54 protein-coding genes, 1 tRNA gene and 2 pseudogenes (2 of these 57 running past the window's edge) are annotated in these 57,167 nt (G+C 59.6%); 32 read left to right on the top strand and 25 right to left on the bottom strand.

Annotation, left to right across the window (positions count from 1 at the left end; genetic code table 11):
• On the bottom strand, positions 1–43 hold the 5' portion of the coding sequence (locus tag BM131_RS02585; RefSeq protein ID WP_090185183.1) for a M20 aminoacylase family protein. 1,109 nt of this gene lie to the left of the window's left edge; the window shows 43 of its 1,152 coding nt (coding positions 1–43); the start codon lies at positions 41–43; its stop codon lies beyond the left edge, outside the window.
• 60 nt (positions 44–103) lie between these two features.
• On the opposite strand from BM131_RS02585, the gene mazG reads away from it, so the two are divergent.
• Both mazG and BM131_RS02575 read left to right on the top strand, forming a co-directional pair.
• Complete coding sequence (gene mazG / locus BM131_RS02580) at positions 104–925, top strand: nucleoside triphosphate pyrophosphohydrolase (RefSeq protein WP_090185180.1); 822 nt, start codon at positions 104–106, stop codon at positions 923–925.
• Between the two features lie 78 nt (positions 926–1,003).
• Positions 1,004–2,008: a Fe(3+) ABC transporter substrate-binding protein gene (locus BM131_RS02575; RefSeq protein ID WP_090185367.1), complete on the top strand. Its 1,005-nt coding sequence runs from the start codon at positions 1,004–1,006 to the stop codon at positions 2,006–2,008.
• 102 nt (positions 2,009–2,110) lie between these two features.
• Here BM131_RS02575 and BM131_RS02570 read toward each other — a convergent pair whose 3' ends face one another.
• The 3 genes from BM131_RS02570 to BM131_RS02560 all read right to left on the bottom strand — a co-directional run bounded on the left by BM131_RS02570 (position 2,111) and on the right by BM131_RS02560 (position 5,619).
• Complete coding sequence (locus tag BM131_RS02570; RefSeq protein ID WP_090185177.1) at positions 2,111–2,809, bottom strand: haloacid dehalogenase type II; 699 nt, start codon at positions 2,807–2,809, stop codon at positions 2,111–2,113.
• A 112-nt stretch (positions 2,810–2,921) separates the two neighbouring features.
• Positions 2,922–4,733 carry an ABC-F family ATP-binding cassette domain-containing protein gene (locus BM131_RS02565; protein ID WP_090185175.1) on the bottom strand — a complete coding sequence of 604 codons (1,812 nt, stop codon included), beginning with the start codon at positions 4,731–4,733 and terminating at the stop codon, positions 2,922–2,924.
• Positions 4,734–4,881: 148 nt separating this feature from the next.
• Entirely contained in the window at positions 4,882–5,619 is a 738-nt protein-coding gene (locus BM131_RS02560) for an RNA methyltransferase (protein ID WP_090185364.1), read from the bottom strand.
• 156 nt (positions 5,620–5,775) lie between these two features.
• On the opposite strand from BM131_RS02560, the gene BM131_RS02555 reads away from it, so the two are divergent.
• Positions 5,776–6,399, top strand: coding sequence for a thiamine phosphate synthase (locus tag BM131_RS02555; protein WP_090185362.1), 624 nt, complete (start codon positions 5,776–5,778; stop codon positions 6,397–6,399).
• 6 nt (positions 6,400–6,405) lie between these two features.
• On the opposite strand, the gene olsA is transcribed toward BM131_RS02555, so the two are convergent.
• The 3 genes from olsA to BM131_RS02540 form a co-directional block, all read right to left on the bottom strand.
• On the bottom strand, positions 6,406–7,200 hold the full coding sequence (olsA, locus tag BM131_RS02550) for a lyso-ornithine lipid O-acyltransferase (RefSeq protein WP_090185172.1): 795 nt from the start codon (positions 7,198–7,200) through the stop codon (positions 6,406–6,408).
• Entirely contained in the window at positions 7,197–7,961 is a 765-nt protein-coding gene (locus BM131_RS02545; protein ID WP_090185171.1) for a GNAT family N-acetyltransferase, read from the bottom strand. Before BM131_RS02545 ends, olsA begins: the two co-directional genes overlap by 4 nt.
• Before the next feature lie 141 nt (positions 7,962–8,102).
• Complete coding sequence (locus tag BM131_RS02540) at positions 8,103–8,288, bottom strand: DUF3553 domain-containing protein (protein ID WP_090185168.1); 186 nt, start codon at positions 8,286–8,288, stop codon at positions 8,103–8,105.
• A 33-nt stretch (positions 8,289–8,321) separates the two neighbouring features.
• Between BM131_RS02540 and BM131_RS02535 the strand changes: the two genes are divergently transcribed.
• Complete coding sequence (locus BM131_RS02535; RefSeq protein ID WP_090185166.1) at positions 8,322–8,921, top strand: histidine phosphotransferase family protein; 600 nt, start codon at positions 8,322–8,324, stop codon at positions 8,919–8,921.
• Here the strand turns inward: BM131_RS02535 and BM131_RS02530 are convergent.
• The 7 genes from BM131_RS02530 to BM131_RS02500 all read right to left on the bottom strand — a co-directional run bounded on the left by BM131_RS02530 (position 8,918) and on the right by BM131_RS02500 (position 14,488).
• A complete protein-coding gene (locus tag BM131_RS02530; RefSeq protein ID WP_090185163.1) occupies positions 8,918–10,162 on the bottom strand; it encodes a glutamate-5-semialdehyde dehydrogenase in 1,245 nt (414 codons plus the stop codon). The two genes, BM131_RS02535 and BM131_RS02530, sit on opposite strands and share 4 nt — an antisense overlap.
• Positions 10,162–11,283, bottom strand: coding sequence for a glutamate 5-kinase (gene proB, locus BM131_RS02525; RefSeq protein ID WP_090185160.1), 1,122 nt, complete (start codon positions 11,281–11,283; stop codon positions 10,162–10,164). Before proB ends, BM131_RS02530 begins: the two co-directional genes overlap by 1 nt.
• Entirely contained in the window at positions 11,271–12,317 is a 1,047-nt protein-coding gene (obgE, locus tag BM131_RS02520; RefSeq protein ID WP_090185157.1) for a GTPase ObgE, read from the bottom strand. The genes proB and obgE overlap by 13 nt, the downstream gene beginning before the upstream one ends.
• Before the next feature lie 20 nt (positions 12,318–12,337).
• Positions 12,338–12,901, bottom strand: coding sequence for a GNAT family N-acetyltransferase (locus tag BM131_RS02515; protein ID WP_090185154.1), 564 nt, complete (start codon positions 12,899–12,901; stop codon positions 12,338–12,340).
• Positions 12,871–13,413, bottom strand: coding sequence for a GNAT family N-acetyltransferase (locus BM131_RS02510; RefSeq protein ID WP_090185150.1), 543 nt, complete (start codon positions 13,411–13,413; stop codon positions 12,871–12,873). Before BM131_RS02510 ends, BM131_RS02515 begins: the two co-directional genes overlap by 31 nt.
• A 112-nt stretch (positions 13,414–13,525) precedes the next feature.
• Positions 13,526–13,795 (bottom strand): 50S ribosomal protein L27, encoded by a 270-nt coding sequence (gene rpmA / locus BM131_RS02505; protein WP_090185148.1) that lies wholly within the window; start codon positions 13,793–13,795, stop codon positions 13,526–13,528.
• A 12-nt stretch (positions 13,796–13,807) separates the two neighbouring features.
• Entirely contained in the window at positions 13,808–14,488 is a 681-nt protein-coding gene (locus BM131_RS02500) for a 50S ribosomal protein L21 (RefSeq protein WP_090185145.1), read from the bottom strand.
• A 184-nt stretch (positions 14,489–14,672) separates the two neighbouring features.
• On the opposite strand from BM131_RS02500, the gene BM131_RS02495 reads away from it, so the two are divergent.
• Positions 14,673–15,044 carry a hypothetical protein gene (locus tag BM131_RS02495; protein ID WP_090185144.1) on the top strand — a complete coding sequence of 124 codons (372 nt, stop codon included), beginning with the start codon at positions 14,673–14,675 and terminating at the stop codon, positions 15,042–15,044.
• Here the strand turns inward: BM131_RS02495 and BM131_RS02490 are convergent.
• Entirely contained in the window at positions 15,041–15,883 is an 843-nt protein-coding gene (locus BM131_RS02490) for a DUF2059 domain-containing protein (protein ID WP_090185141.1), read from the bottom strand. The two genes, BM131_RS02495 and BM131_RS02490, sit on opposite strands and share 4 nt — an antisense overlap.
• 190 nt (positions 15,884–16,073) lie before the next feature.
• Between BM131_RS02490 and BM131_RS02485 the strand changes: the two genes are divergently transcribed.
• The 11 genes and pseudogenes from BM131_RS02485 (at position 16,074) to BM131_RS02435 (ending at position 24,758) form a co-directional block, all read left to right on the top strand.
• Positions 16,074–16,163, top strand: a tRNA-Ser gene (locus BM131_RS02485).
• A gap of 255 nt (positions 16,164–16,418) precedes the next feature.
• The gene (locus BM131_RS02480) at positions 16,419–16,811 is read left to right on the top strand and encodes a thiol-disulfide oxidoreductase DCC family protein (RefSeq protein WP_090185138.1); all 393 of its coding nucleotides are present in this window, start codon (positions 16,419–16,421) and stop codon (positions 16,809–16,811) included.
• Between the two features lie 14 nt (positions 16,812–16,825).
• The gene (locus tag BM131_RS02475; protein WP_090185135.1) at positions 16,826–18,157 is read left to right on the top strand and encodes an ABC1 kinase family protein; all 1,332 of its coding nucleotides are present in this window, start codon (positions 16,826–16,828) and stop codon (positions 18,155–18,157) included.
• A 57-nt stretch (positions 18,158–18,214) separates the two neighbouring features.
• The gene (locus tag BM131_RS02470) at positions 18,215–19,432 is read left to right on the top strand and encodes an FAD-binding domain-containing protein (protein ID WP_090185132.1); all 1,218 of its coding nucleotides are present in this window, start codon (positions 18,215–18,217) and stop codon (positions 19,430–19,432) included.
• Positions 19,429–20,361, top strand: coding sequence for an NAD(P)/FAD-dependent oxidoreductase (locus tag BM131_RS02465; RefSeq protein ID WP_090185129.1), 933 nt, complete (start codon positions 19,429–19,431; stop codon positions 20,359–20,361). The genes BM131_RS02470 and BM131_RS02465 overlap by 4 nt, the downstream gene beginning before the upstream one ends.
• A gap of 2 nt (positions 20,362–20,363) precedes the next feature.
• Entirely contained in the window at positions 20,364–21,185 is an 822-nt protein-coding gene (locus BM131_RS02460; protein WP_090185126.1) for a methyltransferase family protein, read from the top strand.
• Positions 21,175–21,888 (top strand): bifunctional 2-polyprenyl-6-hydroxyphenol methylase/3-demethylubiquinol 3-O-methyltransferase UbiG, encoded by a 714-nt coding sequence (gene ubiG / locus BM131_RS02455; protein ID WP_090185124.1) that lies wholly within the window; start codon positions 21,175–21,177, stop codon positions 21,886–21,888. The genes BM131_RS02460 and ubiG overlap by 11 nt, the downstream gene beginning before the upstream one ends.
• Positions 21,885–22,358 carry a DUF427 domain-containing protein gene (locus BM131_RS02450; protein ID WP_090185121.1) on the top strand — a complete coding sequence of 158 codons (474 nt, stop codon included), beginning with the start codon at positions 21,885–21,887 and terminating at the stop codon, positions 22,356–22,358. The genes ubiG and BM131_RS02450 overlap by 4 nt, the downstream gene beginning before the upstream one ends.
• A gap of 65 nt (positions 22,359–22,423) precedes the next feature.
• Positions 22,424–22,996 (top strand): CIA30 family protein, encoded by a 573-nt coding sequence (locus BM131_RS02445; protein ID WP_090185118.1) that lies wholly within the window; start codon positions 22,424–22,426, stop codon positions 22,994–22,996.
• Between the two features lie 97 nt (positions 22,997–23,093).
• Positions 23,094–23,677, top strand: a pseudogene (locus BM131_RS02440) (IS5 family transposase); the annotation flags it as partial.
• 94 nt (positions 23,678–23,771) lie between these two features.
• The gene (locus BM131_RS02435) at positions 23,772–24,758 is read left to right on the top strand and encodes an IS5 family transposase (RefSeq protein ID WP_425434299.1); all 987 of its coding nucleotides are present in this window, start codon (positions 23,772–23,774) and stop codon (positions 24,756–24,758) included.
• Between the two features lie 170 nt (positions 24,759–24,928).
• On the opposite strand, the gene BM131_RS19905 is transcribed toward BM131_RS02435, so the two are convergent.
• Positions 24,929–25,594, bottom strand: coding sequence for a hypothetical protein (locus tag BM131_RS19905; protein ID WP_139222575.1), 666 nt, complete (start codon positions 25,592–25,594; stop codon positions 24,929–24,931).
• A 926-nt stretch (positions 25,595–26,520) separates the two neighbouring features.
• On the opposite strand from BM131_RS19905, the gene BM131_RS20190 reads away from it, so the two are divergent.
• From BM131_RS20190 to BM131_RS02390, 9 genes are all read left to right on the top strand, one after another.
• Positions 26,521–26,709, top strand: a complete 189-nt coding sequence (locus BM131_RS20190; protein ID WP_175499132.1) for a Flp family type IVb pilin — start codon at positions 26,521–26,523, stop codon at positions 26,707–26,709.
• Between the two features lie 103 nt (positions 26,710–26,812).
• Complete coding sequence (gene cpaB, locus BM131_RS02425; RefSeq protein ID WP_175499131.1) at positions 26,813–27,646, top strand: Flp pilus assembly protein CpaB; 834 nt, start codon at positions 26,813–26,815, stop codon at positions 27,644–27,646.
• Positions 27,643–29,160: a pilus assembly protein TadG-related protein gene (locus BM131_RS02420; protein WP_090185110.1), complete on the top strand. Its 1,518-nt coding sequence runs from the start codon at positions 27,643–27,645 to the stop codon at positions 29,158–29,160. The genes cpaB and BM131_RS02420 overlap by 4 nt, the downstream gene beginning before the upstream one ends.
• A 5-nt stretch (positions 29,161–29,165) precedes the next feature.
• The gene (locus BM131_RS02415) at positions 29,166–29,663 is read left to right on the top strand and encodes a TadE/TadG family type IV pilus assembly protein (RefSeq protein ID WP_090185108.1); all 498 of its coding nucleotides are present in this window, start codon (positions 29,166–29,168) and stop codon (positions 29,661–29,663) included.
• Positions 29,660–30,292, top strand: a complete 633-nt coding sequence (locus tag BM131_RS02410; protein ID WP_090185105.1) for a TadE/TadG family type IV pilus assembly protein — start codon at positions 29,660–29,662, stop codon at positions 30,290–30,292. The genes BM131_RS02415 and BM131_RS02410 overlap by 4 nt, the downstream gene beginning before the upstream one ends.
• A 10-nt stretch (positions 30,293–30,302) precedes the next feature.
• Positions 30,303–31,499, top strand: coding sequence for a CpaE/TadZ family protein (locus tag BM131_RS02405; RefSeq protein WP_090185103.1), 1,197 nt, complete (start codon positions 30,303–30,305; stop codon positions 31,497–31,499).
• Positions 31,500–31,510: 11 nt separating this feature from the next.
• The gene (locus tag BM131_RS02400) at positions 31,511–32,896 is read left to right on the top strand and encodes a TadA family conjugal transfer-associated ATPase (protein ID WP_090185100.1); all 1,386 of its coding nucleotides are present in this window, start codon (positions 31,511–31,513) and stop codon (positions 32,894–32,896) included.
• Complete coding sequence (locus BM131_RS02395) at positions 32,893–33,870, top strand: type II secretion system F family protein (protein WP_090185097.1); 978 nt, start codon at positions 32,893–32,895, stop codon at positions 33,868–33,870. Before BM131_RS02400 ends, BM131_RS02395 begins: the two co-directional genes overlap by 4 nt.
• A gap of 12 nt (positions 33,871–33,882) precedes the next feature.
• Positions 33,883–34,878, top strand: coding sequence for a type II secretion system F family protein (locus BM131_RS02390; RefSeq protein WP_090185095.1), 996 nt, complete (start codon positions 33,883–33,885; stop codon positions 34,876–34,878).
• Positions 34,879–35,464: 586 nt separating this feature from the next.
• On the opposite strand, the gene BM131_RS02385 is transcribed toward BM131_RS02390, so the two are convergent.
• From BM131_RS02385 to BM131_RS02360, 6 genes and pseudogenes are all read right to left on the bottom strand, one after another.
• Complete coding sequence (locus tag BM131_RS02385) at positions 35,465–36,409, bottom strand: glycosyltransferase family 2 protein (protein ID WP_090185092.1); 945 nt, start codon at positions 36,407–36,409, stop codon at positions 35,465–35,467.
• A gap of 103 nt (positions 36,410–36,512) precedes the next feature.
• Positions 36,513–37,052 (bottom strand): annotated as a pseudogene (locus tag BM131_RS02380) (integrase core domain-containing protein); the annotation flags it as partial.
• 12 nt (positions 37,053–37,064) lie between these two features.
• Positions 37,065–39,938: a UvrD-helicase domain-containing protein gene (locus BM131_RS02375; RefSeq protein WP_425434298.1), complete on the bottom strand. Its 2,874-nt coding sequence runs from the start codon at positions 39,936–39,938 to the stop codon at positions 37,065–37,067.
• A gap of 342 nt (positions 39,939–40,280) precedes the next feature.
• Positions 40,281–41,057: an ATP-binding cassette domain-containing protein gene (locus BM131_RS02370; RefSeq protein ID WP_090185090.1), complete on the bottom strand. Its 777-nt coding sequence runs from the start codon at positions 41,055–41,057 to the stop codon at positions 40,281–40,283.
• The gene (locus tag BM131_RS02365) at positions 41,057–42,169 is read right to left on the bottom strand and encodes an ABC transporter permease (RefSeq protein WP_090185087.1); all 1,113 of its coding nucleotides are present in this window, start codon (positions 42,167–42,169) and stop codon (positions 41,057–41,059) included. Before BM131_RS02365 ends, BM131_RS02370 begins: the two co-directional genes overlap by 1 nt.
• 84 nt (positions 42,170–42,253) lie before the next feature.
• The gene (locus BM131_RS02360) at positions 42,254–43,204 is read right to left on the bottom strand and encodes a sugar ABC transporter substrate-binding protein (protein WP_090185085.1); all 951 of its coding nucleotides are present in this window, start codon (positions 43,202–43,204) and stop codon (positions 42,254–42,256) included.
• Positions 43,205–43,392: 188 nt separating this feature from the next.
• Here BM131_RS02360 and BM131_RS02355 point away from each other — a divergent pair, with 188 nt between their 5' ends.
• Positions 43,393–44,400: a LacI family DNA-binding transcriptional regulator gene (locus BM131_RS02355; protein ID WP_090185082.1), complete on the top strand. Its 1,008-nt coding sequence runs from the start codon at positions 43,393–43,395 to the stop codon at positions 44,398–44,400.
• Here BM131_RS02355 and BM131_RS02350 read toward each other — a convergent pair.
• The 3 genes from BM131_RS02350 to BM131_RS02340 are packed head-to-tail and all read right to left on the bottom strand — an operon-like array spanning position 44,397 to position 47,555.
• Positions 44,397–45,539 carry a Gfo/Idh/MocA family protein gene (locus BM131_RS02350; RefSeq protein WP_090185078.1) on the bottom strand — a complete coding sequence of 381 codons (1,143 nt, stop codon included), beginning with the start codon at positions 45,537–45,539 and terminating at the stop codon, positions 44,397–44,399. The two genes, BM131_RS02355 and BM131_RS02350, sit on opposite strands and share 4 nt — an antisense overlap.
• 9 nt (positions 45,540–45,548) lie before the next feature.
• Positions 45,549–46,439, bottom strand: coding sequence for a TIM barrel protein (locus BM131_RS02345; protein WP_090185074.1), 891 nt, complete (start codon positions 46,437–46,439; stop codon positions 45,549–45,551).
• Between the two features lie 18 nt (positions 46,440–46,457).
• The gene (locus BM131_RS02340) at positions 46,458–47,555 is read right to left on the bottom strand and encodes a Gfo/Idh/MocA family protein (protein WP_090185071.1); all 1,098 of its coding nucleotides are present in this window, start codon (positions 47,553–47,555) and stop codon (positions 46,458–46,460) included.
• A 119-nt stretch (positions 47,556–47,674) separates the two neighbouring features.
• Here BM131_RS02340 and iolD point away from each other — a divergent pair, with 119 nt between their 5' ends.
• From iolD to BM131_RS02310, 6 genes are all read left to right on the top strand, one after another.
• Entirely contained in the window at positions 47,675–49,537 is a 1,863-nt protein-coding gene (gene iolD / locus BM131_RS02335; protein WP_090185068.1) for a 3D-(3,5/4)-trihydroxycyclohexane-1,2-dione acylhydrolase (decyclizing), read from the top strand.
• The gene (gene iolC, locus BM131_RS02330; protein ID WP_090185065.1) at positions 49,537–50,523 is read left to right on the top strand and encodes a 5-dehydro-2-deoxygluconokinase; all 987 of its coding nucleotides are present in this window, start codon (positions 49,537–49,539) and stop codon (positions 50,521–50,523) included. Before iolD ends, iolC begins: the two co-directional genes overlap by 1 nt.
• A gap of 3 nt (positions 50,524–50,526) precedes the next feature.
• Entirely contained in the window at positions 50,527–51,366 is an 840-nt protein-coding gene (locus BM131_RS02325; RefSeq protein WP_090185063.1) for a 5-deoxy-glucuronate isomerase, read from the top strand.
• Positions 51,363–52,205, top strand: coding sequence for a class II fructose-bisphosphate aldolase (locus BM131_RS02320; RefSeq protein WP_090185060.1), 843 nt, complete (start codon positions 51,363–51,365; stop codon positions 52,203–52,205). Before BM131_RS02325 ends, BM131_RS02320 begins: the two co-directional genes overlap by 4 nt.
• Entirely contained in the window at positions 52,205–53,191 is a 987-nt protein-coding gene (gene iolG, locus BM131_RS02315; RefSeq protein ID WP_090185059.1) for an inositol 2-dehydrogenase, read from the top strand. The genes BM131_RS02320 and iolG overlap by 1 nt, the downstream gene beginning before the upstream one ends.
• An 863-nt stretch (positions 53,192–54,054) precedes the next feature.
• Positions 54,055–57,167 carry the 5' portion of a DUF11 domain-containing protein gene (locus BM131_RS02310; protein WP_175499130.1) on the top strand. It continues 706 nt past the right edge of the window, so only the first 3,113 of its 3,819 coding nucleotides appear in the window; it begins with the start codon at positions 54,055–54,057; its stop codon lies off the right edge, out of view.

Here is a 57,167-nt window from a genome sequence, read left to right as displayed (position 1 = left end):
CCAGCATGGCTTGGCTGTCGGCGATGGAATTCAGGACGGGCATGACTGGCACTCTGGCTTCAGGGGAATTAGCATGTTGTTACCTAGAACAAAGGCCCCTGCAATGCGTGATAATGCCCTGATCCATGACTCGAATGGCGGAATGCCGCGCCTGCTGGCGATCATGCGTGCGCTACGCGACCCTATCGCGGGGTGCCCGTGGGATATCGAACAGGATTTCAGCACGATTGCCCCCTACACGATTGAAGAGGCTTACGAGGTCGCGGACGCGATTGAGCGCAAGGCCTGGGGTGAATTGCGCGGAGAGTTGGGCGATCTGCTGCTGCAGTCGGTCTATCACACCCAGATGGCGACAGAGGCCGCGCTGTTCACTTTTGACGACGTTGTGCGCGATATCAGCGACAAGATGGTCGCGCGGCATCCGCATGTCTTTGGGGACGAATCGCGTGATAAATCTGCCGATCAGCAAACGGCCGATTGGGAAAAGATCAAAGCGGCAGAGCGCGCGGCCAAGGCCGAGGGGCGCACGCTGGACGGCGTCGCGCTTGGCCTGCCAGCCTTGATGCGGGCGGTGAAACTGCAAAAGCGGGCCGCGCGGGTGGGCTTTGATTGGCCTGACGTCGGCCTTGTCGTGGACAAGATCGCCGAAGAAGCCGCAGAGCTGATCGAGGCCCGCGACGAATTGACACCAGACAAGGTGGCCGAGGAATACGGCGATCTGCTGTTCGTCATGGCCAACCTTGGACGGCACCTTGGCGTGGACCCAGAGGAAGCCCTGCGCGCGGCAAATGCCAAGTTCACAAGGCGCTTTGGCGCGGTCGAGGATGCGCTGGCGGCCATCGGGCGCACACCGGCGCAGTCCGATCTGGCAGAGATGGACGCGCTGTGGGATGCGGCGAAAGTCGCTGAACGGACGGCTGAATAATGCCTGACTAATTCAGACAGGTATTGACCAAAGCAAAAGAGTCGGGTTTACGGTGCTTAACTGAAATTGGAGAGCACGATGACCCTTCGCACCATCCTTCTGGCCACTGCTGCCAGCGCCTGCGCCCTGCCCGCCTTGGCTGACGTCAACATCTATACCACGCGCCAGCCAGAGCTGATCCAGCCGGTGATGGACGCCTTCACCGCTGACACCGGCATTGCGGTGAACCTAGCGTTTGTGAACGATGCGCTGATCGAACGGCTGAAGGCCGAAGGCGCGCGCAGCCCTGCCGATCTGGTGATGACTGTCGATATCGCCAACATGCAGCGCGTTGTGGACTCTGGCACCGTGCAACCGGTCGAAAGCGAGATTCTGAACGCCGCCATCCCCGCCAACCTGCGCGCCGCCGACAACTCGTGGTTCGCCCTGACCACCCGCGCCCGCATCGTTTATGCCAGCAAGGACCGCGTCGCGGAAGGCGAAATCACGACCTACGAAGACCTTGCCGACCCCAAGTGGAAGGGCCGTCTGTGCACCCGCTCTGGCCTGCACGACTATAACCTTGCGCTGCTGTCCGCCTATATCGCCCACCACGGCGAGGCTGAAGCCAAGGTCTGGGCGCAGGGTCTGAAGGACAATCTGGCGAAAAAGCCCGAAGGCAATGATCGCTCTCAGGTGAAATCGATCTGGGCTGGTGAATGCGACATCTCGCTCGGTAATACCTATTACATGGGGCAAATGCTGGCCGATCCAGAGCAGATCCCTTGGGCGGAAAGCGTCAGCATTCGCTTTCCGACGTTTGCGGACGGCGGCACGCATGTGAACATCTCTGGCATCGCGATGACGAAAAGCGCGCCGAACAAAGCCGAAGCGCAGCAGTTGATGGAGTTTCTGGTGTCCGCCGAGGCGCAGGAAATCTATGCCGACGTGAACAACGAATACCCCGTGCTGGACGGCGCGCCGCTGTCCGACCTCGTGGCCAGCTGGGGCACCTACGACGTCGATGACATCGACCTGACCGAAGTGGCTGGCCACCGTGCCGCCGCACTGCGGATCATGGAAGAAGTGAACTTCGACGGGTAATGGGTCCAGGCCTTGGGGGATCGGCCGGCTACGCCAGCCGATCCGTGGGGGCGCTGCCCCCACACCCCCGAGGTATTTTTGACCAGAAGAAAGCGGACCCGGTTAAGTCGCTTGGTGCGCTGCGATGATTTGATCGGCGAGCTCGCCGAGACTTTGCGCGATGCAATCGGGTTGCGGCATGTCTGGCACATCAAGCGTGCTGTTGTGCGGGCGCGCGATAAAGGCACCGCTGCAGCCAAACGCTTGCGCGCCGATAATATCCCACAGATGGCAGGCCACCATGCACATGTGTTGCGGCTCCACCCCGTAGGCCTGCGCGACCATGTCATAGGTCTTGGGGTGCGGCTTGTAGACGTTGAGGTCGGCAATGCTGAAATTGCGGTCAAAGAAGTGGTTGATCCCCGCTTTTTCCAGCGGTGTTGGCGACGGCGATGGCGCAGAGTTCGTCAGCGTCACCAGCGTAAACCCGGCGCTTTGCAGTTTTGTCAGCGCGGGGGCCACATCGGGATAGGCGGGCATCGCAGTGATCAGCGACTTAAGCTCTGCGATATCGTCGTCCGTGATGGCCACGTCATGGTTCGCGCCGACCATCCGTAGCGTGCTGCCAGCAAGCGCGCCAAAGGGCGCGTAGCGGCCAGACAGGGTCAGGGCCTGCGAATATAGGATCAGTTCGGGAAACCATTCGCGCAGCACCCCTGTCCGACCAAACAGCCGCGCGAAAAGCGGCGCGAGCGTGGTGATGTCCAGCAGCGTTTCATTGACGTCAAAGACGATCAACTTGGTGGCAGTGGGATCAGACATCTTGGCGCTCCATGCTTTTGGCCTGCGGTTTCGCTTGGATTTCAAGCGGGTGCCGGGCTTTTGCAACATCTAGGCCAAGGCCGCGCGCAGGCAAACCCTGCGCGCGCGCCATTTAGCTTGCGGCTTTTTCTTCTAGCGCCAGCCATTCGGCCTCGACCTCTTCCAGCTTGGAATGGCGGTCGGTCAGCGCGTCGGTCGCTTTTTCGAACTTGACCGGGTTCTGTGTGAACAGATCAGGATCGGACATTAGCGTTTCCAGCTTGGCAATCTCGGCCTCGAGCCGGGCAATCACGCCGGGCAGCTCTTCCAGACGGTGCTTTTCGGTGAAGGACAGGCCAGTCTTGCGCGCGACAGCCTGCGGCTGCTTGCCCGACTTCGACAACTGCTTGCCGACAGAAGACGCCGCCTTGATCCGGTCGCCGCGCTGGTTCTGATAGTCGGTCCAGCCGCCGGCATAGACTGTCGCCTGCCCGTCGCCTTCCATCGCCACAGTCGTGGTCGCGGTGCGGTCAAGGAAGTCGCGGTCGTGGCTGACCAGCAGCACGGTGCCGTCGTATTCGCCCAGCAGGTCCTGCAACAGGTCCAGCGTTTCGATGTCCAAATCGTTGGTCGGCTCGTCAAGGATCAGCAGGTTGCTGGGCTTCGCCATCAACCGCGCCAGCAGCAGACGCGCCTTTTCGCCGCCCGACAGGGCACGCACCGGGGCGCGGGCCTGCGCTTCGTCAAACAGGAATTCCTTGAGGTAGCCAACGACATGCTTGGGAATGCCGCGCACCATGATCTGGTCGGCCTTGCCGCTGACGCCCATCTCTGGATCGTTCACAAGGTTGTCCCAAAGCGTCATATCGGGATCAAGCTGCGCACGCGTCTGATCGAACAGCGCGATTTCCAGATTGGTGCCCAGTTTGACTGTGCCCTCGTCCGGCTCAACCTGGCCCAGCAACATCTTGATCAGCGTGGTTTTTCCAACGCCGTTCGGGCCGACAAAGGCAATCCGGTCGCCGCGCTGGACGGTCAGATCAAGCCCCTGCACAATCGGCTTTTCGCCGAAAGATTTGAACAGACCAAACGCCTCGACCACCTTCTTGCCAGACGTCGATCCACCCTCGAACGCCATCGCAGCCGCGCCTTGGCGCTGGATCTGGCCCGCACGTTCGGCGCGCAGGTCCTGCAGTGCCCGCACGCGGCCTTGGTTACGCTTGCGCCGGGCAGAGATGCCCTCGACCGCCCAACGCGCCTCGGCTTTGATCTTGCGGTTCAGCTTATGGCGCTGCTGGTCTTCTTCTTCCCAGATCCGGTCGCGCCACGCCTCAAAGCCGTCGAAACCTTCCTCGGCGCGGCGGACCTCGCCCCGGTCGACCCACAGCGTCGCGCGCGTCAGATTGCGCAGAAACGCCCGGTCGTGGGAAATCAGAACATAACCGGCCTTGGTGGACTTCAGCTCGGCCTCTAGCCAGGCAATTGCTTCGATATCAAGGTGGTTCGTCGGCTCGTCCAGCAGCATCAGCTCTGGCGCTTCAGCCATCAGTTTCGCCAGCGCTGCGCGGCGCTTTTCGCCCCCCGATGCGGTCGCAACCAGACCTTGAGGGTTAAACTTCAGCCCCTCGGCCACCATCTCAACACGGTAGGCCTCGTCGATATCAAGGCCAGACGCGGCGTAGTCGCCAAGCGTCTCGAACCCTTCCATCGTGGGGTCCTGTTCCATGTAACCGACGCTGACCCCAGGGGCCGCGGTGCGCGCCCCCGAATCCGCCTCGATCAGGCCGGCCATGATCTTCATCAAGGTCGATTTGCCAGAGCCGTTGCGACCCACAAGGGCCACCCGGTCACCTGGCTGAACCACCATGGACAGGTTTTCAAAAATAGGATCGCCGCCAAACGTAAGCGAGATCTCGGAGAGCTGTAAAAGGGGTGCGCGTGCCATGCAGGCCTGCTACGCAAGGCCCGCGCAAAGCGCAAGCCCCTGCATCATCGTACCTTGCTTACAACGCACCCGGAAGCGGACCGCCGGCATTCATCTTGCCAAAAATACTCCCGCCGGAGGCACCTGCCCCGGCCCCAAGCTGTTCCGCTCAATCCTTATCCCGCCAGCGCACCATCTGCCGCATCATCCCGTGCATCATGCGCACGTCGTGGCTGGTCATTGGCATCCGGCTCCACAGATTACGCAGGTTCAGCTTCATGCTGTCTGCCTTGTGCTCTGGGTAAAAGAACCCCGCCTTTTCCAGCGTGTCTTCATAATGCTCGGCAAGTTTTTGCACTTCAATCGTCTCGGCCAATTCGGGCTGGCCAAAGGCTTCGCGCAATCCTGATCCTTGGCAACGCTGCCATTCATAGGCCGTCAACAACACGCATTGGCCAAGGTTCAGGGACGCAAACTGCGGGTTCACCGGGACCGAGATAATGGCATTTGCCTGCGCGACGTCGTCGTTTTCGAGCCCGGCCCGCTCTGGCCCGAACATCACCGCGACCTTTTCGCCGCGGGCGATGCGGGCGGCGGCGTCAGCCATCGCCTCTTCTGGCGTCAAAACAGGCTTGGTCAACTCACGCGGGCGCGCAGTGGTGGCATAGGTATAGTGGCAATCGGCCAGCGCATCCGCCGTGGTATCGAACAATTGCGCCTCGTCCAGCAGACGGCCCGCGCCGGACGCCATGGCGACGGCGCGTTGGTTTGGCCAGCCATCGCGCGGCGCGGTGATACGCATCCGGTCCAGCCCGAAATTCCACATCGCGCGGGCGGCGGCGCCGATATTCTCGCCCATTTGCGGGCGGATCAGGACAAAGGCGGGTTGGGGCGTGGTGCTGGGCATGAAGCGCTCCGGAAAAGTGATCCGGGTCTGATAAGCCGCTCGCGCGGCCAAGACAAGCAAGCCGCCCCCGTGATTTCACCGCGCAGGCAACCGCGACGTAGCCAAGCCGCGCAAAGAGCGTTAGAACGCGGCAACCTTCATACCCGGATGCCTGCTATGACCGACGCTGACGACCTGCCACAACTCTACCTGATCACCCCGACAGAGCTTGATCTGGATACCTACCCTGCCCGCCTTGCCGCCTGCCTTGATGCGCAGCAGATCGCCTGTGTGCGTCTGTCGCTGGCAACCCGGGACGAGGATAAGATCGGCCGCGCCGCCGATGCGATCCGGGCCGTCACATCAGAGCGTGATGTCGCCTTGGTGATCGAGCGCCACGTGCAGATGGTCGCCCGCCACGGTCTTGACGGTGTGCACTTGCTGGACGGCGCGCGGTCGCTGCGCGCAGTGCGCAAGGAACTGGGCGAAGACGCCATCGTCGGCACCTTCTGCGGCCAATCGCGCCACGACGGCATGACCGCGGGTGAATTGAACGCCGATTACGTCAGCTTTGGCCCCGTTGGGGAAACCGCCCTTGATGACGGCAGCCGCGCCACACTAGAGCTGTTCGACTGGTGGTCCAAGATGATCGAAGTCCCCGTCGTTGCAGAAGGCGCGCTGGATATCGAGCTGATCCGTGCCGTTAGCCCGCATGTCGATTTCTTCGGCATCGGGGACGAGATTTGGGGCACCGACGATCCCGCCCTGACTCTGCGCCAGATGATCGGCGCGATGTCCTGAACGGGCCTAAAGCGCGGATCTGACCTGATCGGTCAGATCCTGCGCCAGCGCCTTGCGATCCATCCCAGCCGCCAAATCACGCGGCGGATGATAGGTCACACGGACCTGCCCTTGGCTAGGCAGCGCCAGCGTCGCCAACAGATGCGGTGCGAAATCCATATCACCCCACCAGCCATAGGCGCGGCGGTCAGCGCCGTCCGGCGCCTTATAAGACAGCGTCACAGGCTGGACATGCATCCCCTTCGCAATCAGCGGCGCAAACAGGACTGGCTTGAACGGCAGCACCTGCGCGCCGTCACTGGACGTGCCCTCTGGGAAGAAGACCAGCGTTTGACCAAGCTCTAACCGCGCGGTCAGCAGGGCCACGTCCCGCGCCGCCGCCTTGCGGTCGCGGGTGACAAAGACTGTGCCCGTGGCGCGGGCCAGCCAGCCGATGCCGGGCCATTTCGCGACCTCTGCCTTGGACACAAAGACCACGCAGCCGCCCGCGTTCAGCACAAAGATATCCAGCCAGCTTATGTGGTTCGCCACCAGCGCGCCGCCTTGCGGCATGGGCGTGCCCTGCGTGATGCGCGGCAGGCCCATGAACCACAGCGCGCCCCGGCACACGCCCCGCGTGATATGTGGCGTCCACGGGCGGCGGGGGCCGTGAAATGCCGCCTCAAGCGGGCGCAAGGCCAGCAGCAGCCCGAGCCCGCCAAAGACCAGCGTGCCCATCGGCACGGCGCGGCGCAGCACGCGCAGCACGGCGCGGGGCGTCAGGGGGACATGCGCGGGCGGGTCCGCATCTTGCCAGGTCATCGCATACGCTCCGGCACGGCACGGGCGCGTTGGGCTGTCGTCATCAGCGTAGGGTCAAGGATCATGCACACGTCCACGGTGTTAAAGGCGGCGTCCACGCAAGCCCCCTCGCCCACAACGCCGCCAAGGCGCAGGTAGGCTTTGATCAGCGGCGGAATGTCCCGCAGCGCGGCTTTGCGATCGGTTGGGTCTTGCGCGGGCATCACCGCCGCGCCCGGCCCATGCGCCCGCGCGCGCAGATGCGCCGGGGCAAGGTGATGCTGGCGCAGATAGGCCAGCGGCGCTGATAGTGCTCTTGCGTCCGTGCCGTGGAACGACGCCACGCCAAACATGATCGCATCCCCGCGATCCGCTGCGATTTGCGCCAGCGCCGCAAACAGATGCATCATCGCCGGCCCGCCCCGATACGCGGGCAGCAAGCATGATCGCCCCAGTTCTAGCACAGGACGCCCGGTGGCCAGCAGCGGCGTCAGATCAAACTCTGGCGCCGCGGAAAAGCCGCCCGCCGCGGCAGCCTGCGCCGCTGACATCAGGCGATAGGCCCCCACGACAGGCGCGCCGGGCTGTGCGGTATCTTCCAGCAGCAAATGATCCGCGAAAGGGTCAAAGCGGTCGGCTTCTGTCTGGGCGGCGTGGTCGATCAGACCGCCGCAGGCCCCCAGTTCGCGCACAAAAACGCTATAGCGCAGGCGCTGCGCCGCAGCGATATCCTGCGCCGAGGCGGCAAGGCGGGTGCGAAACACTGGGCTGGGTTGGGTCATCGTCCGGTCCGCAGCGCCGGGCGTGTCCCGGCCATTACAGCGGGATATAGGGGGAGCGTTAAGGATTTGGAAACCAATTCAGTCCAGTTTGCAATCACGGCGATTGACAGATGCAGCGGCCTTGTTAGCGTAAGTCAGCGATTATGCTTGGTAAATTGGAACTAGAATGACCTTAGATCCATCCATCACCACTTTGCCGGCTTCCCGAAAGTTAACGGTGATGCGCCCGTTGATGTTGGATTGCACCTGCCCCGTGCCCCAATCGGGCGCATTGGGGTTCTGCACCAGCATCCCCGGTTCCAGCATGGCATTCATATCACCTGACATCGCAACATTCCTTAACAGCGCGAGGGCCGTATCATGACCAACGATTTGGCCACCTTGATCGGCTCTCGCATTTGCCACGACCTTATCAGCCCCATTGGCGCGATCAACAACGGGGTCGAACTGATGGCGCTGACCGGGGGGGCTGGCAGCGCGGAAATGGCGCTGATCGGGGATTCGGCGCAGAACGCCAGCGCCCGCATTCGGTTCTTTCGTGTCGCCTTTGGCGCGGCCCCGCCTGGCCAAGGGTTCGCGCGGCGCGAAGTCATCAGCGTGCTGTCGGACATCGCCGTTGGTGGCCGGATCAGTTATCAGTGGGAGGCGGCAGATGATGCCAGCCGCGCCGATGTCCGCAATTGTTTCCTGATTATGATGTGCTTTGAAACGGCGATGATCCATGGCGGCGATATCACGGTGCGCCGGGATGGGGGCGACTGGATCCTGACCGCGCAGGCCGAACGCCTGCGCTATGATACCGACCTTTGGGATGGGCTGAACGGCCGCCAACAGCCGGTCAAAACATCGCCTGCGCAGGTGCAATTTGCGCTGCTGCCGCAGGTCATGCTTGAAACCGGATGCCGGATGCAAATCGATCAGACTGAAACGTCGATCACAGTCAGTTTTCGATCGGCTTAAGGACGGACAGTGCCGTTGCCGGTGACCAGATACTTAAAGCTGGTCAGCTGCTCGGCCCCGACAGGGCCGCGTGCGTGCAGCTTGCCCGTTGCGATCCCGATCTCTGCGCCCATGCCGAATTCTCCCCCATCCGCGAACTGAGTCGAGGCATTGCGCAGCAGGATTGCGGAATCGAGGTGGCGAAAGAATTTGTCTGCCACGGCGTCATCCTCGGTCAGGATCGCATCGGTGTGGTTCGATCCATAGCGGCGAATATGGGCGATCGCATCGTCCACGCCATCGACGATCTTGGCCGCGATGATCATGTCCAGAAATTCATGCCCGAAATCGTCAGCCGTGGCGGCAATGGTGCCTTCGATCTGGGCGTCGCCATCGGCGTGCACCTCTACCCCGGCGGCCATCAGATCGCGGATCAGAACGCTGCCGTGGCTATCCCAAAAGGCGCGGTCGATCAGCAGGCATTCGGCAGAGCCGCAAATGCCCGTCCGCCGGGTTTTGGCATTCACCACCACAGCGCGGGATTTTTCCAGATCGGCAGCGGCGTCGACATAGACGTGGCAGATACCTTCGAGGTGGGCAAAGACGGGCACACGGGCCTCGCGTTGGACCAACCCGACCAGCCCCTTGCCGCCACGCGGCACGATAACGTCAATATAGTCAACGGCTTGCAGCATCGCCGTCACCTCGGCCCGGTCGCGGGTCGGGACCAGCTGGATCGCAGCCTCTGGCAAGTTGGCGGCGCGCAGGCCCGTGACAAGCGCGGCATGGATCGCAATGGACGAATGCAGGCTTTCCGACCCGCCGCGCAGAATCACGGCATTGCCGGATTTTAGGCACAGCGCGCCCGCATCGGCGGTCACATTGGGGCGGCTTTCGTAAATCACGCCAATCACGCCAATCGGCGTGCGGACGCGTTCGATGTGCAGACCGTTCGGGCGGTCCCAGGCGTCGATCACCGCGCCAATCGGATCGTCTTGCGCGGCCACAGCGCGCAATCCGTCACACATGCCCTGCACCCGCGCCTCGTCCAGCATCAACCGGTCCATCATCGCAGGCGACAGACCCTTTTCGCGGCCAAAGTCCATGTCCTTGGCGTTCGCGGCCAGAATATCGGCCCGTGTCGCCCAGATCGCATCGGCGGCTGTAGTCAAGGCCAACGCCTTGGCCTCGGGCGCCGCAGTCGCAAGGATCGTGGCGGCAGCGCGGGCAGCGCGGCCCATAGCGGTCATGGTGTCGGTCATCAGTGGCTCCTGTCTTGCAGTACCATATCGTCGCGGTGAATAAGTGCGGCGCGGCCTTTATACCCAAGGATTTCAGCAGCTTGCGCGCTGCGTTGACCCTTGATTTGCGCGGCCTCATGGCTGTTGTAGTTCGTCAAACCCAGCCCCAGCGGCGCGCCAGTGGTGGACACAATCGCCACGGGATCGCCCCGATCAAAGGTGCCGGTGATATTGGCAACGCCAGCAGGCAGCAGGCTTTTGCCGTCATGCAAGGCCGCGTCGGCACCCGCATCGACGATAAAACTGCCACGCGGCTTCATCGCGGCAATCCAGCGTTTGCGTGCGGCTTGCGGCGTGGTTTGGGCTGTGAACCATGTGGCGCGGGCATCTTTTTCGAGCTCCGCCAGTGGGTTATGCGGCGATCCTAATGTGATGCATAGGGCGCAGCCTGCCTCTGTCGCGACGCGGGCCGCCATGACTTTGGTCTTCATCCCGCCCTTGGACAGGCCAGAGACGGCGTCGCCCGCCATCGCCATGATGTCAGGCGTAATATGGGGCACGATGGCCAAATGCTGCGCGCTTGGGTCCGTCTGCGGGTTAGCGGTATACAGGCCGTCCACGTCAGACAGCAGCACCAACTGGTCTGCACCGACGGTCACGGCGACTTGCGCGGCCAGACGGTCGTTGTCGCCATAACGAATTTCGTCCGTGGCGATGGTGTCGTTTTCGTTCACGATGGGCACAACGCCAAGGCCAAGCAGCGTTTCCATCGTCGCCCGGCTGTTCAGGTAACGGCGGCGGTCGGTGGAATCGTCCAGCGTCACCAGCACCTGCGCGGTGACGATGCCCAGCGGATCCAGCACGTCCTGATAGGCGCGGGCCAGTTGGATTTGTCCAACGGCAGCAGCGGCTTGGCTTTGCTCCAGCGGCAGCTCTCCTGCCCCTAGACCAAGCACGCCGCGGCCCAACGCGATAGAGCCGGATGACACGAGGATCACGTCAGTGCCACGCGCACGGATGCGGGCGACGTCTTGCGCAAGAGAGGCCAGCCAATCGGCACGCAGGGCCCCGGTGGCGCGGTCGACCAGCAAAGCCGAGCCGATTTTGACCACCAAGCGCCGGGCGCTGGTTAGGGTTGCCATTGCTCGTCCTCGACGGGGGCTTCGGCAGCGATCCGGTCCCGCAGGCGGCCTTCGTCGATTTCGCCGCGCAGAGCACGCAGCACATCAGTCACGCCTTCGCCGCTGACGCCGGACATCAGCATCACAGGACCGCCAATGCTGGCTTCCATCTCTTCTTTCAAAAACGCGCGCTCTTCTGCGTCGAGCGCGTCGATCTTGTTCAGCACGGTGATGCGCGGCTTATCCGCCAAATCGCCGCCGTACTTTTCAAGCTCTCCGACGATGGTTGCGCAGTCCTGCATCGGGTCGCCAGAGGTGCCATCAATCAGGTGCAGCAACACGTTGCAGCGTTCAACGTGGCCAAGGAACATATCGCCCAGACCGCGCCCTTCGCTGGCGCCCTCGATCAAGCCGGGGATGTCAGCGACGACGAATTCGACGTTATCGACACCCACAACGCCAAGGTTCGGCACCAGCGTGGTAAAGGGATAATCCGCGATCTTGGGCCGCGCGTTCGATGTCGCGGCCAGGAAAGTGGATTTGCCAGCGTTCGGCATGCCCAGAAGGCCCGCGTCAGCGATCAGCTTCAGGCGCAGCCAGATCGTGCGCTCCACGCCCTCTTGGCCCGGGTTGGCGCGGCGCGGCGCTTGGTTCGTGGCGGATTTAAAGTGCAGGTTGCCCCAGCCGCCGTTGCCGCCGCGCGCCAGCACGATTTCCTGGCCAACTTCGGTCAGGTCGGCGATGACGGTCTCTTCGTCCTCGTCGATGATCTGGGTGCCGACGGGCAGACGCAGGATGATGTCATCGCCGGATTTGCCGGTCATCTGCTGGCCCATGCCATGCTGACCAGAGTGAGCGAAGAAGTGCTGCTGATAGCGAAAATCGATCAGCGTGTTCAGACCGTCCACGGCCACCGCGATGACAGAACCGCCATTGCCGCCGTCGCCGCCGTTCGGGCCGCCGTATTCAATAAATTTTTCGCGCCGGAAGGACACGCAGCCCGCGCCGCCGCCGCCGGATCGGATGTAGACTTTGCAAAGATCGAGGAATTTCATGGCAGGAGGCTTTCGGGCTGTTAAGCGCCGCTGTTACGCGACTTGGCGGTGTTTCTCAAGCCATCCCACGCAGGGCGCGTCAGGCGGTAATAATGCGACAGCACGGGATAGCCGCGCGCGATCGCCTGCTCGTACCGGGTGTGCCAATGGGTAAAGCCGAATGAGCAGAGCAGCTTGGCAGAGGCTGCGTTATCGGCCCAGACGCTGGCATTGATCACAGGGCAATTGTCTTGGCAAAAGGCGCGGTCCAGCGCCGCCGCGACAACAGTTTTGCCGATCCCGCGCCGCCAGTAATCTTGGTGGATCATATAGCCCAATTCGCCGCGAGTCACCGCGACAGAGCCAATAATCTTACCCGCCGCTTCAACGCCCCAAACGAATCCCTGCCCGGTGTAAGGGACACTGCGGGACGCGGTGAAGGCAAGGTTCGCGGGCCACGGCCAACCACCAAGCTGGCGCACAACAGGCCACTGGGCCGCGATGACGTGTAGATCTGCGATGTCTGACGGCGCGAGCGGCCGCAAGGTCAGCCGCTCGGTCTGGATGATGGGCGTTAGAGCCCCGTTTTCAGCATGTAGGTCCATGTTGGCACCAGCGCGTTGCGGGCGACCGAAAACGCCTCGGCGTCGCCCAGATAATCAAAGCCGCAGTTGGTCAGCACGCGGGCAGAGCCGGGGCTATCCTGAAAGGCTTCGGCGAAATATTGGCGCGCGTCGTGCGGATTGTTGGCCAGCAAGGTGCGCACGGCTTCGGTCGCAAAGCCCACGTTCCAAAAGGCCGGTGCGACCCAATAGAAGACTTCGGATTGGGCGCGGTCCATGCGCGCGAGCGAGATCAAGCCCAGCACTTCGGCGTGGCCAGCGTTGCTGCCGTCCATGACCCAGATGTCTTCGACCCGGTTAGGCTGGGACGCACGGACGATCATCGCCTCGATCACGCCGGGCGGTAGCGGGTGAGGAATGGAACGCGTGGCGCGGGCCAGCGCGCGGTCGGCGGCATACATCGAAATCAGGCCAACATCCGATGCGCGCAGTGGGCGCAGGATGAAACGGTCAGACACATAGGTTGGCTGGGCCGTAATTGGGGCTTCAATCATGGGTTTCGCTCCTCCTCAAAACCAATGAAGCACGCGTTAAAGTTGCGCGTGCAAAAACGCAAAAAGGGGGACCGGCTTGCGCCGATCCCCCTCTTGTCTTGGGTGTCTCGGCTTACTCTGCGGCCTCGGCCACGGGCAGCACGGAAATGAAGGTACGACCCTTCAGACCCTTGTGGAACTGAACGTTGCCTTCGACTTTTGCAAAGATCGTGTGATCCTTGCCCATGCCGACGCCGTCGCCCGGCCACATTTTCGTGCCGCGCTGACGCATGATGATGTTGCCCGGGATGACGACTTCGCCACCGAACTTTTTCACGCCAAGACGACGACCAGCTGAGTCGCGTCCGTTACGGGATGAACCGCCTGCTTTTTTGTGTGCCATGTGTCGGTCTCCTTACTTCGAAAGTTCTTTGGCTTGCTCGATCCAGCCTTCACGCTCGATCCGGCCTTTGAAAGACAGCTTCTCGCCGAATTCTTCGACTTCTGCGTCAGACCATGCTGCGATCTGGGCGAAGGTGGTGATGCCTTCAGCGTGCAGCTTCTTCTCCAGCGCGGGGCCAACGCCCGACAGCTGCTTCAGATCGTCTGCGCCAGCGGTCGCTGCAGCGGCCTTAGGTGCGGCGGCTTTGGCAGCCTTCGCAGGCTTTTCAGCCTTCTTAGCGGACGCGGCGTAGGCAGCAGCTGCACCAGCAGCGGCCAAAGCCACAGCGCCAGTTGCGAATGCGATACCGCGGCCGGTCAGTGCAGCACGGATGCCGGACTTGTCAGCGCCAGATTCCATGATGTCGCCGATGCGCACCAAGGTCAGCTGTTGACGGTGACCCTTTTTACGCTGCGAGCCGTGCTTACGACGACGCTTGACGAAGTTGATCGTCTTTGGGCCTTTGATCTGGTCGATCACGGTGGCTTTGACGCCAGCGCCTTCAACCAGCGGCGCGCCAATGCTGTCGCCGACCATCAGAATCTCGTTGAACTGGATTTCGTCGCCAGCTTGGGCGTCCAGCTTTTCAACACGCAACACGTCGCCCGACTGGACGCGGTATTGCTTGCCACCGGTCTTGAGAACCGCAAACATATGTCTTTCCTTTTGTCTTTCGCGTCGGTCAGGTCCCCGATCAAGGGCGTTTGTGGCCGTAGCCACCCGTCAACTGCGCGCCCGTGGGCGAATTCATGTATATATCCCGACAAGGGTCTTGCCGAGATGGCGGCTTATCGGGCCAATAGGGCATCATGTCAACACCGAAGTCAGGCAAAGCACCATGTGGATAACAGCAATCATCCCTTTATTTCATCGCGGTATTCCGGCCCTTGGCTTGGCTGCGGGCCTTGGCCTGCTGGCGGCCTGCGATACCTCTGGCGGGGTGCAGAACCCGTTTACCGGCGTCACGTCAGCGCTGAATGCATCCGACACCCAGCGCGGCGCGGTCGAATTGGCGGTCAAATCCGAATTTCCGGCGATTCTGGCGCAGGTCGATGCCGGCGGCGGTCCGGCGCTGAATGCGGCCTTTGATGCCGCCGGCGTCCCGATAGAGGACCGCCCTGCCCGCACCATCCAGCTGCAACGCGACGCGGGCCTTTATGCCAGCAACCCCGGCGCGCTTGCCTCTACCTTGCTGGTGTGGGGCGGTTAAATATCCTGCCCCGCCATATATTGCGCTGACGCGCGGCCAAGTTCGGTGCTGATCGCGACGAACATTTGATCAAAAGCCGCGAACATCGCGGTGTTCAGCGCCTGACCCGGCTTGGATTTCGAAAAGTCGATATAGGCCTGCAATTCATCGTCAGACAGCGGTTGATAGGCCATCATCAGAAAGCCATAGACCCATTCGGTCGTATTCTGGCGGATCTGCGGCTCTTGATCGTTCACATCGGTCAGGATCTGCTGTTCCGTCAGATCGCCCTTAAAGGCACCGCCGTCCTGCAGGCCCATGTAAAAGCCAAAGTTCGCGTTCATCGCGCCGACGACATTGGTGTCGATCAGATCGTTTGCGGTGATGAAATCGGTCACCATCTGGACGCGCGGCGTTCCGGCCTCTAGCGCGTCGCCAGCGGCCTGTTTGGCGGCGGCGTCGATATCATCGTCCAGCAGCGCGCGCCGCGCCGAGGTTTCCAGCTTGATCACCTCTTGCCCCAGATCAGAGGTAAAGAATTCTAGCATCGGCCCGATATCCTGGCCCGCAAGCGCCTGGGTCAACGCCGCTGCCGCGCCGCCGCGCATTTGGTCGACGTCATAGATATCGCTGACGGTCTGGGTCCATTTGGCGTTCGCGCTGGTGGACAGCAGATCGGTCGCGATCTCTTCGCCGTAGGCTATCCCTTCTTCGCGCATGATCTCGATCATCTCTGGCAGGCCAAGCGCGTCGAACAGCGCAGCGCTTTGTTCTGCATCCGCCGCTTGGGCCTGCGCTAATGTAGCAGATGCGATCAGCGCGAGCGGCGCAAGAAAGGTGGTGCGGATGGCGTGCAACATGGAACGTCCTTTGGTGAGCGGGCTTTGAGTGCCGTGCAGAGAGCGGCGGAATTAAGGAATAGATACGGGCTGCACCCCATTATTCCAAGCATGCACAGGCACCGCCCACGACAAAGTCACCAAGGCCGCGATCAGGGGGTTGCGGTTTGCCCGCGCCCGTTCTAAATCACCGCCACCAAGACCCCCGCGCGGAGAGGTGACGGAGTGGTCGAACGTGGCGGTCTCGAAAACCGTTGAGCCTGCAAGGGTTCCCAGGGTTCGAATCCCTGTCTCTCCGCCATACCACCTTTATGATCGTCTTATTCGGGTCGCCTTGGGCGGCCCTTTTGGCTTGTTTGCTGATGTTTGTGCGGTTTGAAGGTCGTTCTGGATTTCTTTCGATTGTGCTAACTTTCGTTCCTTGCGTCGTATGAATTGTGGCGCTGTCCGGTAAAATTACAAGTAAACCGGTAGAAAACCTCGCGCTAGGCGAAGGGTGGCTCGGTAAATGTGTCGCCGGTTGGACTTTACGCCGGCCAAACCTACGTAGCTGGACATGGAAAATAGCCCCCAAACATCTGTCCTTTATAATGCCAAATGCCCGGTCTGTAGTTTCGAGATTAATCATTATGCCCAATATGCAGGCGCACACAGCCTGCCGATCCGGTTTGATGATCTGAACACAGATGCGCGGGACAAGTGGGGGGTGGATGCCGATACGGCGGCCCGGCGTCTTTACGTGCTGCACGACGGAACGCTGACATCGGGCATACCGGCGTTTTTGGTCCTGTGGTCGCAGATGCCACGATATCAGCGGCTGGCGCGCGTCGTTAGCGTGCCCGGCATCAAGCAGACCGCGTGCGTCGTCTATGACTTCATTCTGGCCCCGGTCATTTACCGTTGGCACCTGCGGCGTTTGCGCAAGCAGACCGCCCGCACGACCAATTAAGGCTGGAGGACCCCTTGCCGAACGATAAAAACAGCGGCACCTCAGTGCCGACAGGACGCGCGGCGCGGCTGTTTCGCTTTAGCGGCATAGCGTCGGGCATTGCGGGCAACGTAGCGGCGGGCGGCCTGCGGGCGCTGGCTGGTGGCAAGCGGCCCGATTTGGCACAACTGCTGCTGACGCCTGCGAACACCTTGCGGCTAACAGACGGGCTGTCCCATTTGCGCGGCGCGGCGCTGAAACTAGGGCAGATGCTGTCAATGGATACGGGGCTGGTGCTGCCGGATGAGCTGACAGCAATCCTTGCGCGGATGCGTGACGATGCCCGCCACATGCCGCCAAAACAGCTGCAAACCGTGCTGAATACGCAATGGGGGACGGGCTGGTACAGCCGCTTTGCCCGTTTTGACGTGCGCCCCTTTGCGGCAGCCTCGATCGGGCAGGTGCACCAAGCCGTCACACATGATGGCCAACGCCTTGCGATCAAAGTGCAATATCCCGGCGTGCGGGCCAGCATCGACAGTGATGTGGATAATGTTGCCACGCTCTTGCGCCTGCCGGGGCTTGTGCCGCGCGGCATGGATATTGCGCCCCTTTTGGCCGAAGCCAAGCGCCAGCTACACGCCGAGGCCGACTATCTGGCCGAAGCGCGGCATCTGGCCCACTTTGGCGCGTTGCTGAACGATTCTGATGTTTTCGTGCTGCCCGCCCTGCACCCAGAGCTCTGCACACCGCAGGTGCTCGCGATGACGTATGTGGCCAGCGCCCCGCTGGACAGTCTGATCGATGCGCCACAGGTGGAGCGGGATCGGGTTGCGACGGCCCTGATCGACCTTGTGCTCCGCGAATTGTTTGTGTTCGGCGCGATGCAGACCGACCCGAACCTTGCCAATTACCGCTATGATCCCAAAACTGGCCGCATCGTGCTGTTGGATTTTGGTGCGGTGCAGCCCGTTGCCCCTGAACTGGCAGCTGATTTTCGCGCGCTTGCGCGGGCGGCGCTGGATGGCGGTGCACAGGAAACGCGCAACGCCATGGCACGCATCGGCTATTTCGGTCCCGCCACCGCGCCCCACCATCAGGAATTGATCCAATCCATGTTCACAACCGCAACGGGCCCCCTGCGGCAGGACACCCCGTTCGATTTTGGCAACAGTCGTCTTTTGGAAAACCTGCGCGATATGGGTCTTGCCATCGGCAATGACCGCGAGCTTGCCCATGTGCCCCCGGCTGCCACGCTGTTTTTACACCGCAAGATCGGCGGCATGTATCTGATGGCCTCCAAACTGCAGGCGAAGATCGCCTTGCGCCCGATGATCGAGGCGTATTGCCGCAAGACGGTCGCCTGACGTTGAAATTTTGGCGGCTCGCATCACCTTTCCCAGCGTAAAAAGGTGAAAAACGTGATGACAGATTGGACCGCGACCCGCACCGAGGGTGAGAAGAGAATGGCGGCCTTTACGGGGCGCATGGGGCGGCGCTATGCCAATGGGCGCAACACCGATCACGGCCCCGGCGCGCACAAAGCAGTGTCGGTGCTGTCGCCTTATGTGCGGCGCAGGCTGGTGACCGAACAGGACCTGGTTGCCACGGCGCTTGCGGCCCATGGGCCAGAGGATGCAGAAAAGTTTATCCAAGAAGTAATCTGGCGCGGCTATTTCAAAGGCTGGCTAGAACGCCGACCGCAGGTCTGGGCTAGCTACGTCACCGGACTGGAGGCTGATCTGGCCGACCTTGACCGCGACCGCCGCTTGCGCCGCGATGTGGGCCGCGCGATGGATGGTCAGACCGGGATAGAATGGTTCGACACATGGGCAACCGAACTGGTGGACACAGGATACCTGCATAACCACACGCGTATGTGGTTTGCGTCAATCTGGATATTCACACTGGGTTTGCCGTGGCGGTTGGGCGCGGATTTCTTTTACCGGCACCTGCTGGATGGTGATGCTGCGTCCAATACGCTGGGCTGGCGTTGGGTGGCAGGCTTGCATACGCGCGGCAAACCCTATCCGGCTGACGCGCGCAACATCGCTACGTTTACCGCCGGGCGCTTTGCACCGCGCCCCAGCGATCTGGCCGACGTAACCCAAGGGTTAGAGGCGACGGAGCCAGACGGCCTGCCATCGGTATTGCCTCTGCGCGCGATCAGCCCGCCAGACCCGGGCCGTGCCACCGCGCTGTTGATCACGGACGAAGATTGCCGGGTCGAGGATTTTGGCCTTGCGGGGTATGACATCCGCACCGTCGCCACGATATCGACCAGCCATCTGCGCTCTCCTTTGCCGGTGGCAGATTTGGTGGCGCGTTTTGAGGCCGATGCTTTGGCCGATGCCGCCTTGCGGGTAAGTGCCAGCCCAGTCCTTCTGCACGCGGCTGACCCTGCGGTTTTAGCCAAATGGGCCGCGGACGCCGGTGCGACGCAAATCGCCACGCCCTACATCACCTGCGGCCCGCTAAAAGACTGGCTGGATGACGCCGCCCCGTCCCTTGCCGCACAAGGCATTCGCTTTTGCGAATGGCGGCGTGACTGGGACAGCGCGATATGGCCGCACGCTACTGCCGGGTTCTTTAAGGTAAGACAGCAGATCCCGCGGATCCTAGAACAGGTGCTGGTCGCATGATTCCTATTGTCATCATCGGTGCCGGCATGGCGGGGCTGGCTTGTGCGCGCCGGTTGGCCGATGCGGGGCTTGCGCCCGTTGTGCTTGATAAGGGGCGAGGCATTGGCGGGCGGGTCGCCACGCGGCGTGCTGGCAGTCTGCAGTTTGACCATGGTGCGCAATACATGAACGCGCATGGCTCTGATTTCGCTGCGGTGCTGCGCAACTTGGGTGAAACGGGTGCGCTGGCCGGGTGGCAGGATGGCACAGGTCACACACATAGTGTGGGCGTACCGGGCATGTCGGCCATTCCCAAGGCGCTTGGGGCCGGGCTGGACATCCGAAAAAATTCGAAAGTCGTGCGCATCGCGCAGGACCCCGAGGGATGGGTGCTGCATCTGGACGATGCCATCTTGCGCGCCGCGCGCGTGGTTGTCACCGTGCCCGCACCACAAGTTGCAGGACTTGTGGGCGCGGATCACCCTCTTGTCGCGGCACTGGCCCCCGTAAGGCTCGCGGCTTGCCTAACTCTGATGGCTGCCGTTGAGGGGCCCGCGCCCTTTATAACCCGGCAAGATGCTGATGATCCCCTCGCGTGGATAGCGCAGGATAGCGCCAAGCCGGGCCGCCCGCCGGGACTGACCGCGCTGTGGGTGGCGCAGGCAAGCGAAGCGTTCAGCCAAGCCCATCTTGAAGATACCCCCGCCGCCATCGCGGCCCGGATGCTGCCGCTGCTATGCGACCGGCTGGGCGTGGCACCCAACAAAGTGCCCCATGCCGCAGCCCATCGCTGGCGCTATGCCCGCGTCACGCAAGCGCTTGGCCTGCCATTCCTAAACAGCCCCGATGCAACGCTGTATCTGGGTGGCGACTGGTGCATTGGCCCACGCGTCGAGGCCGCATGGACCAGCGGTACTGCCATCGCCGATGCGATACTGGCACGGGGATGACGATGTTGACCGACCCCCGCATCGCCCGGTTGATCACGCTCATCAGTGCAGCCCTCCGCCCTGCCCCGGGTGCCGGCCGCATTGCGCTGGCGCTGTCGCTTGGCGCGCTGTGCCACACGGTCTTTGCCGCAGGCGTTCTGGCGATGATTGTCGCAATGTTCTTTGGCCTCAGCGAAAGCCTTGGCGCAGTGCCATGGCCATGGGCTGTACTCGCGAATGCAGCGCTCCTCGTGCAGTTTCCATTGGTCCACTCCATCTTGCTTACCGGATCTGGCGGGCGCTTGCTGGCGCGCCTCATCCCGGGCCCGTATGGTGCCACGCTCGTCACAACCACCTATGCCATCATCGCCTCCGCCCAGCTTTTGGCGCTGTTTGCGTTGTGGACGCCATCAGGTATCGTGTGGTGGCGGGCCGACGGGGCAGCGTTCTGGGTCATGACCGCGGCATATACCGGAAGCTGGTTGATCTTATTGAAAGCGAGCTTTGACGCCGGAGCTGAGGTGCAATCGGGTGCGCTGGGCTGGATGTCACTTTTGGCGCGCATCCGGCCGGTGTTTCCCGACATGCCAACCAGCGGTTTGTTCCGCCTGATCCGCCAGCCAATCTATGTCGCCTTTGCCCTAACACTGTGGACAGTGCCAGTCTGGACGCCGGATCAGTTGGTCATGGCCATCTGCTTTACCGCCTATTGCCTGCTGGCTCCACGGTTCAAGGAACGCCGCTTTGCCGCCCGCTACGGCGCGCGGTTTGACCGCTATCGCGCCGAAGTTCCCTATGCGTTGCCCCGCCTCACCCCGACCAAGGACCGACCCAATGCGCAATGATCTGACAATTTATGACAAGGTGGCAGATCGCTGGTGGTCTGATGGCATCCGCTGGGTGCGGACCCTGAAAAATCTTGTTCCAGGGCGGCTTAAATGGTTCGATCGACACATCGACTGGCAAGGCAAAGATGTGCTTGACCTGGGCTGCGCCGGGGGCTTCATGGCCGAGGCGCTGGCAGAGCGCGGCGCGCATGTCACTGGAATCGATCCCGCCTCTGACGCCATCGACGCAGCCCACGACCATGCCCGCGCGGGCAAACTGCGCATTGCCTATGACGTGGGTGTAGGAGAGGCCCTGCCCTATGATGATGCCAGTTTCGACGCCGTGGTTTGTGTCGATGTGTTGGAACATGTGGCTGACTTGCACCGCGTGCTTTCAGAAATCGCCCGCACCATGCGCCCCGGCGGGCTGTTGCTTTTCGACACCATAAACCGCAATCCGATGGCCCGCCTTGCCAGCATCACCATCGCTGAAGACATGCTGCGCCTGCTGCCACGCGGCACCCATGACCCGGCTATGTTTATCAAACCAAAAGAACTGCGTGCCGCGTTTCAAGGCGTAGGACTTGTGCCGGGGCCGATCACAGGCCTTGGGCCGCGCGGCTTTAATCGGCGGTTAGACCTTACCTTTGGTCCCCTACCTTCGACAGCAGTCCTTTATATGGGCGTCGCGTGCAAACCAGCCCATGAGGCCCTGACATGACCGATATCCCGCGCGAGAACGTTCAGTCCTACCCACGGCCGCCCGCACTGGAACCCGTACCGCATCGGATCACGATCCGCTTTGGCGGTTTACTTGTGGCCGATACCACCCGCGCCTTGCGCGTGTTAGAAACCCACCACGCGCCAAGCTATTATGTGCCACCCGACGACATCCGAGCCGCGCTGCGCACGGCTGAGGGCAGCAGCTTTTGCGAATGGAAAGGCGTGGCGCGTTACTTGGATGTGATTGCCGGGGGCAAGACGTCCATGCGTGCGGCTTGGACATATGACCGCCCGACCGCCCGCTTTGCCGCCCTTGCAGGTCATCTGTCGTTTTATGCCGGGCTCATGGACGAAGTATGGGTTGGCGATCTGCGAGTCATTCCTCAGCAGGGCGATTTTTACGGCGGCTGGATCACGCCCAATCTGGATGGCCAAATTAAGGGCGCGCCGGGAACGCGGCATTGGTAGACTTGGGAACACGCGGTACATTGTCGGCGGCATTACACCGAAAAGATGAGAGGACGAAAACCTTTATGCGCGGCCTGATAGCAATCGGTATTGCGGCGATCATACTGGGCGGCGCGGTGCCGCCTTTGATGGCGGACGAGTCCGTGACCGCGCAAACAGTTATCGATGATTTCACCATGCAGCCAGAAACGCGCTGGCGGTTCTTCACCGATCAGGTGATGGGAGGCGTGTCCACTGGCGGTATCGCTTTCGCGCAGGACGACGGCACGCCCTATGCGCGCATGACAGGCCGGGTCAGCACAGCCAACCGTGGCGGGTTCATCCAGATGCAGTTAGATCTGGCCAGTCCACCACCCGAAGGGACAACAGGCGTCCGGCTTGTCGTACGCGGCAACGCTCAGCGCTATTTCGTTCATCTGCGCACAAGCGGCACTGTGTTGCCTTGGCAATATTATCAGGCAGGCTTCGATGTCACGCAAAACTGGAGCGAGGTACGCCTGCCACTGGGCAGCTTTACAGCCTCGGGCGCGCTTATGCGCAGATTGCCCCAACCGACCAGCCTGAGATCAATTGCCGTCGTGGCCTTTGGACGTGATCACGACGCACAGATCGATGTGCGCGCGGTCAGTTTATATTGATGCAGGGATAAATTGGGCAAATTCCATAGCACGCATCATCGAAGTTGGGCTGAACATACGGCCCTGTTGCACAAATCAGGTGTGGTAGCTGGCCCGTATGAGCAAACCAACATCGTCTACCGATAAGACGACGCACTGGACTGCCTATAATGAGGCGCTAGGGCGCAGCGAGTCACTGACGATCTGGTTGGATCCTGAGGTGAAGTGGCATGCCGAACCTTGCGGCAAGAGAGGCAGATCGCGGACGTTCAGTCTCGACGCGATTTAGACTTGCATGACGACGAAAGTGCTATTCGGAATGGCGCTTCGCCAGACGACTGGCTTTGTGGAAAGCCTGCTGCGGCTCACGGAGCTGGACTGGGTTGTGCCAGATTTCAGCACCATCTGCCGCCGCCAAAGGACGCTTGCCGTCAACATTCCATATCGTGGCGCGAAGGACCCGTTGCACCTGCTTATCCCTCTCGTGGTTTGCAAGCAAACCACTGCCGGGCAGTGGACAGCGCCGGCATCAAGGTCGAAGGAAAAGGCGAGTGGAATGCGCGCAAGCATGGTGGCCCCAGACGGCGCGTCTGGCGCAAAATCCACATCGGCATTGATGAGAATACGTTGGAAATCAGAGCAGTTGAGATCACGAGCAGTAACACAGGTGATGCACCGATGCTTGAGCTACTCAGCCTTGTTGCATGGCTCCCCGCTCAGCTAATATCGAGTACGGTCTTTACCATGCAGGATGCTATAGGTGCCGCACTAATTTAATGCTGATCGCCGTGACAATATCCTCAAGCAGAAGCATAGGGTGACGAATTGGGCTGAGTACAACGAAAGCTTGCGGCGGCGAGGGAATTTGACGGTTTGGATTAGCGAAGAGCCGCTCGCTTTGTGGTCTGGGCCGCGCAGGACGAAGCCGGGTGGACAGCCTGTCTATTCAGATCTGCCGATTGAGACCTGCATGACCCTGGGCATGGTGTTCCGGCAGCCGCTGCCCCAGACCCAAGGCTTGATGTGTTCGATTTCCAAGCTGCTGGGGGTCGAAATCGCGGTGTCCAGTTTCCCCATCTTGTCGCGCCGGGGCAACGGCCCAGCGGGAATTCAGTTGGCCGTGGATAGCACCGGGTTGAAGATCCACGATGCGAGCGAATGGCGAGAGGAAAAGCATAAGACCGAGCGCAAATGGCGGTCCTGGCGCAAGCTGCACCTCGGTCTCGATCTTGTCAGCAGCGAAATCGCCTGCTCCGATTTGACCATCGATGGCGTCGGAGATTCCACCGCGCTGCCAGGTCTGTTGGATCAAATTGATGCCCCCGCCGACCTGTTTCTAGCGGATGGTGCCTACGACCGTGATCCAACGTGCGATCTTCTGCTCGAGCGCTTTGGCGAAGGAATTGAGATTGTGATCCCACCACGCAAAAACGCGATGCTGAGCCCGGACGCCGCCCAGAATCCGACGATTTGCGATCGCCAAATTTTCAAAATTAAGGGGTACGGACGCATAGCTTGGCAGAATACATCGGGCTATAAACAGCGCAGCCGAAGTGAAACTTTGATGGGTCGTTGGAAGGTCGTCATCGGGACGAAGCTAAAAGCGCGCAGCTTTGAGAACCAGAGAACGGAGGCCAGGATTGTTGTCCGCCTGCTGAACCGGATGACCGAATTTGGTCGCCCCAGTCTCGAACGAACCGCCGGAATTCCGTCTCGGGTACGGCGAGTTCCTAATTGGAGGCGATCCGTGCAACACGACCTTTGCAACTCAAATTCGACATAAGGACCTAACGCTGAAAACTTTTCCGAGCCGAAATATCTGGTTCTTTGCCGACGGACTGATGCAACAGGTGAACCAGTTCAACGTGTCCGGCGACGCCGGTCTTGAAGTAGATTGAGCGTAAATGGCTGCGAAATGTCGATTTGCTGATCTGCAGGACATCGGTCACCTTGTCAGGCAGACCGCCTTCTTGAACCAGCATGCAGATCCGAAACTCTGACCGCGTCAATCCGGCTGGATTTCTTGTGCTCAAAATATTTTCGAACGCCTTTTCGCATGCTCGCGCCGTCGGAAACGGATTTTTTTGCAAGATGCGCCGCGGCGACCCCTGCTGTACGATCGGACCAGCTTTTTGAAAGGACAGGACCTAGTACCTGCAAGAGCTGGCGGTCGTGGTCGACAAGCCGAAAGTTGAAATGGAATTCCAGAAAATCAGTACAATCGTCTTCGTTAGAGAGTGAAACGATACCCACATCGCGTAGTCCTAAAGGTTCCAAGTAATCCTTAGTATCGCTATCTGACAGCAGTGCAGTCATGAAGAAAACATTGCCACAATGCGTCTTGTGCAACATATCGCCCAACATGGCAGAGGCAAAACTACGAGCGGGGCGGCTGAATAGCTTACCGTCACTTTCCGTCTGCCTGGCGATCATCCGGGTCCGATCAAAATGGCTCATTCGGCGCACTACTTGAACAGTTTCTGCGCTAACGAGTTTCCGAAAATCTGTTAGAACACTATTTAAATCTTTTCCGGAGCTTGCCGCATGGGCCCATTTTGAGGCAATACTCACTGACCCTCTGGTCTGCTCAATACTAAAATTATTCTCTCCCATAGCCATCGCTAAAACACCCCAAATTTGTGAAAGCAAAACGTCTAATTTAAATCGGTAATCGTCTTAAAAATATAATCTTTGATTATAGCAGACTGGCATGAATATTAACAAAACACTAACAGAATTTGCAAGGCGTTGATGAGAGTTCTCCGATTGATCGAACATGCAGCGGTATCCGGTGCAGTCACGATGATGAAGCAAGCTGCGAAAGAGCCCGGCTGCCTTCTGTTGCTTCCTGCGTTCTATATGGTCGATCTGCGCGGATGAGCGATGGCTCTAATTTACTGACTTAAGTAATTGCATTAAAATGGTTTTTATGGGGTCCGCACTTCATAAATTTAGTTAATACACAAGAATAATGAGCGTAGCGTGCCCGCTCTTATTTTACAGCTTATCCCCGTATTTTTAGCCGCTGCACCCTCCCCCAGAAATTTTATTGCAAGTCGAAGGCCAACAGTTGTTGCGCATCGACGATAAGAGGTCGGGCCACAGTTCTCGGTGCCGAACCGATCGCGATCCGACCTGCAGGACCGAACCGTCGCTCGTACCACTTCGAATCAAAAACGCGTGGCCGAATGCCATTTACATGTGATTTTCGAACCAATTGATGCGTCAAATCAGGGTAATGCGGGTGAGAATGATGGGATTGTATAAAAAATCGATCAAATGGATGAGGTCGGTGCTCATAAACTCGACGAGTTTCGTCGCTCATTGTGATTCGAATAGCGCTCTGACTTCACGATAGTGGCCGAAATATGTCTAAATTGGGGAATACACGCGGATCCTTCAACCTTAGGGTGTAAAATTCATCGTGCCGGATGATGTGAACCCATATTTCGGTTCGTAAGGTTAAGTCGATCCTCGGCAGTTGCCGGAAAGATCATAATAGGCGCAATTTTCGCCATTAAATAAAATGGATAAAGGGGACTGATATGTTCAATTTTTTGAAGAACTTCGCAAAAGACGAATCCGGCGCGGCCATGGTCGAATACGCAATTGCCTTGCTGGTTGCAGCCGCAATCGGTGTGACTACTTTTTCGACGATGGGAACGCAGGCTGCTGCAAATGCGACTAAGGCTTGCACAGCTCTTAACGGCAGCACGGGTACAGGCACCTGCTAAAGTTCACGATCCGTCGAAAAACCGCCGGAAGCCTCCTTCAGGGGCTTCCGGGACACTTTCTCTTAAAGTCATGCCTTCGTTAGAGGCCATACTGGAGCATGTCATGCAATTCAGAAGTCTCGCTACCGTTCTACTCGGCACCGCCCTTGCCGGAGCAGGTTCCTTCGCGGCCATGAGCCTGGCTGTCGGACCCGGAACCGCGACCGCAATGCAAGATCCTACAACGGTTGATATCGTCGTTGCGCGCGGAGAGATCGCCTATGGTCAGGCTTTGGAACCGGCTCTGCTGATGATAAAGCCGTGGCCGAAATCGGCTGTACCCGACGGCACCTATACCAGCTTTGAAACATTTTCTTCCAACGACCCCATGCGGGCTCTCAGCCGGATCTTTCCGGGCGAGCCGATCATGGCCGCCAAACTATCATCGCCCGGCGAACGTGTGACGATTGTTCAGCGCCTCACATCTGGCTATCGCGCCATGGCCATCAGCGTCGATGCGGCCACGGCCGTCGGCGGCTTCGTTGCACCCGGCGACCGTGTAGACATCGTCCTAACGCAGGGAAACGGCGGCGAGCTGCGCGCGGTCACGGTCCTGCAAAACGTGCGCGTGGTCGGCATCGACCAGACGTCAGAGGAACAACAGGGCGCGCCCATGGTCGTTCGCACAATCACCGTCGAAGTGCTTCCGGATGACGGTCAGCGCCTCGCACTTGCGCAGAAAGCGGGCCAGTTAAGCTTGAGCTTGCGCGATCTAGAAGCCCCGGACCACGCGCCGTTGCAGCAGGTCCAGTTGTCGGACCTTTTCGATGTAGCAGAGCCTACGCCCGTCGTCGTGGAAAAGGTCGCCGACGTTGTGGCCGAGCCCGAGGTGGTTCCGGTACGCAACAGCGTCATCGTGCGTCGCGGCGTGACGACCGAGCAGGTCTTTCTGAAATGAAACGACGTGGGCCCTTTGCCAACCGACGCCTGGCGCGCTTTTGCCATGAAGAGGCAGGCAGCATCCTCGTTCTTTGGATCGCCTCGCTCGTCGCGATATTAGGCATGACAGCTCTGGTCTTCGACATCGGGCGGGTCCAGATCGCCCACGGCGACCTTCAGCGGTTCGCCGACGATGTGGCTTTGGCCGCCGCCGCAGAGCTGGACGGTCGGTCCGACAGCATCACGCGTGCGACCAATGCCGCCTCTAAATTGATTTCCAATCCACAAGCCTACGGCGGCGACGGCACCCTGTCTGGCGCCACAGATTATACGCTGACCTTCCTCGATGGCCTACCGGCAGCCGATACGACCGATCCGTCGGGCTATACAACCACCGATCCGATAGACGCCACACTCGTGCAGGTCGTGACGACGCCCGTTACCCTAGATCCGATGTTCCTACGGGCGACCCGCACGCTTGCAGGGGTCACAGGACCCGCACAGGCGACGGTCTTTGCTGAATCCATCGCCGGGTTTTCGATGGAGGCATGCGATATCACGCCACTGATGTTCTGCAAGCCTACCGGGTGGAGTGCGACACAGGCCTCGTCGATCGGCGATGGGATCCTACTGCGATCCGGTGGACAGGGAGCCGCATGGGGACCCGGCGATTTCGGCTTCCTCGACGTGTCGTCCAGCGCGATCGGTTCGTCCTGCTTCGGGTTGAATGGTGCTAAACTTATTGGCTGCCTCATCGGGGCAGAGGACAATGTCACCGGATGCTACGCGCAGCGCGGTGTGACTATTGAGCCGGGACAGAAGGTCGGACTGGAGAACGCGGTCTTCAACACACGGTTTGATCAATTCCGCGGCGTGATGAGCCAGTTCAAATCAAATGCCAATTACACAGTGGCTCCCAACATCATCTCTGGTCTGGTGCCACAGGGGAATGCTTGCGGCTGGAATAATGTCAGCGCTTCGACTAATTCGATCGGCCTGCCGCATGACAATTGTTTTGCAACCGGAGGCTGCACGCGCTTCGGCACCGGCAGCTGGGACTACGCGAACTACGTCGACTCGAACTACGGCAATCGCAACGGCATTCTGGAGGCGGGCGAAGATTCCCATCTGGTGTCTCATATCCCTGCGGCGTTCGCCGGAACTCGGTATGGCGTCTATCTTGCTGAGATCGCCTACGCCCAGACGGCGGGCCTTCCGTCTGGTGCAATTCTTAGTGACCGGGACGAGACGGGGATCGCGCAATGCTCTTCAAACGTGTCGACCAATCCTGCACGCCGGGTCGTCATTGCAGCGGCGATCGACTGTACGAAACACCCGATCAATGGTGCTGCGACCAATGTGCCTGTGGATGAATTCGTCGAGCTTTTCATGACCGAACCCGTCGGAACGGGCGTCGGATCACCGCCATCCTTCGATCTGTGGGTCGAGGTTATTGGTTCCGCCGGTGTCGCAGGTCTGGGCGCCGCGGGAACCGGCGGCGTGTTCCGCGATGTTATCCAGTTGTACAGGTGACACAGATGGCACGTATCCACAGCACTTGGTTCAGACGGTTCCGAAGCTCCGAAGACGGCGTGGCCGTGGTTGAATTCGTCCTCAGCGTCCCTCTGATGATCCTGATCTTCGCCATCGTCATGGAATTCGGGCGGCTTTTTTTGGGTTATCAATCGACAGTCAGCGGCGTGCGGAATGCCAGCCGCTACCTTGCGCGGGTGGCACCGATTGACATCTGCGATACCGGTGGCAGCCTAAGCACCTACGATACGATATTGAAGGCCATGATCGAAAAAGACCGTCAGGCCAACAACGTCCTGCCGACCAAGTTTACGGTTACTAAAGTCGATGCGACCTACGTCTGTGCGGTGGGCCCCTACCGGATTTCGCCCGCACCCGTGGCGACGGTCGCGGCGCAGATCACTGTGGAGTTTCCGTTCGGCTCTTTGTTTTCGCTTTTCGGTACCCCGCTCGGCACGCTTTCGACGACAGTGTCCGACACCAGCCGGATATTCGGACAATGACTGGCACCGGCATCAAACGTAACTTGTCGCGGTTCGCCCGCGAAGAATCTGGGGCCGCCATGGTCGAATTCGCCATGGTGGTTGGCATCTTCTTCATCATGGTGTTCCAAATTATCGACTTCGGAATTTTCACCTCCAACAACCTGATGGCCGAGAAGTCGACGCAGATTGCCGCGCGCATAGCGACGGTTCGTCCGGCAGCCTGCGCGGGCGTACCAGACCGGTACGCGCGCGGTACGGCCTCGCCTGCTCCGCGATTCGGCACCTCTTGCGGGGCGGTTCCGAATGCCTGCGCCATACCCGTCACGGCCACTTGCGATGGCAGTGTCAGCAACGCGACGGCTAGTGAGATCTGGGAGCGGATTGGACCGACACTGCCTGGCGGCACGAAGATATCCGATCTCAAGTTCATTTACGCCGCCGACACGAACCTAGGATACCTCGGCGGGCCTTACGTGCCGCGGGTGACGGTCGAACTGAATCTGCCCGCATTTCAGTTGTCGTTTCCGATCGGAGCCCTTGCCAATCTTGCGGGCGGCGGCACGGGCGGGTTCACGGGCCATCCGCAGTACCGCGTCTTCAGCATAACGTCGCCGGGTGAAGATCTGGCAACCGGAATAAATGGATAGGATGTAGAAAATGATTCATCAGTTCTCAGCACCGGGTCGAATCCTGATCGTTGGAGCGTCCGACATTTTAACGACCTGCCAGTTCACATCCCTCTCACCGCTGCTTAATGCGGTGGCTGCTTCGGCACCGACGTTGCACGATCTGGTTGAAACCGCTGAAGCCATCACTGCGAAACACGATGTCGTCCTGTTCGAGGCCGATGTCTCCGACGACGATCTTGCCGCCTTGGCGCATTTCGTCACGGTGGCCCAAGGGCAGACGAAATTCATCGCTCTCGTTGATGACAGGCTGCCGCTGACGAAGGTACGGGTCCTTGGCGCGTCCGGTGCGGACGATATTCTGCCTCTCGATATCAAGGCAGAGGCGCTGATTCAGGCCTTGGCAGACTTGGCCGGGCAACCTGGCGTGCTCGATTTGCACGGCAGCCGGACGGGCGCGGCTGCGCGTGTCTTCTCCATTGCGCAATCCCGCGGTGGTGCGGGGGCAACGACAATCGCGGTGAACCTCGCCTCCTCGCTGGCTGTCGCTGCCAAAAGAGGCGAGTCAGGGCCGCGTGTCCTGCTTCTCGACCTCGACCTGCAATTCGGAAATGCCGGCACCTATCTAGATGTGGAAGACAACGGCGGTCTCTATGATCTTCTGGGGCAGGATGCGCTTCCCAGCGAAAAGGCCATTCTGGGTGCAGTCCAGACGAGCGGATACGGCGTCGACGTCCTGACCGCACCGACTGTCTTTGTGCCTCTGAATGCGATGACGCCGGAAATCGTTGCCCATATGATCGGCGTCTTCCGGTATGCATACGAATATCTGATCATTGACCTACCTCGGGCGACGTTGGATTGGCTGGCACCGGTCATCATGGCGACCGATCAGTTGATCATGGTTTCTGACAGCTCTGTTCCCTGCATCCGCCAGGCGAAACGCCTGATCGACCTCTACCGCGAAAATCGCCTCACCCTGCCGGTCGCGCTGGTCATAAACCGAGAAAAAAAGACGTTCTTTGGCTCTGAAACGATACGGGCAGCCGAGGCGATGCTGGGCCTGAAGGTTGCGTCGTGGGTGCCCGACGATCCCAGCGGCGAGCGGCGCGCGGTCGATCTGGGGTGCCCTACCGCTGCCGTGCGGTCCAAGGGCCGCAAGACCTATCGCGGGCTGGCCAAAAAACTTTCCGCAACTGCTATTTCTTCATCCAATGACTTCGTCTGAGAGGGCCACAGATGTTCACTGATTATCTCAATCGCCGCAAGACTGCCCCGACGAACGTAGTGCAACTCATGCCCGCGACCGCGGTGCAGGAAGCCGCGCCGCACCACGAAATCGACCTGGAACTGCAGAACTGGTTGGAACTAAAAAGCTCTTTACATGAGGCGATGCTGAACCGGCTCAACTTGTCCGTCATCGACAAGATGGACCCGGTGGAATTCAAACGGCAGATCGCTGGACTGGTGTCGCAACTGTTGCTGGATCAGGAGCGCACGCTTGGCCCGGATCGCGTGAAACAGCTGATCGAAGAACTGATTTTCGAGGTGACCGGTCTAGGACCGCTGGAACCCTTGCTGGCCGATCCCACGATTAATGACATCCTCGTTAACAACCACCAGAAGGTCTACGTAGAGCGGTTCGGCAAGCTAGAAAAAACGCAGGTCCGGTTCCGTGACGAGCGTCATCTACTACGGATCATCGACAAGATCGTTTCCTCGATGGGGCGCCGAGTCGATGAGTCCCAGCCCTGGGTAGATGCGCGCCTGCCGGACGGCAGCCGGGTGAACGCGATTATACGGCCGTGTGCCGTCGACGGTCCGTCCCTGTCGATCCGTAAATTTTCTGCCAAGCCCTATTCACTGGATCGGCTGGTCGAGGCGAAGGCGTTGACGCATCCGGCCGCCGCCATCTTGCGCGGACTAGTCGAAGCGCGTCTGAACGTGCTGATCTCTGGCGGCACCGGCTCTGGCAAGACGACCATGCTCAACGCGATGTCGGCCTTCATCGACAAAGATCAGAGGATCGTGACGATCGAGGACGCGGCCGAGCTTCAGCTTCAGCAGGACCACGTCGTCCGGCTTGAAACTCGCCCATCCAGCATCGAAGGGACTGGCGCAATTACCCAGCGCGAGCTGGTGCGCAATGCACTTCGGATGCGGCCGGACAGGATCATCGTGGGCGAGGTGCGCGGTGCCGAATGCTTTGACATGCTGCAGGCAATGAACACCGGCCACGACGGCTCTATGACGACTGTCCACGCCAACACCGTGCGCGATGCTCTGAGCCGGCTGGAGCAGATGGTGACGATGATGGGGGCCGATATTCCCATGGCCACCATCCGAAGCCAGATTGCCTCTTCGATCGACATCATTGTCCAGCTATCCCGCCACAGCGATGGCAAACGTCGCGTCATGAGCATTGCCGAAGTCAACGGGATGGAAGGCGATGTTATCACGATGCAAGAGATCTTCACTTTTCGCCAACTCGGCAAGGGTGAGGGCGGTGAAGTGCTTGGCGAATTGGTCTACACCGGAATCCGGCCTCAATTTATGGAAAAGCTGACCGCGACAGGCGTCAAATTGCCCCCTGATGTATTTAACTTCGATGGGGTAACCGGATGAACTTCGGATTTTTGCGCTCAATGCTTCCACTGGAAGTCGTTATCTATCTGATGATCTTCTTCGGGGCCTTGCTGGCCTTCGAAGGTTTCCGGCAGGTCGTCGGAAACCATGCTGGCGAAATCAGACAAAAGAACCGGCGCATGCGTATGATCGCGCAGGGCGTGGACGAGGCGCGGATCGCCGAGGTCCTGTTCCGAAATCACTCCACACACAGTGCGCGCACGAAGGGACCGGTCGAGTCCTTCCACCGCACTGTTGCCCATGCAAACCTGCCGATTGGCATGCGTGCCCTCCTTGCCTCGCTCATTAGCTTCGCCGTCATCATTTTCGTCGCGGCATCCCAGTTCGTACCGGTCCCGGCCGCTGCCGTGACGGCCCTGCTGCTGGGGTTCGGTCTGCCCTACGCCATTCTAGACCGTATGGCCGAAGCGCGACTGAAGAAACTGTCGGAGCAATTGCCTGATGCCCTCGACATGATGGCGCGAGGCCTCCGGGTCGGTCACCCGCTTAACGTGACCTTGCGGCGAGTCGCCCGCGATATGCCGGACCCGATTGGCAGCGAATTCGGCATCATCGAAGACCGCATTCGTCACGGTGTCGATCTGGTTACCGCATTCGGCGAATTCGCCGACCGTATCGACCGAGAGGACGTCCACTATCTGAGTGTCTGCGTCGGCATCCAGCACGGCACTGGAGGAAATCTCGGACGCGTACTTCTGGTGTTGTCTCGAGTCATCCGTGACCGCCTGATCATGTATAAGAAGATCCACGCGCTTTCCTCCGAAGGTCGGCTGAGCGGCATGATCCTGACGATGATGCCCTTCATGATGGTGGGAACCATCTATAAGTCCTCGCCCGGATTCTTTCTAGACGTGCAGGACCATCCCATCTTCGTTCCTATCGCCATTCTAATTTGCATTTTGATCGTCCTGCAGGGCATCATCCTTAAGCGACTGACAAAGTTCGACTTTTGAGGGAGACCGACCATGGAACGCGTGAATGAATTACTAGCCGCCCTTGGCATCGTCGCAGGGTCCCAAACCGTCTTGCTGCAGGGGATCGTCGCGGTCGGACTCTTCGTGGCTATCCTGGGGATTGCGGCCGTCTTCCGACCCAGCACAGCCGTGCAAATCCGGCGTATGCAGGCGGTTGCATCACCTTTGTCGGGCCGCGATATCGTGCGCCCCTGGGATAATGACCCGACTGGCGCGCTTCGTCTCTTCGTTCCGCATTCCGGCACCGAGCGGAGCAAGATTTCTGCACGTTTGCGCCAGGCCGGCATCCATAAGGTAAACGCGCTTCGGAACTTCTTTCTGGTGCGGTCCGTTCTGGCTTTGGCGTTGCCGGGATGTTTTGTGCTCGCGGTCTGGTTCAACCAGTCGCTGCCAACCGGCCTTTCACAGGTTTTGGAACCGCTCAGCCGACTTGAGACACCGCAAGCCTTCATGATCGCCGTCTTGCTCGTCGTAATCGGGTTTTACGGCCCGTCGGCGTGGCTCAGTTCCAAGGTCGCGCAACGGCGCAAATCCGTGACACGCGGCATGCCCGGTGCGCTGGATCTCATGCAGGTCGCGATCGAAGCCGGTCTGGGGTTTGATGCAGCAATGAACCGCGTGGCTAAGGAGTTCGGACGTTTTTGCGGCCCGATCGCCGAAGAGTTCACGATCCTGCAACTCGAAATTCAGGCCGGGAAGCCACGCGACATGGCCTTCGCTCAGTTGGAACGGCGGACGGGTGTCGACGCCATGGCCTCCTTCGCGAGCGTTGTCCAGCAATCTGCCGAATTCGGCACACCAATTTCGCAAGCCCTTGAAACCTATTCTATTGAGATGCGTCTGGATCGGGAATTGAAAGCGCAGGCCAAAGCAAACCAATTGCCAGTAAAAATGTCAGCGGTGCTGGCCGCATTCATGATGCCTATTCTCTTGCTAATCATGCTGACTCCGATCGCAATCAGATGGGTCACCGTCCTCACCCCATGATAAGACAGTGCGGTGGTTTCACGCGTTCTGGCGGCACCCCCGGTCGCTTGCCCAAACTAAAGCCAAAGATATCGAGTTTCAAACGCACTGCCCTCAAAAATTTGGGCCGCATGAAATTGGAGCTTTCGGTTAAAACTTTTAGGCTTGGATAGACGCGACGAACAACTCTGTCGCACCAACCGGGAGATGGCTGGAATTTCCCTTATCCAAGTCGGATTTACCTCACGGCTTTGATGACAGGGGCTGCCAGTGCGGCGTAGTCGTTCAGGACTGCGAAGCATATGTGCGTTGCTTTCGCCTACCCCCTTCACCTTGATGTCCGTGCTGTCCACTGCCCCACAACGGTTTGAAGGTCATCACTGACCAGCGGCGCATCAGCAGCCTAGTGTAGGCAGTCCGGTCCGCGGTCTTGCCGGCTCGCGCCGTGGGTTTGCTCATGCAACCCAGCAACTACACTAGATTTACGACATGAATCGCTTGCGGGATTTGTGCGACAAAGCCCTTCGACGCGTAAATATGTTGCAGATATGAATAGTGACGAAGGGCTTCCAGACCCAGAAAATATGGCCGAATACGGCCAAATCTTTCAGCAATTCATTGCAGGCGACGCGTAAGTTTCTGCTTCGATCGATGTAACGAGCTGATCAGCAAAGCGATCCCTGATCTCGACGAGCATCGCCTTCTCCTGCGCAGTCATCGCATCAATGCGCCCCGGGCTGTCATGAAAGTAAAGCGGCATGAGCCCGGCCATGCGAGCCGCTTCGATATCGCGGTTGATCCAGATACTCTTTTTCATGTCATCCGTCAGCGAATTTAGCTTCAGGGCGCTCTCCAGAAACAGCATGTAGTTCGCGGCGATCGGCTTGCCTAAATCCGACCGGTTATCAGCTTCTTGATGCCAGACCGCCCCGATCTGCGGCGAATAGGCGACAGGTCCTAGTAGAGCCAGCTTCCCCCAAGCCACCGTGTCCTCTCCATGTGTGACGCCATCCGGGAAGCCACCAGTCTGCCTCAATGCCCACATGGGGACCGCGGCATTGCTGGAGGAGACAGGCATGGGACCCGTTGACATAGCCCTAAAGAAACAAGGCAATAATCCTTTCAGATCCGCGCCAATCCCAAATTGGTGAAAAACCTGGCAACCATCTCGCCTGATCACCGACCACGCGGTCGTCATCAGAGACGCCTGCGGATACAGTTCCGCTAGTTCTAGGATCTCGCCGACATGCGAGACAGTCCATTCGTCATCGGCGTCTAGAAATAGGATCAGATCGCCCTCGGCAGACCGCCACCCTGCATTCCTCGCCGCAGACACACCCTGGTTGTCCTGCGAGATCACCTGGGCGCGGATTGCCCTGTGGTTGTCCTTGACCCAGCTTCGCGCAATATCCCCGGATCCGTCGGTCGAACCGTCATCCACCACGATGATCTCGAAATCGGCACAGGCATCGACCAAGGAACCCAAGGCGGAGTTCAGTGCCCGTTCAATGTGACGCGCCTTCTGATATACGGGTATGACGACGGAAATCATGAGCCGGCCTCCAGCAAGCAAATCTGACGCCACATATGATATGCTGCCGGAACTTGAAACCTTACTTACGCCGTGACCTGCACCCCGGAAGTTCCCTCAGTCATTACGAGAGTTTGCGGGTTTGGATTTCACATTCTTCGTCATCAATTTGGGCAAGGGCGTCCTGCGCGGGGCCTTCAAATTGCTCAAGCGCGCGACGCGCTTGTGCGGGTGTTTGGTTTCCCAGCGATGAGTGCGGCCTGACGTTTTTGTAGTCGTATCGCCAATGGGCCAGTATGCGGCGGGCATCATCCAAAGTGTCGAAGATCTCCTCGTTCAGTAGTGCGTCTTGCTGGCTGCCATTAAAGCTTTCGATGAAGGCATTCTGCTGGGGTTTTCCGGGGTCGATATAGTGCCAATCCACATTGGTCTCGCCCGCCCACTTCAGGATCGCGCGACTGGTAAACGCCGTGCCGTTGTCACTGACACTGACACTGACACTGACACTGACACTGACACTGCAGATGGGTTTTCCATAGACACGCACAAGCGCGTCCAATTCACGGGCGACACGCGCACCTAAGATGCCGGTGTCAGCCATCAGGCAGAGGTTCTATCGGCAGCAATCATCATTCACGGCCAACATGCGGAACTTGCGTGATGCAGGCCAGTCGCGTTACCTTCGGCGTTTGCCTGTGACACCCCGTCCGCTCGGCTTACGCGCCAATTGCGCTTTCCCGAGACAGGTTGGGAAGCGAACACAGCCCAGAAAAGTGCTGTGCCGGCCGGTGCGTTCGACAAGCCAGCCGTTTGCACAGTCCGGGCAAGTAGGGTGCACTTTCCCGCAACTGCACTTGGATTGTAGCGTACCCTCTACCCGTCGTGGGAGCCCGACCCCACATCCCGAACAGGCAGGTAGAAAATTGCCGCACTGCTCGGAATGCGCGCAGCGGTACCAAGTTCGACCGTCTTGGCCTTGCACACGCAACAGCCGTCCACCGCATTCGCCACATTCGTGGACGTCTTGGTCGGACCCGGACGGCTGGGAAACCCCATATGCCGGGTCCTTTAAAAGTTCGCTGACAAAGGCCGACGGGCGCGCGTTCGATGCGAGGATCGTCAGGGTGCGCCGCGCCCGCGTCATCGCAACATACATCACGCGCCGTTCCTCTGCGTTCTGGAATGCCTCCTCGTCGGGCGATACCAATGCCAGCAAGGGATCGTCGACGATCTGAGATGGAAAGCCCACCCGCCCACTGTCGGCGTTCAACAAAACCACATGATCTGCCTCCAACCCTTTTGAGGCATGAATGGTCTTGAAACTGAGTGTCAGGCGCGCAAAGCGCCGCCGCAGATCCCGCAGGTCAGGCTCCAAATACCGATACCGCGCGAGCAGCAGAACACTCGATGTCTCTCCAGCCGGATCCAACTTGGACGAAAGCGCGGCTAGCACATCCGAAAGCGCTTTTACGCCTTCGTGCTTTGCCGTTGTCACAATTTTGATGGCGGGTTCAGTCGCGATGCCAGCCGGAACGATCTGTTTCTGGATCTGGGCCGGGTTTCTGAGGACAAAAGTTCGCGCAGCAAAGGCGATCTGATCCACTGACCGGAACGTTCGACCCAGATCGACCGTGCTGTGGATTCCGGCCTCCCCGTCAAAGGTTCCGCCAAACTCGGCCCCAAACTTGCGCATCAGGTGAATATCTGATCCGGCAAAGCGAAAGATCGACTGCCAGTCATCGCCGACGGCAAATATACGAACGTCAGGATGTTGTCCTTTCAGCGCCTTCACAAGTTTGGCGCGGCTTTGAGAGATATCCTGAAACTCGTCCACCAGGATATGGCGAAACGGGCTGAGATACCTGCCAGTTTCCACATAATGGGCGGCTCGTAGGATCATGTCCTCAAAGTCGATCCGTCCCGCCAGCCGCTTTTGGTATTCATCGAACACAGGGCCAAACACCGCAAGGAACGCCCGGCCGCGTTTGCCAAGCTTCATTTTGTCGGACGCACTCTCGCAGTGCTCCAGGCTGTAGCCACCGCTTTTGAACTTGCGCAGGAACGTCCCGAGCAGTTGCGAAAACGTGTCGACCTGCTTCATTTCGATGACACGGTCATAGATCGTGTCGACTGGCCGGGGGCTTAGCTTGGCATGTGGCGCGATCTTTTCGGCCAGACCGGTCAGCAGCCGCCCCTCTTGCCGTTCATAGCTGTAGGTTTCGATCATGGTGCTTTCGTGCGTGGCATGAACCTCGCGCTTCCATGCCATGCTGGCCAGATAGTCATCGCGGTTTACGAATGGCGCAGTCGTCAGTTTTTCAGTGCCATCCGCCATCTTCTGACGCCGCACGCCGAAGTGTTCGATGTAAACGCCGCTTTCGGTCAAACGGAAGTCCGGTTGATAGTCCCGCCGCCCCGTCTCAGGCAACTTCGGCTCATAAACGGGCTCATATTCGTAGGCGACGCCGTTTTCATAAAGCCAGTTGGCGATCTGCAGCTCTTCGTAACTTTTAACCTTCTCGCCTTGCAGGGTGCGCAGGTCCTGCTGTTCCATATGGGTGTAAAATTCGTGTTTGGTTTTGAAATCCCATTCTGTCTTCGGCTCGACCAGAAAATGAGAAAACCAATCGATGATAGCGCGCGACACGGCAGACATCGTATGAACGAGGTCCTTCAGGATCTGCTTTATCAACGCGCTGAACGCCGCGTCATCGGTCGCGTGGTCGGCAAGGGCAGGTTTTGACCCTTCGACCGCACCAATGATGTCATAAGCCAGCGCGTGAAAAGTTCGCGCCACGATGGGCTCACCGGATCGCGCCTTAACCCGTTCTGACATTTCCGCGGCCGCATTCTTCGCAAATGCCAGCAGCAGGATTTCGTCCGGTTTCCGGATGCCGGCTTTAACCAGATAGGCTGCCTTGGCGGTAATCACGCTCGTCTTTCCCGATCCGGCTCCGGCTAGCACGAGGGTCGCGTCCTCATCCACCACAACAGAAAGACGCTGCTCAGCCGTCAGTGGCTTGCTTTCGACGGTGTCAAAGAACTGTTCCCAGCGATCCAGTTCAGCAGCGACGAAGACCGATATCGCAGTTGCTCGGGCCGCCCGGGGATCAGCCACGAACTTGCGCACAAGTGTCACCCGCTCTGCCCGATCCGTCCCGATTGCTTCTGCCTTCAGCTTCGACAGAAGCGTGGCATCCAAGGACCGTGCATCATTAAGAACCGGCGCTAGACGGCAGGCCGCAGGATACCGGCCCGGTCGCGCCAAGCCGGAAACAGCGGTATGAAGCCGGTCGAACCGTTGCGCTTCCCGATCAAAAGCACCCGTGTTGAAGCTGACCCACGCAGTCTGGACGGTGTCGGCAAAGGCGCAAGCATCGGCGTGATCGGTACCGCGCAAGATGACATCCCTATTTGCGGAAACCTGCAGCGACAGCGTCGTGCCGAGTACGCCCTTCCGAAGGGCGGGTGCCTCGCCAATATCCGCCAAGGAAAGTGCTGCAGGCATGCTCCGCCCGGTGACCAAAAGATGATCACCCTTCAACTCAATGGCGCGCGCAGTCGTGCCAAAGGGGTTCAGGAAAAACCCAAAAAGTGGTCTTTGTTGTAGCCGAATCAATTGTATGCGCCCTGTGCCTTATTCCGGGCAGCTTGCGCTTTGGCTCTTGGAAACTGCAACCTTTAGGAGACTGGTTTTGGGCGCGCAACAAGCTGCCGTTCAGGCGAAAGGTGCGCTGATTACCGGCGCTGTGTTGGTGTTCGAGCGCAAGTCGGAAGGCAATGTGACCATATAAGGCGGCCGAAATCACATACATTGCGGTGCGTGGCGGTTGAGCCGTATCTTTTTTGCAGCGGGGCCCGCACATGCGTCCAAATGTGCAGGCCCGTTTTATCAAACAGTACCGCCGAGTGAGCCTTCCAAAGTCGCGAGCTCCTGCCCCCCTGCCATCATGTCTTGCAACTCTTCCGGCGTCACGTCGCCCCGCGTTGCGGTGCCAAATGTTTTGCCCCGGTTCAGCACGGTAAAACGGTCGCCCACTGCCATCGCGTGACGCACGTTATGGGTGATGAACACGACCGAGATCCCCTGCTTGCGCACCCGGTCCACCGTTGCCAGCACGTTCGCCGTTTGTCGTACCCCCAGCGCGGATGTCGGCTCGTCCAGGATCAGCACCTTGGCTCCAAAATAGACCGCCCGCGCAATAGCGACAGTCTGACGCTCGCCACCCGAAAGCGTCCCGACCGCCTGATCCGGGCCACGCAGATTGATGCCCATAGCGCGCATTTCTTTCATGGTAACCTCGTTGGCCAGTTCATGGTCAAAGAACGGCAGGCCCATCCGGTGCTTTATCGGCTCGTTGCCCATAAAGAAATTGCGGCTGACCGACATCAGGGGGATCATCGCAAGGTCCTGATAAACCGTCGCAATGCCTGCCGCGATCGCCTCGCGCGGATCATCAAAGTGCATCGGCTTGCCTTCAAAGCAAATCTCGCCGCGGGTCGGCTTGTGCACGCCGGACATCGTCTTGATGAACGTCGATTTGCCCGCGCCGTTGTCACCCAAAAGGCAGTGACATTCGCCCGGAAAGAAATCTACCGTCACGCCATTTAGCGCAATGACAGAGCCGAAGTGCTTTTCGATATTGGTCATGCGGATGATGGGTTGCATCAGCGTTCTCCCGTGATCAGGCGGCGAATATAGGTGTTCAAAATGACGGCCAGCAGCAGGATCACCCCAAGAAACACCCGGAACAATGACGATTCGACCCCGGCAAAGAACAGACCTTGTTGTACGACGCCAAAGATCAGCGCCCCCAGGGCCGCACCGATCACGGACCCGTAGCCGCCCGTGAGCAGCGCGCCGCCGATGACCACCGCGATGATCGCTTCAAATTCCTTTAGAAGGCCCCGGTCAGCACCAGCCGACCCGAATTCCATCACCTGGCAGACCGCAAAGACCGTGGCGCAAAAGGCGGTGAACATGAACATCAGAATTTTGACCCGCTCTACCGGCACACCGACATAGCGCGCGGCCTGCGCGTCGCCGCCTGCCGCAAAAATCCAGTTCCCGAAACGGGTGCGGGTCAGAACGATATGCCCGACGATCACGAGCCCCAGCGCCCAGATGATCAGCATCGGAATCCCGTCGACGACGGGCTGCCCCACCTTGTTGCCGCGCTCAAACACCGAAATCATGCCAATATCGCCCAACCAGGCGAAGAACCCCTTCAAGACTTTGCCGCCAAAAATCGCGGCCAGCCAGTCGCCCTCCGCCGCCTCGGTGATACCGCCGATGATGGTCTTCCGTTCCAGCGTTTGCGGAATGAATATGGTAAAGCCGCGCAGGATAAACAGGGTCGCCAGCGTCACGATGAAACTCGGCAAGCCAGTGCGCACGACGATATAGCCGTTCAGCGCGCCCAGCGCGATGCAGATCGCAAATGTCACAAGGATCGCCATCCACATCGGCCAGCCTAGCGTCACACCGAAGATGGCGATCATCATGCCTGCGAAACCGATCATGGATCCGACGGACAAGTCGAACTCTCCGGCGATCATCAGCAGACAGGCCCCGACGGCAATAATCATGAACTGCGCCGAAACGACAGACCAGTTCAACACGCCGGTGGAACTGAACATCCCGCTATCCGAGGCGGTGAGCAAGAAGAAGGTAAAGACAGCGACACAGCCAACCATGCCCCCTAACTCCGGGCGGATCAGGGCGCGTCGCAGGCGCGACATCTCCTTGATACGTTCGTCACTATTGGTTGCATCAGTCATGATACGGCACACTCCGACAAGTATTTGGTGGGGGGATAGGCGTGGACCGGGCGCGGCTGGCGCGCCCGGCGGTGTTTGGTCAGATCAACGGAATTCGCCTGCGAATTCTTCGACCTTGGCCAAACCGTCCTTAGTCACGAAACCGGGGCCGGAGTTGATGTTGTTGCCCGGCAGCACGCCGTAACGGTCATAGTTCGCCAGAATCACGACTGGCAGATAGGCCTGCAGAAAGGGTTGCTGGTCGATTGCCCATTTGATCACATCGGACTTCAGACCTTTGACGATGTCTTCGCCCAGATCGAAGGTGCCAAAATAGATGTCACCAGCCAGACCGTTCTCTTCCAACGCCAAAATCGTCGGATCGGCAGAGGTCGGCCCGAGGGTCAGCACCGCATCGGTGTCGGGATTGGCCGACAGATAGGCCAGGACGCGATTCTTGATCTCGGACGGGTCTTGGCCCGCGTCGATCATCTGGTTGCCAAGTTCAACTTCTAGACCATCGGCAAAACCCTGACACCGCTCAGTCGAGGACGGAGAGCTGATATAATGGTTTACGCACAGAAAACTGCCGACACCGTCGCGCTTGGCGCGCTGGCCGGCTGCAAGGCCCGCGTCGTATTCCGGCTGACCGACATACATCAGCGCACCGACTTCGACCGCCTGAGCAGCCGTGCCGGAGTTCATGATTATCACGTCAATGCCTTGATCGACCGCCGCGCGAATCGGGCCGCTTAGCACGTCAAAATCGGCCAGCGTTGTGATGATCCCATCGGGGTTCGATGCCGCGGCCTGCTCGATGATCCGCGCCATATCGGCAAGGTCACCGGATGGTGGATTGCGGTATTCCACGGTCACGCCCATCTGGTCGGCGGCTAGCGCTACGCCGTTTTTCACCGTGTTCCACCAGCTGTCACTGTCCGGTGCATGGCTTACCAGCACATAGTTCAGATTGTCGCCATGCGCCTCAGCCGTAACCGCCAGCGGCGCAGCGATGACCGTGGTCGTTAGCAATAATGTCTTCAACGTAAATGTCATGATTTTTCCTCCCAGAAACGCCAGTTCTTCGTTGCAAAGGCAGGCCTCCCCCACCCTTGCCGCTAAGGAAAGCACGAAACGATTCACTTTGCAACCGGTTGCAAAAGATGTGCGCTATCTTTAGCGTGCAGGACAATCGGCGATGAGGTAAACGCCCATTTTAATCTTATAAGGAATGGTTTGGACACATGGTCGCAACGCTGAAGGATGTGGCGCTCCGCGCGGGGGTCTCAACATCAGCCGTCTCGCGCGCCTTCACGGATGGCGCATCCGTATCGGCCAAAATGCGGCGCAAGGTCGAAAAAGCAGCCGCAGAGCTGGGCTATAGTCCCAATTTCTTGGCTCGCAGCCTGACAACCCGCCAGACAAAGCTGATCGGATTGGTTTCCAACAACTTTCACAACCCGATTTTCCTAGAGGTTTTTGATCTGTTCACCCGCGGCCTGCAAGATCGCGGTTTGCGGCCCCTACTGGTCAATCTTAGCGATGAAACCGATCCCGAACATTCGGTGCGGATGCTGCAGCAATATTCGGTCGATGGCGTGATCGTCGCATCATCGACCCTGCCGCCCGCCTTTGCCAAGGGGTTCCGCGACAAGGGCATTCCAGTAGTCAACACCTTTGGCCGCTATGCGAGCAGCCCCGACGTGCATGTCGTCGGCATCGACAACGCAGTCGCCGGCAGCGTCGCGGCCAAGACCATGATCGCCCGCGGCTACAAGCGCCTTTCCTTTCTTGGCGGGCCTGAAAGCGCGACATCGACCATGGACCGGTTCCGCGGCTTTGCCGATGAAATCGCCAAGCACGCGGATGTGACCTGCACACACTCCTTTGCCGCCGCGTATACCTTTCAGGCCGGGCGCGCTGAAATGCTGCGCCTGCTGGAATCCGCCCCGGCGGAGGCCTATTTTTGCGGTGACGACGTGCTGTCCATCGGCGCCCTGAGTGCGATCAAGGACAAGGGCCTGACGGTGCCAGGGGATATCGGCATTATCGGGCTGAACGATATGGAAATGGCCAGCTGGGAAAACATCAACCTGACGACGATCCGGCAGCCTATTCGCGAAATTGTGGATTCATCTGTGGAACTTATGGTCGCGATGATGGATCAACCGGACCGCTATCCAGAGGCGCGGCTATTCCCATGCCGCGTCATTGAACGCGGGACCCTGAGGCCCCGCGTTCAGGCTGATTAGCGGAACATCGGCGGTCGCGCATCGACCCATGCGCCGTCCGCCTTGGCCGACTCTACCGCCGCATAGACAGCCGCCATCGACCGCAACCCATCGGGTGCCAGCGGCAGACCGTCGCGCGCCTCGCCGTTGATCGCGTCGGCCAGATCGCAATAGATATTGGCGACAGCCAGCGGAAAACCTTCGGGGTGGGCGATGGACACGCGGGACAAGCGCTGCGCATCGGGATGCAGGCCGCCCTCACCCTTTTCGATGATCTGCGTGCGGCCGCCGACGGGGGTATAGATCAGCTGGTTCGGCTGCTCTGACGCCCAGCGAAGCCCGCCGGTTTCGCCAAAGACCTGGATGTCGAACCCGTGCTGCCGTCCGATCGCCACTGAAGAGGTCCAAAGCCTGCCAACCGTGCCGCCCGTCATGCGGAAATTGACCATCGCGTCGTCCTCTAGCACGCGGCTGGGAATGGTCGAGGCGAAGTCAGCCGACAGCTTTTCAACCGTATCATCGCAGATAAAACCCGCCATATGCAGCGCGTGAATGCCGCAATCGGCAAACTGGCCAGACACACCCGCCATCGCCGGATCATAGCGCCAGCGCACCCGCGGATTGTTCGCATCCCCCGCATCCCCCGCATCGCCGTGGTGACCATGGCTGAAGTTCGTGACCACAAGGCGGATCTTGCCGATCTCTCCGGCGCGAACCATGGCGCGGGCCTGCCGGATCATCGGGTAGGCAGAGTAGCAGTAGTTCACTGCACAGATCTTGCCGCTGGCCTTGGCAATGCGGACAATCTCTTCGCCCTGTTCGACGTCCATTGTCATCGGCTTTTCACATAGCACGTTAAAGCCGGCCTCTAGGAAGGCTTTGGTGATCTCAAAGTGCGTCGCGTTAGGCGTCGCCACCGTCACCAGATCGACGCGGTCAGTACGATTGCGTTCACCGGCAAGCATTTCTGTCCAGTCGCCATAAGCGCGGTCTGCCGCGATCCCAAGGCGCTGGCCGTAGGCCCGCCCCTCTTCGGCGCGATGATCCAGCGCGCCAGCTGCGAATTCAAAACGACCATCCGCCTGTGCGCCCAAACGGTGCGCTGGTCCAATCTGGCTGCCTTCGCCGCCGCCGATCATGCCCCACTTTAGTTTTGTCATGCTGTGTTCCTAAAAGCCGATGGATTGCAGATATTCACGATTGGCGCGCGCATCTTCCAGCGGCGTGCCGGGGACAGAAGGGTCACAGTCCTGCTCGACCGTGCACCACCCCTCGAAGCCGGCATCGATCAGGCGTTGGCGCACCGCAGGAAAGTCCACGTCGCCCTTACCCAGGTTGCAGAAAATGCCCTGCCCGCAGGCTTTGTAAAATCCGGTGCGATTGGCGACGACATCCGCTTTGACCAAAGGATCGATGTCTTTAAAATGCATATAGGAAATCCGGTCCATATGTCGGTCCATGAATGCAATCGGATCGTAGCCCGCATAAGAGTGATGGCCGGTGTCAAAGCAGATTTTCAAGATGCTTTCGTCCACCTCGTCCAGCAGCCGTTCCAGCTCTGGCTCGAAGTCGATGAAACCTGCCGCATGGGCGTGGATGCCAACGGTCAGCCCGTATTCTTCGGTGCCGATCTTGGCGATCGTCGCCAGCCGATCACGAAAGGCGGTCCATTCGGCAATATCCATCTGCTCTGCCTCGGCAGCGCGGCCCGCCGTCGGGGCGCGGCGGGGAGAGATACTGTCAATCAGCACCAGATGCTGCGCGCCGTGCGCTGTCAGTGCCTTGCAGGTGCGGTGGCTGGCGTCCAGCACGTCATCCCATTTGGCGGGATCGTGAAAGGCGCGGAACACGACGCCGCCGATGATTTCCAACCCACGCTTGGCCAGCTCAGGTGCCAGTACGGCGGGGTCTTCGGGCAGATAGCCAATTGGGCCAAGCTCGATCCCCTTATACCCCGCCTGAGCGCACTGATCCAAGACTGACTGCCAGGTAGGATAGGCCGGATCACTGGGAAATTCGATGCCCCACGAACAGGGCGCATTGCCGATCTTGATTGTCATAGTGATGCCTTTCGAATGCTAAACAGAGGCGACGTCGACCCAAGCGCCAGCAAGGGATGACTGCATCGCCGCCGCGACAACTTGGTTGACCGCCATGCCGTCCTGGAACGTCGGCCAGACGGGAGTGCGGGTTTCGATTGCACGCAGGAAATCGCGCGCCTCGATGATGATCTGATCCTGATATCCGGTGCCATGCCCCGGCCCCTGACAGAAGGGTTTATAGTCCGGATGCGCCGGACCAGTCAGGATTTTGCGGAATCCGCGGATCGCCTCGGGCTCGTCCGCGCTATAGAACCACAGCGCGTTCTGATCCTCTTGGTCGAACCGAAGCGCACCTTTTGTACCAGTTATTTCATAGGCATAGCCCATCTTGCGGCCATGGCTGATCCGGCTGAAATACATCTGCCCCATCGCCCCATTGGCAAAGCGGCACATCATCTGCCCGTGATCATCATTGGTCACATCGCCCCCCGGACGGGTGGCGTGAACAGTCTCTATCATGGCGCTCAGCGCCGTGATCGGACCAATCAGCGCCAGCGCGCCGTTGATCATATGCGGGGCCAGATCACCCATGGTGCCGTTCGCGACACCGCTGGTGCGCCAAGACGCTGGCTGCTGCGGGTCCGCCAGAAAATCCTCTGTATGCTCGCCGCGAAACCATGTGATGTCGCCGATCGCACCCTGCGCGATCAGCTTGCGGGCAAACTGGCTGGCAGGGGTGCGGATATAGTTGAAGCCGGTCATGCTGATCTGGCCCTGCGCCGCCGCGACCATTGCCCGGCTCTCGGCCAGCGACGCACCGAGTGGCTTTTCGCAAAACACCGGCTTGCTCAAGGCAAAAGCGGCCGCTGCGATTTCCAGGTGCGTCTCTTGCGGCGCGGCGATGATGACCGCTTCGACCTTGGGGTCATTCACCAGCACCCGCCAATCATCCGTGCCCCGCGCAAAGCCGTAGGCCTTGCGGTAGCGCTCGGCAGAGGCGGGCGTGCTGGCGCAGACCATTTCCAGACGTGGGCGCAGGGCCGTATTAAAGACCGCCCCGACTGCCGACATCGCCACTGCATGGGCCTTTCCCATGTATCCGCCGCCGACAATCCCGATGCCTATTTCCGTCATCCCGCCCCCTGTACCCGAATTAAAGTTTGCAACCGGTTGCAAAACTTGTATCCTTGGAGTCGATAGCGCGCAAGATGCAATCGCAAACGAACCCTTGATGATTGAAAAGCAGGCAGATTATGAACGAGACGGTAAAGCTGACAACGGCGCAGGCGATCATCCGCTTTATTGCCAATCAGTATATCGAAATTGACGGCAAGGAGATGCGGATTTGCGGCGGCGGCTTCGGCATTTTCGGCCACGGCAACGTCACCTGTCTGGGCGAGGCGCTTTACGAAAACCGCGCTGCGCTGCCGCTTTATCGGGGCCAGAACGAACAGGGCATGGGGTTCGCCGCCGCCGGCTATGCAAAGCAATGGCTGCGCCGTCGCTTTATGTTCTGCACCGCCAGCGCCGGTCCCGGGACAGCGAACCTTCTGACCTCTGCCGCGCTGGCCCATGCCAACCGCTTGCCGGTTCTGATGCTTTGCGGCGATACCTTCATCACCCGCCTGCCCGATCCGGTGCTGCAGCAGCTAGAGCACTTCGGCAATCCAGCGCTGGGGGTGAATGATGCCTTCAAGGCCGTCTCTCGGTTCTGGGATCGCATCACCCATCCGGCGCAGATCCTGCAATCTTTGCCAGCCGCCTTTGCGACCATGCTGGACCCCGCCGACTGCGGCCCCGCCTTCATCGGCCTGCCGCAAGACGTGCAGGGCTGGACCTATGACTACCCCGCCAGCTTTTTCGCCAAGCGCGTACACCGCATCCGCAGCCAAGCCCCCGATATCGCAGAGATCGAGGAAGCCGCCGAAACCCTGAAGGCCGCCAAGCGCCCCGTCATCATTGCAGGCGGCGGCGTGCAATACGCCGGTGCGGTCGATGCACTGATCGACTTTGCCACGCGGCACAACATTCCAGTGGTTGAAACCATCGCAGGCCGCGCGAATTTGACCCAATCGCACCCGCTCAACATCGGCCCCGTCGGCGTCACCGGATCGGACAGCGCCAATACTGTGGTGGCGAAAGCCGATGTGATCCTTGCCCTCGGCACCCGGTTGCAGGACTTCACCACCGGATCATGGACGGCCTTTGCAAAGGACGCGCGGATCATCGGCCTGAACGTCGGACGTCACGATGCGGCCAAGCACCTGTCCCTGCCCGTGGTGGGCGACGCCAAACTGGGCCTTTTTGCTCTTGGCGAGGCACTGTCCGGATACCGCGCACCCGATGACTGGACCATGAATGCCCAGACAGAGCGCGCCAAGTGGGTCGCCTATACCGACATGATCACCACCCCCGGCAACGGCCCAAATTCCTATGCGCAGGCGATCCGCGTCGTTAACGATCTTTGCGATTCCCGCGACCGCGTCGTTGCAGCCGCGGGTGGCCTTCCCGCCGAGGTGACAGCCCATTGGCAAACCAAAGAGCCCGGCACCGTCGACGTGGAATTCGGATTTTCCTGCATGGGCTACGAGATTGCAGGCGGTTGGGGCGCGCGGATCGCGCAATTCGAGCGCGAGCCTGACCGCGACACCATCGTCTTTACCGGCGACGGGTCTTATTTGCTAATGAACTCCGACATCTACTCCTCGGTTTTGACGCAGCGCAAGCTGATCATCTGCGTGCTGGATAACGGCGGGTTTGCGGTGATCAACAAACTGCAAAACAACACTGGCAACGAGAGTTTCAACAACCTGCTGGCCGATTGCCCGACGATCCCCCACCCCTTCGCCGTCGATTTCGAGGCGCACGCCGCCGCGATGGGTGCCAATGCCGAAACCGCTGCCAACCCTGCGGAATTTGCCGAAGCCTTCAAACGCGCGAAAGCGGCCGATAAAACAAGCGTTATCGTCATGAAAGTGGATGCCTACGACGGCTGGACCACCCAAGGCCACGCCTGGTGGGAGGTTGGCACCCCACATATCAGCAACAGCGCAACCGTCACCGATAAGCACCAAGAGACCGAGGCCGCGCGCAGCGCCCAGCGGGCAGGCATTTGATGACCGTTCTGGAGGGTATCAAACGCAACGACTTCGTCGTCATCGGGCGCGTCGGGATGGACCTGTTCACTGACCCCGGCGTCACGACAGAGGATTCAACCCAGTTCACGGCCGATATGGGCGGCTCCTCTGCGAATATCGCGGCGGGGATCGTCAAGCTCGGGGGCCACGCCGCACTTGTCACGACCGTATCGGACGACGCCATCGGCAGCTTTTGCCTGTCCAAGCTGGACCACTATGGCATTGACCGCCGCCATGTTCGCTGCGTCGGGGGCGAGGTCCGCAACTCCCTCGCGATCTACGAAAGCCGCACCGAGGGGCACCGCAACGTCATCTATCGCAACAACGCGGCAGACTTCGAGATGACGACCGAGGACGTCGCCGCCCTTTACTACACCCGCTTTGGCGCATTGGTCACCGCTGGCACCGTCTTTGCCGCCGAGCCATCACGCAGCGCCAGTTTTCACGCCTTCGATCTGGCGCGAGCTGCGGGCCTGCCGATTATCTTTGACGTCGACTACAGACCTTATTCATGGCCCTCGGCGCAGGTCGCCTCTGACGTGCTGTCCCGCGCGGCGGACCTGTCTGATGTGATCGTCGGCAATGACGACGAATTCGGCTTCATGGCCGGCAGCAAGGACAAGGGCCTAGCCAAAGCCCGCGATCTGGCCGCGACGACCGCCAGCATCGTCGTCTACAAAATGGGCGAACACGGCGCGATCACCTTTACGGACGGCAAGGAATATCGCACCGGAATCTATCCCGTCACCGCACTGAAACCCACCGGCGCTGGTGACAGCTTTATGGCCGGATTTCTGACATCCCTCGCGGATGGTCACGATATGCAGACAGCTATTCTGCGCGGATCAGCCTGTGCCGCAATCGTCGTCGCCAAACCCGGCTGCGCCCCTGCAATGCCGTACCCTGCCGACCTCACCTCATTTCTGGCCGAACACCCTGGCCCCACTGCACCAAACGAAGGATAAACCATGCATATCGCCCCACATGACAACAAGAACGTTCCCATCGTCGATGCGGACGATCCCACGGTGCCGCTGAACTATTTCAATATCGTTAAGCTCAAAGCAGGCGAAGCCTTTGAGTATCAGGTGCCGGGTTATGAAACCTGCATCGTACCTGCCACCGGCACCGTCGATGTCAGCGTCGAAGGCGTAGAGTTCAAGGCTCTGGGCAACCGCACAGCGGACGTCTGGGACGGAGAGCCGGAAGGTGTTTATGTCCCCGTCGGCGCCAAGGCGACCATTGTTGCCACCCGCGACACCGAAACCTTTATCGCCGGTGCGAAATACGACAAGGTGCTGGACCCGTTCGATGTCCGCGTGGCCGAGATCGACAAGGTGCAATATGGATCGGATGACACCAAAACCCATCGCAAGATCAAGCACATCCTTGGTCAGAAACAGAACGGCAAGGTCGGCCGCCTCCTGGTCAGTGAACTGTTCACCGTGGGTCAGGGCGGCTGGTCTGGTTTTCCGGCACACAAGCATGACACCGACAACCTACCGCATGAGACTCGCCACGACGAAACCTATAACTTCCGCTTCCGCCCCAACCATGGGTCCGGCGTGCAGATCCTGCAGCGCGAAGAAGGCAAGCCAGGCGACGCCTATCAACTGATGGACGGCTCTACGATCATGATCGACAAGGGCTACCACCCCTGCGCCGTCATGCCCGGGTACGAGATGTATTACTTCACCATCCTTGGCGGCCTGTCGCAGCGCAGTCTGGTGCAATATTTCCAGCCGACCCATGCCTATCAGATCGAAACAATCCCCGGGATCAAAGACATGGTGGCCAAGTTCAAATGACCCTCGCAACGCTGGCAGATGTCCTGCAACCCGCCTTGAAAGGCCACTATGCCGTCGCGGGGCTGGTCACCCTGGGCTGGGAAGACATGGTCGCCTATGTCGCGGCGGCAGAGGCCGAAGGCTGCCCTGTTATCCTGCAGGCTGGCCCGTCCTGCCGCGCCCATACGCCCCTGCCCGTCTTGGGCAAGATGTTCCGCTATCTGGCAGAGCAAGCCAGCGTCCCCGTCGTGGCCCATCTGGACCACGGCTACACGATGGAAGACTGCCGCATCGCGCTCGATAGCGGTTTTACCTCGCTGATGTTTGACGGCTCTCGCAAACCGCTGGCGCAGAACATTGCAGAGACTGCCGCAGTCGCCGACATGGCCCATGCGGCAGGCATTTCCTGCGAAGGAGAGATCGGCTTTGTCGGCTACGCCAGCGGCGAGGGCTCTCTTGGCACCGATCCCGCCGAAGCGGCGCAATTTGCCCGCGAGACAAACGTTGATGCCATGGCGATTTCGGTCGGGAACGTGCATTTGCAGCAAGACAAGGAAGGCGGTCTTGATCTGGACCGCATCCGCGCGATCGAGGCGGCAACCACAGTGCCTTTGGTCATCCACGGCGGATCGGGCGTGCCATTGGCGCAGCGCCGCGCCTTGGCCACCGGATCACGGATCTGCAAATTCAACATTGGCACCGAATTGCGCATGGCTTTCGGGCAGGCGCTTCGCGATGCCGTCAATGCAGACCCGGACCGCTTCGACCGCGTCACGATCATGAAAGACACCCACGCGCCACTTGTCGCTGCCACCCGTCAGGTCTTGCGCGTCTTCAAACCCACAGGAAAGTCAGAATAATGCTACGGATTGGAGTTCTAGGCTGCGGACGGATCGGACGGGTCCATGCTGCCTCTATCATGCGGCTGCCGGATGCGGCATTGGTCGCCGTATCGGACGCCTTCGCACAAAACGCGCTGGACCTTGCCACGCAGACTGGCGCGCAGGTTCGAAGCAGCGACGCGATCATCGAAAGCGACGATATCGACGCGATCATCATCTGCACCCCGACGGACACGCATTACGATCTGATCCATGCCGCTGCTAAGGCGCGCAAGGCGATTTTTTGTGAAAAGCCGGTGGATATGTCAGCGGACCGCATCCGCGATTGCATCAAGGTGGTTGAGGCATATGCCGTGGCCTTCATGACCGCCTTCAACCGCCGCTTCGATCCAAATTTTGCTTCCGTCCACGCCCGCATTCAGGCCAGAGAGATCGGCAATGTCGAGCTCGTCACGATCCTGTCCCGCGACCCTGCCCCGCCGCCCATCAGCTATATCAAGACCTCAGGCGGCATCTTTCGCGACATGATGATCCATGACTTCGACATGGCGCGGTTCTTGATGGGCGAAGACCCGGTACAGGTCTTTGCCACCGGATCGGCCTTGGTCGATCCAGAAATCGGCGCCGCTGGCGACGTCGATACTGCCGCCGTCATCCTCACCACGGCTAGCGGCAAGATCTGCCAGATTTCGAATTCGCGCCGCGCGAGTTACGGCTATGACCAGCGGATCGAGGTGCATGGCGCGGCAGGTTTGCTACGCGCGCAAAACGTTCTGGAAGACACGGTCGAAGTCGGCAATGCAGCAGGGTTCCGCCGCGCGCCGACGATGAACTTTTTCCTTGAACGCTATGAGCGCGCCTATCTGGCCGAAATGGCGCATTTCGTTGCGGCGGTCACGGCTGGCACTCCCCTGTCCTCGACGATCACCGACGGGCTGCAGGCGCAGCTCATGGCCGATGCCGCTACGCTATCCTTGGCAGAAGGCCGGCCTATCACGATCTAGGGTGGACCTATCAACCGCAAGTCAAGAATGCGGCTGATATCGGGCGGGGATGCGGACGCGCCGCATGTCCCGCCCATGTCAGTCTTGTATATCTTGCTCCAGCCAGTTTTCACGCAAGGAAAAGCGGTCTGACCGCGTGCTCCCAAGCCTTACGTAAAAATGCCGAAAGCCACCCGAAGGTGGCTTGTTCGACGTCGCTGGTTGCGGGAGCAGGATTTGAACCTACGACCTTCAGGTTATGAAGCCGGCGAGGTCACGAACGCAGTCAAAATAGCATGCCCCCATCCTCGCGCGTCGAAAAGGTTTTGGGAGGTAGCATGTGGTTTGATACGTGGTGCGATATCAACAATGATCAGACATTATTGATACTTTCTAGTATATTACAGTAACTATACAGACGGACTGTCTCTGCGCCAACCTTCCCTTTTTTATTAGTTTGAATGGGTCGCTTAACGCGGCCCTTTTGCTGTGTTTTTCCGGCCAGGGTTGCGTTTTGTATTCGCGCGGTTGATTTTCATGCGAAACCTTTTCAGGTCCCGGCACAGTTTCCATTGCGAATTGACCCGTTTGCCCCGTCCCCCAGCGCTGCCACATCTTGCAGACTGGCAAAGACGGCTTCCGCTGCGATGTCAGTGACGCTCTAGCGGCGCGTATTGCGTTTCTTGATCGCCACGTGCGGGCATCCAATTCTGACTTCGATGTCTGGACTTAAATCTGCTTTGCTATCCGAATGGATAACCGGCCTGACCTTCTGCATCAGTCACCAGCCGTTTGCCAGTCTGCAGAAACGCATGCCGATCGGCGAATATAAAGGGCGCCAATCTGCCTACAACTGGGCAGCGCTTTACCGAAAGAGATTTGCCATGCTTCGCTACCGCCGTAGTCTCCAAGACCCGCGTCTTGGCGCGCGATCCCGCGAAATCTTGGTGCAAGGGGTCGGTGCGATCCATACAGATTATGCAGGATTGGTGCCCACCGCGGCTCTTGACGTTATGACCAAAGACCAGCTGGCCGATGTGGCGCTGCGCGATGCCGGGTCAAAGAACCGCCTTTTGGGGTTTAATTCCTTTTTTCACAAAATGAGGAAGGCGGCGACCAAGAGGGTCCTGATTATCCTGCAGGTGCTTTTGCTGTGCAGCACTGCGCATGGTGTATCGGCGCAGACCGTTATCCTGACCGAAGATTTCGGCGCTGGAGCCATAAATCCGGGGCCTGAACTGGCGGCCGGGATCACGACGCTGTGCTATGAAAATCTGACAGGGATCTGCGACCGCTACATTGGTGGTGATCCAAATGTCGTGGATGATGGTGAGTACACGATTGCGAACGATCCCTCGGTGGCGTTCCCCGGGGCATTCCGTTCAATGCCTGACCATACGGGTAACACAGATGGTCGAATGATGGTCATCAACGCCGAACTGCAGCCCGACGTGATGTATTCGCGAAGTGTGACCGCGCCTTTGATTGGCAATAATCGTACAATCACGATCTCGGCTTATCTGGCAAATATCAACACTGTTGGCACCGCAGATTATTGCGGCACCACTCCAGGCGGCTACATTTTGCCGAATGTCACGTTTCAAGTTCTAGATAGCAGCGGAACTGTTTTGGGCGCTGTGGATTCGGGTGACATTGCAATTGAAAATAGCAATGTTGATATCTGGAAGTTGAATAGCGGCACGATCTTGATCCCGGACGGTCAGACCAACTTCACGACCCGGATCATCAATAACGCACCTGGCGGCTGCGGCAATGATCTGGCGATTGACGATGTCAGTGCTGTTGTTGAAGTGGTCCCGCCGCCGTCACCCGCGTTTCCATCGGGTCCGGGCCTGTCGGCCAGCGCCTGCAATGTTACAACCCCTACCGGCAATGCGTTTGCCGACATCGGCATGCGCTGGGACAATAACGGCAACATTAACGGATCAATCGACCGCACGGACCTGTTTTCAGCTATTGGATCGCAGTCGGTATCGGGGTTGACCGCTGTGAATAACCTGAACGACCTAAACATCGATCGCAATTCAGTGCCCGCCAGCTTCAGCGCATCATCTTATGTTGCCTATAACTTTACCACGCAGGCCTATACGAACACGGTCGAGCTGTATGGTATCGGCGTCGCGGGATATTCGGCGACCCAGCCGTGGCACAACCAAGCGTCAGGCGTCTATAAATTCGCAATTCAGGTTGACGATGACCCTGCCTTTGCAAGTCCGCAAACTTTGCTGGCAGACACGCAGATGAGCAATGGTGACATGCCGGGTGCCGCCGCGGGGGTCTTCGTCGCGGATTTTGGAACCGCGATCTACAATTTCGGGCATTACGATGCGTCGGGAACAGTTGTGACCCTGGCCCCTTCAACAACGTATTATGTCCGCGTTTATCCATTTGATGACACGGCGTCGGGCAAGGACGATCAGCAGCCTTATGCGGATATCGTGCTTTGGGACGACTTCATGCTGAAGGCTGTCAGCTGTACAGTGACCCAGATTGACGCGGCGGACGACGATTTCAGCGCAAACCCAATCGAAGGCAGTATCGGCGGGACCGCAGGCAATGCCTTTGCCAACGACACGTTTAATAACAACCCAATTGATCCTGCGCTGATCGACACCGCGGTTGTCACTGCGGCGACACCTGCGGCGCCGGGCGCTTTGGTCCCGTATCTTGCAACGTCGGGCGCCTCCGAAGGCCAGGTGATTGTACCAGCGGGGACCCCTGAGGGGACATACACGATCACCTACCAAATCTGCGAGACGGCAAATACGGCCAATTGCAAATCCGCAAATATCACCGTCGTTGTTCAGCGCGGCGGCGCGATTTCGGGCCTTCTTTACGAAGATCTGGACGGGTCCGGCGCTTATAACGGGGCAGAGCCGACGCTTCCCGCAGGCATCATTGTCACGCTGTACAATGACAATGGCTCACCATCGAATTTTGCCGATGATACGCTTGTTGGCACGACAGGAACGCTTGCCGATGGCACCTATGGCTTTGATCCTTTGCCGGCTGGCACCTACCGGATTGCATTGGACAGCGCTGACCCGGCCATTCCTGCGGGGTTGGTCGTCAGCACCGCCGCCCCGCTGATATCGGTCGCCGTCGCCGTCGGAGCGACCACCACAGGCCAAGACTTTGGCTTTATCCCCGGACAGGCTGACCTTTCCGTCACCAAACAGGCGCGGTCCTCTGTCGATGCCAGCCCGATCACCGCAGCCTTGGCAGGCGCGGCGGTGGACTTTGTCATAACGATCACCAACGATGGTCCCGCCGCGACGACAGGTGTTATCGTGCAGGACAAACTGTTGTCCGGCTTTGCCTATGTGCAGGACGACGCCGCATCCAGTGGCACCACATACGATCCGGGCACCGGGCTTTGGGTGGTGGGATCGCTGGCACCGGGCGCTTCGCAGGTCTTGACGATCCGTGTGACGATGCTGGCCACGGGCGTGCACACCAACACGGCCGAGGTGATCGCCAGTGCGCTGGCAGACCCCGATAGTGATCCAGACGTCGGTGCCGCCACAGACGATCTAAGCGACGGCATTGCGGATGACGACGAGGCCACAGTGACGATCGCGCTTTCCCCCTCGGGACAGGTGCTGTCGGGGCGGGTATTTTTGGACAATGGCGCAGGCGGCGCCGCGGCGCATGACAATGTTCTGTCCGGCACCGAGATCGGCACAGACAAAGCTGTGGTGACGCTTCTTGACGCCAGCGGCGTCTTCCTTGCCGCACCCGCACTTGATGCGGCCGGTCAGTGGAGCCTTGCACTGCCGCAGGGGTACACCGGGGCGGTGACGGTCGTTGTGACGGCCACAGGCGGGCTGATCACTGTATCGGAAACGGCGCAGGCGCTGCCCGCGCGCGTCAATGCCGATCCGTCGGACGGTCAGTTCACATTCACGCCTGCGGCGGCGACGGATTACGCTGGTCTAGACGTCGGTCTGATCCGTGAAGCCAGATTGACCAAGTC

The sequence above is a fragment of the Loktanella salsilacus genome, assembly GCF_900114485.1.
Lineage (GTDB): Bacteria > Pseudomonadota > Alphaproteobacteria > Rhodobacterales > Rhodobacteraceae > Loktanella > Loktanella salsilacus.
This window is presented reverse-complemented; position numbering and strand designations above follow the sequence as displayed.

Coding starts and splice junctions, on each gene's coding strand:
- mazG (WP_090185180.1), top strand. CDS start 104: ATGCGTGATAATGCCCTGATCCATGACTCGAATGGCGGAATGCCGCGC.
- BM131_RS02575 (WP_090185367.1), top strand. CDS start 1,004: ATGACCCTTCGCACCATCCTTCTGGCCACTGCTGCCAGCGCCTGCGCC.
- BM131_RS02570 (WP_090185177.1), bottom strand. CDS start 2,809: ATGTCTGATCCCACTGCCACCAAGTTGATCGTCTTTGACGTCAATGAA.
- BM131_RS02565 (WP_090185175.1), bottom strand. CDS start 4,733: ATGGCACGCGCACCCCTTTTACAGCTCTCCGAGATCTCGCTTACGTTT.
- BM131_RS02560 (WP_090185364.1), bottom strand. CDS start 5,619: ATGCCCAGCACCACGCCCCAACCCGCCTTTGTCCTGATCCGCCCGCAA.
- BM131_RS02555 (WP_090185362.1), top strand. CDS start 5,776: ATGACCGACGCTGACGACCTGCCACAACTCTACCTGATCACCCCGACA.
- olsA (WP_090185172.1), bottom strand. CDS start 7,200: ATGACCTGGCAAGATGCGGACCCGCCCGCGCATGTCCCCCTGACGCCC.
- BM131_RS02545 (WP_090185171.1), bottom strand. CDS start 7,961: ATGACCCAACCCAGCCCAGTGTTTCGCACCCGCCTTGCCGCCTCGGCG.
- BM131_RS02540 (WP_090185168.1), bottom strand. CDS start 8,288: ATGTCAGGTGATATGAATGCCATGCTGGAACCGGGGATGCTGGTGCAG.
- BM131_RS02535 (WP_090185166.1), top strand. CDS start 8,322: ATGACCAACGATTTGGCCACCTTGATCGGCTCTCGCATTTGCCACGAC.
- BM131_RS02530 (WP_090185163.1), bottom strand. CDS start 10,162: ATGACCGACACCATGACCGCTATGGGCCGCGCTGCCCGCGCTGCCGCC.
- proB (WP_090185160.1), bottom strand. CDS start 11,283: ATGGCAACCCTAACCAGCGCCCGGCGCTTGGTGGTCAAAATCGGCTCG.
- obgE (WP_090185157.1), bottom strand. CDS start 12,317: ATGAAATTCCTCGATCTTTGCAAAGTCTACATCCGATCCGGCGGCGGC.
- BM131_RS02515 (WP_090185154.1), bottom strand. CDS start 12,901: ATGGACCTACATGCTGAAAACGGGGCTCTAACGCCCATCATCCAGACC.
- BM131_RS02510 (WP_090185150.1), bottom strand. CDS start 13,413: ATGATTGAAGCCCCAATTACGGCCCAGCCAACCTATGTGTCTGACCGT.
- rpmA (WP_090185148.1), bottom strand. CDS start 13,795: ATGGCACACAAAAAAGCAGGCGGTTCATCCCGTAACGGACGCGACTCA.
- BM131_RS02500 (WP_090185145.1), bottom strand. CDS start 14,488: ATGTTTGCGGTTCTCAAGACCGGTGGCAAGCAATACCGCGTCCAGTCG.
- BM131_RS02495 (WP_090185144.1), top strand. CDS start 14,673: ATGTGGATAACAGCAATCATCCCTTTATTTCATCGCGGTATTCCGGCC.
- BM131_RS02490 (WP_090185141.1), bottom strand. CDS start 15,883: ATGTTGCACGCCATCCGCACCACCTTTCTTGCGCCGCTCGCGCTGATC.
- BM131_RS02480 (WP_090185138.1), top strand. CDS start 16,419: ATGGAAAATAGCCCCCAAACATCTGTCCTTTATAATGCCAAATGCCCG.
- BM131_RS02470 (WP_090185132.1), top strand. CDS start 18,215: ATGACAGATTGGACCGCGACCCGCACCGAGGGTGAGAAGAGAATGGCG.
- BM131_RS02465 (WP_090185129.1), top strand. CDS start 19,429: ATGATTCCTATTGTCATCATCGGTGCCGGCATGGCGGGGCTGGCTTGT.
- BM131_RS02460 (WP_090185126.1), top strand. CDS start 20,364: ATGTTGACCGACCCCCGCATCGCCCGGTTGATCACGCTCATCAGTGCA.
- ubiG (WP_090185124.1), top strand. CDS start 21,175: ATGCGCAATGATCTGACAATTTATGACAAGGTGGCAGATCGCTGGTGG.
- BM131_RS02450 (WP_090185121.1), top strand. CDS start 21,885: ATGACCGATATCCCGCGCGAGAACGTTCAGTCCTACCCACGGCCGCCC.
- BM131_RS02445 (WP_090185118.1), top strand. CDS start 22,424: ATGCGCGGCCTGATAGCAATCGGTATTGCGGCGATCATACTGGGCGGC.
- BM131_RS19905 (WP_139222575.1), bottom strand. CDS start 25,594: ATGGCTATGGGAGAGAATAATTTTAGTATTGAGCAGACCAGAGGGTCA.
- BM131_RS20190 (WP_175499132.1), top strand. CDS start 26,521: ATGTTCAATTTTTTGAAGAACTTCGCAAAAGACGAATCCGGCGCGGCC.
- cpaB (WP_175499131.1), top strand. CDS start 26,813: ATGCAATTCAGAAGTCTCGCTACCGTTCTACTCGGCACCGCCCTTGCC.
- BM131_RS02420 (WP_090185110.1), top strand. CDS start 27,643: ATGAAACGACGTGGGCCCTTTGCCAACCGACGCCTGGCGCGCTTTTGC.
- BM131_RS02415 (WP_090185108.1), top strand. CDS start 29,166: ATGGCACGTATCCACAGCACTTGGTTCAGACGGTTCCGAAGCTCCGAA.
- BM131_RS02410 (WP_090185105.1), top strand. CDS start 29,660: ATGACTGGCACCGGCATCAAACGTAACTTGTCGCGGTTCGCCCGCGAA.
- BM131_RS02405 (WP_090185103.1), top strand. CDS start 30,303: ATGATTCATCAGTTCTCAGCACCGGGTCGAATCCTGATCGTTGGAGCG.
- BM131_RS02400 (WP_090185100.1), top strand. CDS start 31,511: ATGTTCACTGATTATCTCAATCGCCGCAAGACTGCCCCGACGAACGTA.
- BM131_RS02395 (WP_090185097.1), top strand. CDS start 32,893: ATGAACTTCGGATTTTTGCGCTCAATGCTTCCACTGGAAGTCGTTATC.
- BM131_RS02390 (WP_090185095.1), top strand. CDS start 33,883: ATGGAACGCGTGAATGAATTACTAGCCGCCCTTGGCATCGTCGCAGGG.
- BM131_RS02385 (WP_090185092.1), bottom strand. CDS start 36,409: ATGATTTCCGTCGTCATACCCGTATATCAGAAGGCGCGTCACATTGAA.
- BM131_RS02370 (WP_090185090.1), bottom strand. CDS start 41,057: ATGCAACCCATCATCCGCATGACCAATATCGAAAAGCACTTCGGCTCT.
- BM131_RS02365 (WP_090185087.1), bottom strand. CDS start 42,169: ATGACTGATGCAACCAATAGTGACGAACGTATCAAGGAGATGTCGCGC.
- BM131_RS02360 (WP_090185085.1), bottom strand. CDS start 43,204: ATGACATTTACGTTGAAGACATTATTGCTAACGACCACGGTCATCGCT.
- BM131_RS02355 (WP_090185082.1), top strand. CDS start 43,393: ATGGTCGCAACGCTGAAGGATGTGGCGCTCCGCGCGGGGGTCTCAACA.
- BM131_RS02350 (WP_090185078.1), bottom strand. CDS start 45,539: ATGACAAAACTAAAGTGGGGCATGATCGGCGGCGGCGAAGGCAGCCAG.
- BM131_RS02345 (WP_090185074.1), bottom strand. CDS start 46,439: ATGACAATCAAGATCGGCAATGCGCCCTGTTCGTGGGGCATCGAATTT.
- BM131_RS02340 (WP_090185071.1), bottom strand. CDS start 47,555: ATGACGGAAATAGGCATCGGGATTGTCGGCGGCGGATACATGGGAAAG.
- iolD (WP_090185068.1), top strand. CDS start 47,675: ATGAACGAGACGGTAAAGCTGACAACGGCGCAGGCGATCATCCGCTTT.
- iolC (WP_090185065.1), top strand. CDS start 49,537: ATGACCGTTCTGGAGGGTATCAAACGCAACGACTTCGTCGTCATCGGG.
- BM131_RS02325 (WP_090185063.1), top strand. CDS start 50,527: ATGCATATCGCCCCACATGACAACAAGAACGTTCCCATCGTCGATGCG.
- BM131_RS02320 (WP_090185060.1), top strand. CDS start 51,363: ATGACCCTCGCAACGCTGGCAGATGTCCTGCAACCCGCCTTGAAAGGC.
- iolG (WP_090185059.1), top strand. CDS start 52,205: ATGCTACGGATTGGAGTTCTAGGCTGCGGACGGATCGGACGGGTCCAT.